The organism is Segatella salivae F0493 (assembly GCF_000477535.1).
Lineage (GTDB): Bacteria > Bacteroidota > Bacteroidia > Bacteroidales > Bacteroidaceae > Prevotella > Prevotella salivae.
In genome coordinates this window covers 115,343-168,382 of sequence record NZ_AWGW01000024.1, presented here as the reverse complement: position 1 = coordinate 168,382, position 53,040 = coordinate 115,343, and the positions used below count along the sequence as shown (strand labels likewise).

At 41.9% G+C, this 53,040-nt stretch carries 42 protein-coding genes and 2 pseudogenes (1 of these 44 running past the window's edge); 21 read left to right on the top strand and 23 right to left on the bottom strand.

Annotation, left to right across the window (positions count from 1 at the left end; all coding sequences use genetic code 11):
- Window positions 1-430, top strand: a pseudogene (locus tag HMPREF9145_RS12860) (conjugal transfer protein TraG); the annotation flags it as partial.
- Window positions 431-546: 116 nt separating this feature from the next.
- Here HMPREF9145_RS12860 and HMPREF9145_RS07630 read toward each other — a convergent pair.
- The 10 genes from HMPREF9145_RS07630 to HMPREF9145_RS12855 all read right to left on the bottom strand — a co-directional run bounded on the left by HMPREF9145_RS07630 (window position 547) and on the right by HMPREF9145_RS12855 (window position 12,994).
- Window positions 547-1,122 carry a hypothetical protein gene (locus HMPREF9145_RS07630; protein ID WP_021825663.1) on the bottom strand — a complete coding sequence of 192 codons (576 nt, stop codon included), beginning with the start codon at window positions 1,120-1,122 and terminating at the stop codon, window positions 547-549.
- A 6-nt stretch (window positions 1,123-1,128) separates the two neighbouring features.
- A complete protein-coding gene (locus HMPREF9145_RS07625) occupies window positions 1,129-3,303 on the bottom strand; it encodes an AAA family ATPase (RefSeq protein ID WP_021825734.1) in 2,175 nt (724 codons plus the stop codon).
- Complete coding sequence (locus HMPREF9145_RS07620; protein WP_021825723.1) at window positions 3,300-3,533, bottom strand: hypothetical protein; 234 nt, start codon at window positions 3,531-3,533, stop codon at window positions 3,300-3,302. The genes HMPREF9145_RS07625 and HMPREF9145_RS07620 overlap by 4 nt, the downstream gene beginning before the upstream one ends.
- Window positions 3,534-3,539: 6 nt before the next feature.
- On the bottom strand, window positions 3,540-5,810 hold the full coding sequence (locus HMPREF9145_RS07615; RefSeq protein ID WP_021825669.1) for a DEAD/DEAH box helicase family protein: 2,271 nt from the start codon (window positions 5,808-5,810) through the stop codon (window positions 3,540-3,542).
- A 2-nt stretch (window positions 5,811-5,812) separates the two neighbouring features.
- Window positions 5,813-7,066 carry a DNA sulfur modification protein DndB gene (locus tag HMPREF9145_RS07610; protein ID WP_021825760.1) on the bottom strand — a complete coding sequence of 418 codons (1,254 nt, stop codon included), beginning with the start codon at window positions 7,064-7,066 and terminating at the stop codon, window positions 5,813-5,815.
- A 2-nt stretch (window positions 7,067-7,068) separates the two neighbouring features.
- On the bottom strand, window positions 7,069-7,593 hold the full coding sequence (locus HMPREF9145_RS07605; protein WP_155945286.1) for a hypothetical protein: 525 nt from the start codon (window positions 7,591-7,593) through the stop codon (window positions 7,069-7,071).
- Window position 7,594: 1 nt separating this feature from the next.
- Entirely contained in the window at window positions 7,595-8,704 is a 1,110-nt protein-coding gene (locus HMPREF9145_RS07600; protein ID WP_018919963.1) for an adenine nucleotide alpha hydrolase family protein, read from the bottom strand.
- Window positions 8,701-11,850 (bottom strand): hypothetical protein, encoded by a 3,150-nt coding sequence (locus HMPREF9145_RS07595; protein ID WP_021825698.1) that lies wholly within the window; start codon window positions 11,848-11,850, stop codon window positions 8,701-8,703. The genes HMPREF9145_RS07600 and HMPREF9145_RS07595 overlap by 4 nt, the downstream gene beginning before the upstream one ends.
- Window positions 11,837-12,697 (bottom strand): DUF4007 family protein, encoded by an 861-nt coding sequence (locus HMPREF9145_RS07590; protein WP_018968361.1) that lies wholly within the window; start codon window positions 12,695-12,697, stop codon window positions 11,837-11,839. The genes HMPREF9145_RS07595 and HMPREF9145_RS07590 overlap by 14 nt, the downstream gene beginning before the upstream one ends.
- Window positions 12,698-12,790: 93 nt before the next feature.
- On the bottom strand, window positions 12,791-12,994 hold the full coding sequence (locus tag HMPREF9145_RS12855) for a helix-turn-helix transcriptional regulator (RefSeq protein WP_021825707.1): 204 nt from the start codon (window positions 12,992-12,994) through the stop codon (window positions 12,791-12,793).
- Window positions 12,995-13,208: 214 nt separating this feature from the next.
- Here HMPREF9145_RS12855 and HMPREF9145_RS07580 point away from each other — a divergent pair, with 214 nt between their 5' ends.
- The 6 genes from HMPREF9145_RS07580 (at window position 13,209) to HMPREF9145_RS07555 (ending at window position 24,773) form a co-directional block, all read left to right on the top strand.
- Window positions 13,209-14,618 (top strand): DUF4099 domain-containing protein, encoded by a 1,410-nt coding sequence (locus HMPREF9145_RS07580; RefSeq protein ID WP_021825685.1) that lies wholly within the window; start codon window positions 13,209-13,211, stop codon window positions 14,616-14,618.
- A 21-nt stretch (window positions 14,619-14,639) separates the two neighbouring features.
- Window positions 14,640-16,712, top strand: coding sequence for a type IA DNA topoisomerase (locus tag HMPREF9145_RS07575; protein ID WP_021825728.1), 2,073 nt, complete (start codon window positions 14,640-14,642; stop codon window positions 16,710-16,712).
- Between the two features lie 92 nt (window positions 16,713-16,804).
- Window positions 16,805-21,424, top strand: a complete 4,620-nt coding sequence (locus HMPREF9145_RS07570; RefSeq protein WP_021825758.1) for a DUF2958 domain-containing protein — start codon at window positions 16,805-16,807, stop codon at window positions 21,422-21,424.
- 257 nt (window positions 21,425-21,681) lie between these two features.
- Window positions 21,682-22,935 (top strand): site-specific integrase, encoded by a 1,254-nt coding sequence (locus tag HMPREF9145_RS07565; protein WP_021825699.1) that lies wholly within the window; start codon window positions 21,682-21,684, stop codon window positions 22,933-22,935.
- A 12-nt stretch (window positions 22,936-22,947) separates the two neighbouring features.
- Entirely contained in the window at window positions 22,948-24,231 is a 1,284-nt protein-coding gene (locus tag HMPREF9145_RS07560; protein WP_021825702.1) for a site-specific integrase, read from the top strand.
- A gap of 56 nt (window positions 24,232-24,287) precedes the next feature.
- Entirely contained in the window at window positions 24,288-24,773 is a 486-nt protein-coding gene (locus HMPREF9145_RS07555; RefSeq protein WP_036906992.1) for a DUF1896 domain-containing protein, read from the top strand.
- 77 nt (window positions 24,774-24,850) lie between these two features.
- Here HMPREF9145_RS07555 and HMPREF9145_RS13475 read toward each other — a convergent pair whose 3' ends face one another.
- The gene (locus tag HMPREF9145_RS13475; RefSeq protein ID WP_021825686.1) at window positions 24,851-25,090 is read right to left on the bottom strand and encodes a hypothetical protein; all 240 of its coding nucleotides are present in this window, start codon (window positions 25,088-25,090) and stop codon (window positions 24,851-24,853) included.
- A 410-nt stretch (window positions 25,091-25,500) separates the two neighbouring features.
- Between HMPREF9145_RS13475 and HMPREF9145_RS07550 the strand changes: the two genes are divergently transcribed.
- The 4 genes from HMPREF9145_RS07550 to HMPREF9145_RS07535 all read left to right on the top strand — a co-directional run bounded on the left by HMPREF9145_RS07550 (window position 25,501) and on the right by HMPREF9145_RS07535 (window position 27,237).
- Window positions 25,501-25,770: a helix-turn-helix domain-containing protein gene (locus HMPREF9145_RS07550; protein ID WP_021825761.1), complete on the top strand. Its 270-nt coding sequence runs from the start codon at window positions 25,501-25,503 to the stop codon at window positions 25,768-25,770.
- 20 nt (window positions 25,771-25,790) lie between these two features.
- Complete coding sequence (locus tag HMPREF9145_RS07545; RefSeq protein WP_021825736.1) at window positions 25,791-26,105, top strand: helix-turn-helix domain-containing protein; 315 nt, start codon at window positions 25,791-25,793, stop codon at window positions 26,103-26,105.
- The gene (locus HMPREF9145_RS07540) at window positions 26,093-26,602 is read left to right on the top strand and encodes a DUF3408 domain-containing protein (RefSeq protein ID WP_021825718.1); all 510 of its coding nucleotides are present in this window, start codon (window positions 26,093-26,095) and stop codon (window positions 26,600-26,602) included. The genes HMPREF9145_RS07545 and HMPREF9145_RS07540 overlap by 13 nt, the downstream gene beginning before the upstream one ends.
- Before the next feature lie 209 nt (window positions 26,603-26,811).
- A complete protein-coding gene (locus tag HMPREF9145_RS07535; protein ID WP_021825675.1) occupies window positions 26,812-27,237 on the top strand; it encodes a plasmid mobilization protein in 426 nt (141 codons plus the stop codon).
- A gap of 25 nt (window positions 27,238-27,262) precedes the next feature.
- Here the strand turns inward: HMPREF9145_RS07535 and HMPREF9145_RS07530 are convergent, their stop codons facing one another.
- From HMPREF9145_RS07530 to HMPREF9145_RS07495, 8 genes are all read right to left on the bottom strand, one after another.
- Entirely contained in the window at window positions 27,263-28,723 is a 1,461-nt protein-coding gene (locus HMPREF9145_RS07530) for a PepSY-associated TM helix domain-containing protein (RefSeq protein WP_021825756.1), read from the bottom strand.
- 17 nt (window positions 28,724-28,740) lie between these two features.
- Window positions 28,741-29,613, bottom strand: a complete 873-nt coding sequence (locus HMPREF9145_RS07525) for a hypothetical protein (protein WP_172793016.1) — start codon at window positions 29,611-29,613, stop codon at window positions 28,741-28,743.
- 50 nt (window positions 29,614-29,663) lie between these two features.
- Window positions 29,664-30,371 carry an HmuY family protein gene (locus HMPREF9145_RS07520; protein ID WP_025065553.1) on the bottom strand — a complete coding sequence of 236 codons (708 nt, stop codon included), beginning with the start codon at window positions 30,369-30,371 and terminating at the stop codon, window positions 29,664-29,666.
- A gap of 5 nt (window positions 30,372-30,376) precedes the next feature.
- Window positions 30,377-32,434 (bottom strand): TonB-dependent receptor plug domain-containing protein, encoded by a 2,058-nt coding sequence (locus HMPREF9145_RS07515; protein WP_021825759.1) that lies wholly within the window; start codon window positions 32,432-32,434, stop codon window positions 30,377-30,379.
- A gap of 234 nt (window positions 32,435-32,668) precedes the next feature.
- Complete coding sequence (locus HMPREF9145_RS07510) at window positions 32,669-33,325, bottom strand: DUF4903 family protein (protein ID WP_021825703.1); 657 nt, start codon at window positions 33,323-33,325, stop codon at window positions 32,669-32,671.
- 9 nt (window positions 33,326-33,334) lie between these two features.
- Window positions 33,335-33,823: a hypothetical protein gene (locus tag HMPREF9145_RS07505; protein WP_023983534.1), complete on the bottom strand. Its 489-nt coding sequence runs from the start codon at window positions 33,821-33,823 to the stop codon at window positions 33,335-33,337.
- Window positions 33,824-33,873: 50 nt separating this feature from the next.
- Complete coding sequence (locus HMPREF9145_RS07500) at window positions 33,874-35,313, bottom strand: leucine-rich repeat domain-containing protein (RefSeq protein ID WP_196809753.1); 1,440 nt, start codon at window positions 35,311-35,313, stop codon at window positions 33,874-33,876.
- A 100-nt stretch (window positions 35,314-35,413) separates the two neighbouring features.
- Window positions 35,414-37,915 (bottom strand): outer membrane beta-barrel protein, encoded by a 2,502-nt coding sequence (locus tag HMPREF9145_RS07495; protein ID WP_021825673.1) that lies wholly within the window; start codon window positions 37,913-37,915, stop codon window positions 35,414-35,416.
- 280 nt (window positions 37,916-38,195) lie between these two features.
- Here HMPREF9145_RS07495 and HMPREF9145_RS14235 point away from each other — a divergent pair.
- From HMPREF9145_RS14235 to HMPREF9145_RS07455, 8 genes and pseudogenes are all read left to right on the top strand, one after another.
- Window positions 38,196-38,453 (top strand): annotated as a pseudogene (locus tag HMPREF9145_RS14235) (helicase); the annotation flags it as partial.
- 245 nt (window positions 38,454-38,698) lie between these two features.
- Entirely contained in the window at window positions 38,699-38,917 is a 219-nt protein-coding gene (locus HMPREF9145_RS07485; RefSeq protein WP_004378793.1) for a helix-turn-helix domain-containing protein, read from the top strand.
- Between the two features lie 40 nt (window positions 38,918-38,957).
- Window positions 38,958-41,801 carry a type I restriction endonuclease subunit R, EcoR124 family gene (locus HMPREF9145_RS07480; RefSeq protein ID WP_021825712.1) on the top strand — a complete coding sequence of 948 codons (2,844 nt, stop codon included), beginning with the start codon at window positions 38,958-38,960 and terminating at the stop codon, window positions 41,799-41,801.
- A 12-nt stretch (window positions 41,802-41,813) separates the two neighbouring features.
- Window positions 41,814-42,470: a cysteine peptidase family C39 domain-containing protein gene (locus HMPREF9145_RS07475; RefSeq protein ID WP_004378795.1), complete on the top strand. Its 657-nt coding sequence runs from the start codon at window positions 41,814-41,816 to the stop codon at window positions 42,468-42,470.
- Window positions 42,471-42,477: 7 nt separating this feature from the next.
- Window positions 42,478-44,034 (top strand): type I restriction-modification system subunit M, encoded by a 1,557-nt coding sequence (locus HMPREF9145_RS07470; RefSeq protein WP_021825700.1) that lies wholly within the window; start codon window positions 42,478-42,480, stop codon window positions 44,032-44,034.
- 18 nt (window positions 44,035-44,052) lie between these two features.
- Window positions 44,053-46,161 carry a DUF262 domain-containing protein gene (locus tag HMPREF9145_RS07465; RefSeq protein WP_021825656.1) on the top strand — a complete coding sequence of 703 codons (2,109 nt, stop codon included), beginning with the start codon at window positions 44,053-44,055 and terminating at the stop codon, window positions 46,159-46,161.
- A 6-nt stretch (window positions 46,162-46,167) separates the two neighbouring features.
- On the top strand, window positions 46,168-47,613 hold the full coding sequence (locus tag HMPREF9145_RS07460) for an RNA-binding domain-containing protein (protein WP_004378797.1): 1,446 nt from the start codon (window positions 46,168-46,170) through the stop codon (window positions 47,611-47,613).
- Window positions 47,614-47,758: 145 nt separating this feature from the next.
- Window positions 47,759-48,967, top strand: coding sequence for a restriction endonuclease subunit S (locus HMPREF9145_RS07455; RefSeq protein ID WP_004378798.1), 1,209 nt, complete (start codon window positions 47,759-47,761; stop codon window positions 48,965-48,967).
- Here HMPREF9145_RS07455 and HMPREF9145_RS07450 read toward each other — a convergent pair.
- On the bottom strand, window positions 48,960-49,535 hold the full coding sequence (locus HMPREF9145_RS07450) for a restriction endonuclease subunit S (protein WP_021825767.1): 576 nt from the start codon (window positions 49,533-49,535) through the stop codon (window positions 48,960-48,962). The two genes, HMPREF9145_RS07455 and HMPREF9145_RS07450, sit on opposite strands and share 8 nt — an antisense overlap.
- Before the next feature lie 37 nt (window positions 49,536-49,572).
- Between HMPREF9145_RS07450 and HMPREF9145_RS07445 the strand changes: the two genes are divergently transcribed.
- Complete coding sequence (locus HMPREF9145_RS07445) at window positions 49,573-50,124, top strand: restriction endonuclease subunit S domain-containing protein (RefSeq protein ID WP_231369773.1); 552 nt, start codon at window positions 49,573-49,575, stop codon at window positions 50,122-50,124.
- Here HMPREF9145_RS07445 and HMPREF9145_RS07440 read toward each other — a convergent pair.
- Window positions 50,117-51,211: a restriction endonuclease subunit S gene (locus tag HMPREF9145_RS07440; protein WP_036906989.1), complete on the bottom strand. Its 1,095-nt coding sequence runs from the start codon at window positions 51,209-51,211 to the stop codon at window positions 50,117-50,119. The two genes, HMPREF9145_RS07445 and HMPREF9145_RS07440, sit on opposite strands and share 8 nt — an antisense overlap.
- Window positions 51,212-51,276: 65 nt before the next feature.
- Here HMPREF9145_RS07440 and HMPREF9145_RS07435 point away from each other — a divergent pair, with 65 nt between their 5' ends.
- Window positions 51,277-52,203 (top strand): tyrosine-type recombinase/integrase, encoded by a 927-nt coding sequence (locus HMPREF9145_RS07435; RefSeq protein ID WP_021825691.1) that lies wholly within the window; start codon window positions 51,277-51,279, stop codon window positions 52,201-52,203.
- Between the two features lie 7 nt (window positions 52,204-52,210).
- On the opposite strand, the gene HMPREF9145_RS07430 is transcribed toward HMPREF9145_RS07435, so the two are convergent.
- Both HMPREF9145_RS07430 and HMPREF9145_RS07425 read right to left on the bottom strand, forming a co-directional pair.
- Entirely contained in the window at window positions 52,211-52,639 is a 429-nt protein-coding gene (locus HMPREF9145_RS07430) for a plasmid mobilization protein (RefSeq protein ID WP_004378803.1), read from the bottom strand.
- 209 nt (window positions 52,640-52,848) lie between these two features.
- Window positions 52,849-53,040, bottom strand: partial view of a DUF3408 domain-containing protein gene (locus HMPREF9145_RS07425; protein ID WP_021825755.1) — the end only. It continues 315 nt past the right edge of the window; the window shows 192 of its 507 coding nt (coding positions 316-507); the start codon falls outside the window, past its right edge — the gene reads right to left on this strand; the stop codon is at window positions 52,849-52,851.

Below are 53,040 nucleotides of genomic sequence, written 5' to 3'. Positions count from 1 at the left end.
AAAACACTCTGCGAGCGCTTCGGTAAGGTACTCCAGCAACGGCAGTCTATGACCATCAACCGCAATGACAAATCCACATCTATTTCCACTCAGATGGATAGCCTTATCCCTGCATCCAAAATCAGTAACCTTACGCAAGGAATGTTTGTGGGGGCAGTATCAGACAACTTTGATGAACGCATCGACCAGAAGATTTTTCATGCAGAGATTGTGGTGGACAGTATCAAGGTATCTGCCGAGATGAAAGCCTACCAACCCATTACCTGTGATAGCAGACTTTACAAACGAAAATGGCTCCGACACTCTCAACGAGACCATCGAAGCCAACTATAAGCGTGTAAAAAAAGAGATTCTAACACTTGTTGATAATGAGATTAGAATAATTAAGACCACTCCAAGTTTATGTCATCTAATAAAGAATGGAGATTAGTGAAGCCTAAGTTCAGAATCCCGTATTAGTAATAGAATCTGATATACAATAAATTCAATTAGATATAAAATAAATAAGACATTCTCTTCTACTGTGTTTGATCAATATGAATATGCTTAATCTAATGATTCTGGTTCATCTTCATTTATATTTTCAGAAGCTGCGGCATCAAAAGCTAAAAATACTTCTAAAAATGCAGTTTCACGAAAGAAATAATTAGGAGCATCGGTCAGTTTATCCTCCATAAAATGAAACCCCCAATTGGCGTACTCCTCCATTGTCTGCATAAGCATGTCAACCGCTTTTCGTGATGTCATTTCGCCTTTTTCCAAAGCAATGAAATCAATGTCGGTACGGGAAACAAGAGCGGTGAAAATATACTCCCGGAGTTTCGGATAGGCTTTTCGTCCTTTGACAGAGTCTAAATTGCCCCAATACTGAATGGGCTGTCCGAAAGTCTTGCGTTTTTGTGTGTCCTCTATGAGTGGTCGCTTTTGGTTGAAATAAAGTCCTATAAAAAATGCGACAATGAATATTTCATAACCACCACCAAAGACTTTTCCTCTGTCTTCACGTAAAGAAGTTGCACCACGCCCATAGTCACAAAAGTTTTTGATGATGCTGTCTTCGTATCTTTTTTCCCATTGTGGATTTCGGTTTGCCCACAAATCATATATTTTTTCTGTCGCCATAATGTGTTATTTTACCTGTTTAACAATTGTTCGAATAGTTGACAAATCCTTGTCATTGAATGGTTCTACTTTCTCAATCCGAAAGACAGAACAAGAAAGTATATTGATTGTGTCGAAATCTAACATCTTTTTTCCTGTTACTTTGTCGATATTGAGCAAGTCTTTCGTAACGATAACACATTGCTTATCAATGGTATCTATTACATTGTAGAAGGTCTCTTCCTTGAACCCGCCGAATGAGGATGTTGGGGCATCAAAAATCAATGGATAGTCTTGTTCGCGTTTCAATGTTGTGATTTGAGAAATGGCAAACAGAACCGACATATACATAGTTGTCTTCAGTGCACCGTTTGGATTTTCGATTCGAGTTCCGTTATCACTATAGAGTTCAATACGTGCAGAATTGTTGAGGGTTTTTCTGATGCGAATTATTCCGTAGAAGTCGTTTTTGTTCAACTTCTGTAAATATTTATTTGATTCCTTCTCAAGAATTTGAAGAAAATTATTAACATTCTGCTCTCTTGCGTTAGCGAATGCTTTGGTTATCTTCTCAAATGCAATATGCACACGCTGATATACCTGTGTCATAGAACTTGTCGGTTCAAGTTGCGACAGTTTTTCTTGTATTTCGTCTCTTGCACTCTCCTTGTATTTTAGAGTGGTTTCCAATTCTGAAACACGGCTTTCAGCAAGACTTTTAGCATCAAAGAAACCTCTTAAATCAGATATACTCTTATCTAACAAATCTGTGCTTAAACCTGATTGCATCAGCAAATCATTTTGTTCTATTTCCAACTCTTGCAGCTGTTTATCCACCTCTGCCAATTCCGCCTTTCTTTTCGCAACAAATTCCAAACGATCTGAAATTGTTGTTGCAATCTTTGCAATCTCCTGCTCTGTGTCGCCACTCAATTTGATTTGGCGAGAATGTAATTCATTGATAAAAAAATTTGGAAACAGCGGCTTATCATCATCTTCTTTTAAACTTGAATTTTTATTGGCCTCCGCTGCTATATGGGCAAGATATTCATTCAGTTTATTACACATAAATTTGTAAGCCTCCGAATCTTTGGGGGCAGGGCGACCGCAGACTTTACAGATTTCATCATCAATCATTTCTTTCATTGTCGCCTCATCGGGCAAATTCCATGGCAAAGGAACGGCATCATTGGCAAGTTTTTGAATTTTTGAGATAGCCTCACGTTCTCCAGCCTCTTTCGCACGACGTTCTGTTTCCTGTTTGTCAAGTCTTCGTTTCTCTTTGCTCAAAGCAGAAACTTTTGCAGAAAACTCTTTTATGATTGCAGGGAAGGAACGTAAAATCCAATATTCATCCAATAAGTTAGTGCTGTACTCGCACGATGACCACGCCACCAACTTCGCCCGCTTGTCTTTCAGCCCTTTGATACGTTCTTTTATAGCTTGATAGCGTTCCGATGTTTCTTGGTTCTTTTCTAGCAATTCCAACTTCGACGAAAATTCATTGATTGAGATTTTCTTTTGATTGAGTTCTGTCTTGATGCTTTGAATGTCGTTTGTAACATCATTCAGTTGTGTATTCAATTCTTTCGCTTGCTTCGATACTTTCTTATCGTTTTGCAATTCACGGTTTGCCGCTCTTGCAGAGCTTTGCTCAAAATTTGATGTCAAGTCAACCAATTTGTCAAAATCCCTGATTCCCGAAAACGTATCAACCAACGTTTTCAACGCAGTGTCATTGTCAAAAACATTGAGTTCGTTTTCCCCTTTGAACAAACAATATTTGCGTAAGACAGGCTCAAAACACCCATTCAACAGCTTGTCGCCGGCTATGGAATGACGTTCCGCACCAACAATGGAATATCCGACAAACTTGTAATCCTTTGTACGAATGTTGTCTCCGGATATTCTCTCAAAAGTGAAACTCTTTTCTATCTCTTTCTCACCATCATGTTCAAAGGTTATGCTTACCGAGACCTCATCACTTTCACCAATTTCTAATTCTGATTTACGCTTTTCGGAAATGTGTGAATCTTTTCTGTTCTCGCCCGTCGTGTCGAACAGCCATTCCAACGCTTCAAATAAGGTCGTTTTACCATCACCATTATCTCCGATAACCAAAGTTAGACCTTTTGATAACGAAAGGTTATTGCTTCCGTAGTAACTACGGAAGTTATTTATTTTTATATCTTTGATAATCATATGTTTGCTTTTAAAAAGTTACTGACTTCATTGTAGATTTCCCTTTCGGTAGCTTTTTGCTCATTTCGGTTGATAATTTGTGCTATGGCTTGGATTACTGCTATTTCAGAATCCAAGGCTTCTGAAATTGACCTGAAATTATCGGGATTGTAGCCATAGAAATTGATAAGCTGTTCATCAGCAATTACAGCCTGTAAAATCTTATCACCGTTGGTTTTATATGTACTCATATTTCACTAATTAAATATGGATAAATTATAATGATTTAATACTTCTTGCAGTTCGTTGTCGGTATCATTCAGATTCTCTGACAATAATGCAAAATCACGGACACGTCTCAACTCGCTTTGCACAAGGCTTTTCTCCAAAGCGTAGCATTCTTCATCAAACACATTGTCAGGTATTACGATGAGGTCGTGAATGATGGCGAAGCGTTTGTCTTTGTGTGTACGTAGAACACGACCACGGCGTTGAATGAATTGGCGTGAGTTTCCTGTGCTTGCACAGAATATAGCAAATTCGCTTCGCGGCACATCAACACCTTCGTCCAAACACTTCATCGAGATAAGCACATCAATGCTGCCATCAGCAAAGCCTTTGAGCATGGCATCGCGGTCGGTTGATTCAGAAGTAAACTGACGGACTATGATATGGGAATTCATATCACGGACAATGCGGGTGAAATCGTCTATCAGATGTTCGGTTTCAGGGTCGGAAGCGATAGCGTCGGATTGGTCGAAAATATCAGCCTCGAAATTGTCGGGCTTGTTGCCTTCGGGAACATAGACCAACGTGTATTTCAGACTATTTTTTTCTTCCATACGCTGTTGAACAATCTGTTGGAAAGCGGACAACTTGTTGGCTGCTTTGTGAATGATACGTTTGCGTTTCAGTAAAAGCATTTTCAATCGTTCCAGACTTTCCTCATCGTGAAAACCCATTATTTTGACTATCTTTTTTGAAAGTTCAACATAATCAGCCATTTCGTTTTTGGTCAGTCGAACAATGTGCGGATAGTAATAATAACGGCACAAAGCACCATTTTGAATGGCTTCAGCCATTGAATATTCAAAGGTGTAATTGTTTGCACAGCCAAAGAAATCCATCAGTTTTCGGTTACCCGTATCGTCAAACTGCCTTTCGGGCGTGGCAGAAAGTCCTATGCGACGCAAATATTGTATATCAGAAAGGCGTTGAGCCATCAATCCGCCACCCATATTGTGAGCCTCGTCAGCGATAAACAAAAGTTTATTTTTGGGAAATTGATTCAATTCCATAAAAACATTGGAACGGACAAACGATGCGTAAGTTGATATGATAATGTATGACAAATCGTTGTTGGCGTTCGTCATTTCGAGCAGGCGAAGATTAGCCGCTGCCGATTTCCAATTGTTATACTTTGAGCAAACTTTTATAATGGTTTTAAAATTGAACTTTTTACATTCAATTTCCCATTGTTCGACAAGTGTAATGGTCGGAACAAGGATAATGGCTTTGTAGTAGCCTAACTTGTTGTAGATCTCAAGAAGACAATTCAGAGAGGTAATAGTTTTGCCCGTACCTGTTGCCATTGCGAACAAGCCTTTCTGCTTGTTATGCTTCCAATTCTCAAATGCTTGTTTCTGATATTCACGTGGACCAGATTCGTATGGGAAACTAGGCCTACCAAAATCAATTGACTCAATAGCTTCTCCTTGCTTCTTGATTCTCTCTATCTCGAATTCAACTTTGTTTTTGGCTTTTTCCAACGCCTTAGTCACAGATTTTGGCAATAACTTATCAGCAATATCCTGCTGAATAAACTTGTATTCATCTTCCAGTAAATCCTTCAGTTCCTTGTTTTTGAACGATTCAGTAATATGGGTTTTCACTCTGTCGGTTGGAACAAAAACAACATTCTCATCTTTGCCTGTAAACACAAGTTCAAACTCTCCGTTGATTTTATTTATGGTAGCGGATGCTGGATTGCCGTCCCAATCGCAGAAAGCCGTAAGGCTTTCGATATTGTCAATCAATGCCGACCGTGAAAAGTTGCAAGAGCCATCGAAACCGACCTTATTCACACCATCAAAAAAAATACCTGTCTTGGTGTGCGAAATACCAATGCCATCTTTTGGGGCAATAATTCTAATATCAAGCCGATTGTTGCGGATGAGCCAGGCAAGGCAATCGAAGAAATGAGTATCTCGTTCTGACAATATATTTTTTAGTTTTTCGATGTCAGTTATATCGAAAAATGGTATGTACAAATCAAGTTCACCACTGGCAATGGCATTTTTATCTTGCTCAGTCAGAATGTCGTTTACAATTAGATTCATACGTCCACCATTATATAGAAACGATGCGAAACCATCAGCTAAGATATTAATTGCAGAAGAGGAAAAGAACCCTAACATTAAATCAAATCTAGTGGCATTACACAAACAATCAGAGAAGAAGCCTATAGGTTCCCACTCTGTCCGCGATTTGAAATGGCGGTGTGCTGGAAATATCACCTCTTTTAGCATAATTACAATCTTATTGTAGCTATTCTTCGTCTTGCCTCAGACAGTTCGATGTTGAATATTGTTGCATACTTGCTTATCATATTAGTATTCTCTCTTTCGGTTAAAATGCTATCATCCATTATCTTTATTAATAGATAATAAACCAATGATTGATTTCTCATAATCATCCTTCTATTTATTGGATTCCATAATATCATATCCCACATATCAGAATGAACATTACGTTTCAAATTTACATAACCAGAGATTATCTCATCGAATGACTTATTTGTTGCTAACAAAATTCTAGCAATAGCCTCTACAAATGGAAACAAACCGATTGGACGGAAAAATAAATTTCCTCCGTTTTCTGTAGAACGTAGTTCTGCAGCGGGATTATCTGAATTATTATTAATGTATACCTCTATCTCTTCAAAAGTAGAATTCATACAATCCCAGAAATCAACCAAATACTGATTAAATTCCGCAATAATATCATCGGACGGTCTGGATTTTAGCATATCTTTTATTTGAGATTTCCCATAATGATGCTGATTTTTTTTGGATATAAATGACTTATAAAGAGAAAGATGACATTCATATAAAGTTATTAATGAAGTAAACGCTTTTTTATCTGTCTGAGGGATTGATTTGTTATTACTAGCTTTTATTCTTTCTCCCATAAACAAAGGATATGTTTCCAATAAATCTCGTGTAACAATAGCTACTATATCATCCTCGTCAAGGGCGATAATATCTCCTAAACGTACAGGTTTAACATATCTATTGAGCGTTGAGAATATTCTTCTTGATTTTTCCCTTCCTTCTGTTGTATTTTGATGACCTATAAGCATTACACTAATAGTCTCATTTTTCAACTCTTCATTTTGTTCCAATGCAGCTCTGATTCCTTCTACTCTATGCTGACCATCAACTGGGAAAATCTTTTCATGACCTGAAAACTCCAATAACCCAATATTAGGATACTGTCTATTTTCTATCTCAAATCGAACTTCTGTCCACAAAGGGTCTCCATCATAAACCGCAAGAACTAAACTGTCAAAAAAACGATCTTCTCGATTTAGTATATAATTTTTTATTTTAATATAGTTATTAGTGAGGGATCGTTGTATCTGCTCCTTTAAAGAATTAGCAGTATGTAATTCCTCGTCTACCTTTTTTACCATCGAACTTATTTGTCTGAAGGACATTGTGGTACAATAGTAAATAGTATTTCCAATTTTTCCTTTTATTGCAGGGATTTTTGCTGACTCCATGATTAAAATGCTTTTTCAGATGGTTGAACATCTAATTTATCTGGTATTTCCGAATTAAAAGGAGGTCTTATTGCACGAATAAGAGCAACCTCATCTTTATCTATTTGTTCATTATCTGTTTCTGGATAATAACGATAAAATAGATAATCTTTCCAATATTTTTTCATTCTGACAATATCTGTTCTTGAATTATCAGAATCATATTCTTTTGCTCGTTTACGAATATGTTGACTACCATTTGAATAATGACACCTACCAATGTAAACAATGTAATTCTCTATGAATGGAAGATTGATTCCTTTTAAGTAAAACATATATATACCACCAGTATTCGTTGGTAGGTTCTTAATGCTATCAGAAATATCTTCTCCTTCATAATACTTTATTTCTTCAGACCACTTAGTTACGTCTGAAATTGGATTTAAATCTTCGATTTTATTATCAATCCAATGATTAGGATTATGATAGTAAGTTATATCATATAACTTATCTTCATCATGTGTATTTAAGAACGCTGCTTTTCTCATGTCAAATAAAACAATTTGCACATAAAACGTCATTATCATCGTCCGTGAATATATCTACCAACAAAGAATTGCTGTTCATCTTTGCTCTTTGTTCTTGTCGTTTAATAGCATCTAACTTAATTTGACGTATACGTTCAGGCTTAATTAAGTCTTCCAAACTCTCACCTTGATTCCAGGTGTAACCATCTTTTTCGTATTCCATTGCCTTTTTAAATAGGTCAGGGTGCTGTTCATAAAGCCAAACCCATTCAATTTTCTGCTGGTAGAAACAGAAATAACAGCCTGAACGGCTTCGACAGTATGTTCCAATCTTTCCATCAACTTCAAAAGGTATCTTTTCGTAATATGCAGGAACTCCAACTCCACTTTCGTGCAACAAACGAAATATATCCTCCTTGACGAGAACTTCATCATTATCTATTAGTGGAAATGAATCCAATTTTCCCACTGGGTAGTCTGTGGTCTTTAGATACTCAAAAACTACGCGGTTGAATAATTTTACGTCAATGTCAAGTAAAGCATTAAGCGTTTTAGAATAATAAAACTGTTTACTAAGTGGTCTTTTTAATATTCCCATAATTTTTTCTTGCTGGGACTCCGAATAAAAATGATTATAGATATCAATTAGTTGTTCCCGCTGATCATTATGGAGAATCTTATTAATAATGTCAATGCTCCAAATATTTCTTCGGAAAGGAAAGACCGCTTGGATATTGGGCTTTGAGGAGATGTATCCATCACGATTTTCATCACCGCGTATGCCGACATAAGATACCGCATAATCATCTCCAACATATTGTTCAAATTCAGCTAATTTCATTTTTTGCGTACACCATCGAGCTTGTGGAGATGGAAGAAATCCACCACAGGCTTTCAGAAAGTGGTCAAAGGGAGTTGCTTCGGGACTCCTTTCTGCTGCACGTAATCGCTTAATACTCCCTAAATAGGCTTCAAGTTTATCTATTAGCCTCTCGGTCTCTTCCAACTCGCAACCCGTGTCAGAATTGTAATACTCTATCTTCATCTGAGGATATTTCTGCTTTAGATAGATAGAAAGGGCAGCACTATCTTTGCCTCCTGATATGCCGAGTATATGTCTTACGTTTGTCATTTCATTTTCTTTTTCAATAAATTCATCAAAGCATAGATATTGAGATTAACATCCTCTGACAATAGCTTCTCTATTTTCGTTTCTAACTCTTTAGAGCGTTTTCTCTCTTCAGCATTTATTTGAAAAGACATGGCTTCAGAAACAATAGAGTGTTTCTCACACTCACGGAAGAGATATACGATATTATCTATTAGTTGTTCCTCTTGGTCATCTTTTAAACGCTCAAGAGGTTGATCCAGAGCAGCATATGCAATACTTTGAAACCATTCTTGTCGATTGTCGAATACTGTCATAACGTGATTATAAAAATCATGTTGCTTGTCCGACAGGAGATGTTCTTTTATATGTGAAAGACGATGACGAATCTCAATGATGTAATCTGAATATTCATATCCTTGTAGTTCAAGCCTTTCGATTAATTGTCCTTCTATTCGATCTATTAGCGCATTATAACACGAACGAAGTTCTCTCACAGCCTTTTGGATGAGATTGCAATAATTTTTTACAAACACCTCATTGTCAAGAGATTTTTTATCGTATCCTAAAGCTTCAGGTAAATCCTCAAAAAACGTCTTCTCCGGATCCTTGGCTTTAGCCAATACATCTCGAAAACGAAGAGTTGTAATATTGTCAAATTTACGTGTGTATTTAGCATAATCATTCAGACGGCTATAAAAAGAAAAGAAAGGTTTTATTGTTTCTATAAACTTGTCTCCTTTAATCTTTTCGTCTTCACTTACATTGATAAACCTTCGATATTGGTTATAGAATTTTATTTTTACACCATCTTCTGTATATGCCTTTATACTAAAATCTGAAGGATGCTTCTTTAATAAATCAAAGAATTCCATATTGACTTCCGGGATATACATACCATTACTTCCAAATAGAGAATAGTCAAGCCGCTTCATATACAAATATGTAGGAATCCAGAAATCCAATACTCCCATCTTTACCTTGTAGGGTTTTTCGGATAGCATCTTAATCAGTTCAGATATTTTTCGCGATTTATCTTGAGTACTACGAAGAAAACTCTCACAGGCATTCCATAAGGGCATAATGCTATCTACTGTCGGCTCTTCTGCAAATTCTCCGCCTTTGTGTAAGCCCGTCGTTTTGAGTAGAGTGTAATAGATTGATTTCTCTGGAGGGCATTTCTCTTTGTCCCATCCAAAATCGTCTTTTTCTGATTCACCAATAAGGGCTTGTAAGTATTTTATACGTGCGGCAGATATGCTTCCGCTCAGTTTATGACGATTAATAAGTTCATTACTTATAACAGGACTAAGAGGATAAACATCCTTGCAAACATAAGATAATAAAGAATTGAAGTCTCGCTGATTCTTTATTATCTTTTCTTCTCCCTTGTAGAACCAGACGACGTGTCCATTATATGAGAATAGGCTTTCTTTAAGCTCTTTTTTTAACAAGTTATGTTCATATGACTTTAGATTGTTAATTTCACGTAAGGCAATATGATCAGTCTTATCAATCAAAGTTTTTTGAATGATATAGTCATAAATCTGTATTTTGTGCAAATGTAAAATAAAAGATTCTGTATTGTTGAAAACTGCAAATACACGTGCATATTCGCAATTTGCACTAAACTTTCGTACCTCATCTGTTGTATTTTCATTTGTTGAGAAAATTAATTCAATAAACCCATCAACTTCTCCAACTGGAATTAAATCCAAAGGACTTTCAGAGAGAAGATACTCAAAATAGCGAGGTGTACCACTATAGTAATAATATGCCTTAACAGGAACTATATGATTGCCTAAAATGTCTCTAAGAGAATCAACAGGGTTCGTTGGAATAGATACAATAGTCGAAGCTTTTATAATTTCATCTTCAATGTTTACATCAGTCCCTTCAAACAGGATAAATCGTGATTTGTACTCTGCATACCTTATAATACGACGTCGAATCAGTTCATCTAGTAAATTTTCTGCAAAATCTATTGACATAGCTTGTTTCATATAATCGACAAGCTCATTCTTTGACATAGAGAATCCCGCCCCTCCAAAAATATTGAGAAGACCGATTGCTTTTATTGTCTTTATTGCTTCCTCCATTAATTGAGTAGTCTTCCAGTCGGCAGTTTCCACACGTTCTATGGCTACAAGGATAGCTCTCCATCCCATTGAATCTGCATTTGCATCAGACAAATATGAATGGAAATAAGCTACAAGATAATCATAAACTATACTCAAATTATATGTACAAGTAGGCGTAGGCTCAAAAGAATTCAGAGCATGAGATCCATTAGCATTCAGAAATGAAAACAAAGAACGTTCATTCTGGCCATATTTTTGAATAGCCTTTGTGAGTATTACTGCAGAAAATGCATCTAAAGGAAAGAGTTTTCGTATCGTCTCTTCTTTGAGTGTCGGCACTATAAGCTTACACTTTAGAGCCATTGCATAAATACTAGATACCTGCATGTCAGCATTGATAACCTCATTGTTAAGAGACTCCGCAGCCATATACAACAACTGCTCTACAGGTTCTGCAAACACCACTTCTTGGAAGCGTCCTTTTACTTTTGTCCATTCGTTCTTTTGAACCGAACTGAGTTTGGATGCATATGAACTAAAATTTTGATGGAGAGTTGTTAGCAAAAGAATATTTCTCTCAGGCATATTGACAAACTCTGCCAGCTGTTGCACAAAGTATAGTTCTTTCTCAACTTCATTTTTTGCTGCGTGTTCAAGAAGTTTACCAAATTCATCAATGACTATTACTAGCATTTTATTCTGCCTTTTCAATCTATTGTAATAGTTTTTTAATAGTTCTATCGCAGTATCTCCATTCGCCTTCTTATTTAATTTATCCATTATTAGCCGCTCTAATGAAGAATACTCTCCAATTATGTTTAGTATGTCAACTCCGCTAACTGGAGCTAAGACTCTTAGGTTTTTTATCAAAGCAGCCTCAGAATCAAATCCAATTAGGTCTCGTTCTAATTTCAGAAGGAAACACGACTTTCCTGTACCATATGTCCCAATGATGGTAAAAGAATGAATGCCTGCTTGATACTGATTAACGATTTCGCCCGCTACTTTTTGAACATTGGGTGTAATAATGTATTTTTCATTACCTGTAACCCCGGATTCTATATTGGCCGATGGACTATAATTCTTCATTTCTATAGTAATATTTAAGAACTTCGTAGGGTAGCACTCTCTTGAGAAATTGTACTTGTCTCAATCCTGCTGTATCGGTATAACGAAATATATTTGGGAATTTTGTCTGTAGTTTCATAAGTATATTGATGAGCCCCATATCGTTAAGACAGAATACATTGCCTATCATCTGAAGTGTATCATAGTCTACACTATCAGTATTACCTTTTTCCTTAACGATAGCGTAAAGGAGTATCTCAATAGGTAATTGTCTCTTTCCTTCAATATTAAAAGAGTATTGTTTTTCATCACTTGATAACGATATTAAATCTAAATCTGCTAATAGAACAGAATAATCTTCCATAGAAGAGGGTGTGCGTGAAAGAGAATAGTTTTGCAAAAGAACGCCAACGTCTTTTTTTATAGTATTTTCGTTAAACTGTTTTATTTTCCCATTCTCAAGCATAAAACGTTTGACAAATGCAACAACATGATTTCTGTCAAAAGTCATACGTTCTCGCTGAAATCGTGTAAAAAATAAATTATAAAGGGTTGCTTCATTAGATCTTACAAGTTGGTAATGTAAAAGCCATAATGTACCTAGATCTTCCATAAAAGGATCTGTACCACTATTTGAATCAAAAATTAGATGAGCAACATCAGTTACCCCATCATTATTTATTAGACCAAAAGATCGCATCCAATAACGTATAGATGCTACCATATTTTTCCCAACTCCGAGTTTAACAACAGAGTAAAGATTGTTCCAATCATTATTTTCTAGAACAAAATCATATCCTTTTTTAAGCCACAATGTCTTACAGGGGAATGATTCGTGTCCTGAAAATGTATATTTAGTTATAACCATAGTTAGAATTACAATTAAAGCTTTTAGCAAAATGTCTATCACTAATAGATTTCTTAGTATCTATTATCAAAAGAATACGTAATAGTTTCATACTTATTCTTTTGAAGAACAAATTAAAGAACGTACTTCTATATCTAACAGCTTAGCAATTTCGTAAAGATTTTCCAAAGAGGGTTGAACCTTGTTGGAACACCATTTCGAGACAGTATTTTCCGACCTTCCGAGTTGTTCTGCAAGCCATTTGCTTGTTCGTTGTTTTTCAACAAGCATAATTTTGATTCTATTTATTATCGCCATACGATGATTTTATTTATCTGGACAATGATTATATTCCACACAAAGGTACTCTTTTCTGATCAGATTAAGCAAGAACGTTCACAGAAATTCCGAAAAATCTTCATATTTCCAATATTTCCCCATCATTTCCTGCTATATCCTTGCCTTATAAAAGGCTTGTTTTATACATGTATTTTTGCAGAAAATAGTTATTTATTCATCTTAAATACAAAAAATGGAATCAAACAGTAATGACAATTACGTGCTGGTCCTGGAAGACCGCACGGAGGTAAAGAATGAACAGGAAGCGGGTAAATTGTCCGTCGTATCCAGTGTTGACGAAAAGGGAAACCTTAAAATCACTGAAGCAATTGCTGCCAATCAGGCAGCGTTCTTGAAGTTCAACAACAAGGACGGACTGCTGAAGAACTTCATGGCCAACTTCCTCAAACAGTTCAATAACCCGACTCATTTTGGACTGTACAAGGTATTGGCAGACAATGTGGAGCAGGGCGTGGACAATCTGCGCACCATGCTACAAAGCCGTGAAAAGCCAGAAAGCAATCAGCAGCTGGCTGAGATGGGCGTTCCCTTTGAGGACTATCTTCCCCAGCAGAAGAATACTACTGCCATCGATGAGTCGAAGGTTGATTGGAAGCAACTCGATAATCTCGGACTTACCCGTGAGCGATTGAAGCAGAGTGGAGAATTGGAAAAGATGCTCAATTGGCAGAAGAGCAATCTCTTGACGATTGCCGTTCCCATTGGCGACACAATCATCTACACCGAAGCTCGCCTTGCTTTTCGCACGGACGATAACGGCAATATCGGTTTGGCAATTCATCCTTTGAGAAAAGAACCACAGCTTGATTTTCCCTATATGGGTTACAAGTTCTCTCCCGAAGAAAAGGAGCAACTCCTTGCTACGGGTAATCTTGGCAAGACCATTGAGGTAACACCTAAGAACGCTGAGCCTTTTTCTGCTTACGTCTCTATCGATCCGCAGACGAATGAAATCATAGCCCTGCGCGCCGACCGTGTGAACATCCCCAAAGAAATCAAGGGCGTAACGCTCTCTGACACTCAGTATAAAGACCTTGTGGAGGGCAAAGCAGTAAAGGTTGAAGGTATGACTGCTAAGAGCGGTAAGTCTTTCAACGCCACCCTGCAGATCAATGCCGAGCGAAAGGGCATTGAGTTTATCTTTGGCGACAACAAGAGTTTAAGAGAACGACAGGAACACAAACAGACACAGCAGCAAGGCGTACCCCATAAGCTCTGCGGACTGGAACTATCAGATAAACAGCGTGAAGCCTTGGATAGCGGTCGTACACTATATCTAAAGAATATGGTGGACAAACAGGGACAACCTTTCAACGCATACGTTCGCATGGACAAGGAACAGAACCGCCCACGTTTTTACAAGTGGAATCCTGACAAGAAGCAGGAAACTGGCAAGGAAAAGGTGGTTGCCGTAGCCGAAGAACACAAAACGCAGGTAGCCGTGAACAACCACGGCAAGACGAATGAAGCTACCAAGAATGTGAAAGAGCCCTTGAAGACGGGACAGACACAGCCTACTGCCGAGCAGAAGCAAAAGCAGGACGAAAACAAACAAAAGAAGTCCCGTGGACGTAAGATGTAACCCTTAATTCTATTATCGACTATGACAACTTGTATTATTGCCGAGAAACCCTCGGTAGCCAGAGATATTGCCCGCATCGTAGGAGCAACGACCAAGCAAGACGGATATTTGGAAGGCTGCGGCTATGTCGTTACTTGGGCAATGGGACACCTCATCGCCCTTGCCATGCCTGAAACCTACGGTTTTTCCGCTTATAAGCGTGAAGACTTGCCCATCCGTCCCAATCCATTTCTGTTAGTGGTACGACAAGTACGTAAGGACAAGGAGTATGTATCAGACCCTGCAGCATTGAAGCAACTTAAAGTGATACACTCCTGCTTTGACAAGGCAGATCGTATCATTGTCGCCACCGATGCAGGGCGAGAGGGTGAGCTCATCTTTCGCTACATCTATCAATATCTTGATTGTAAAAAGACTTTCGAAAGACTTTGGATAAGTTCACTCACAGACAAGGCTATCCGTGAAGGACTTTCCAATCTCAAACCTGGAAACTGTTACGACAATCTCTATCATTCTGCCAAGGCAAGAAGCGAAGCCGACTGGTTGGTGGGTATCAATGCCAGCCGTGCATTGTCCATCGTCCGCAAAGGCGGCTATTCTTTGGGACGGGTACAGACCCCAACTCTTGCTATGGTCTGCCGTCGGTACATAGAGAATCGTGATTTTTCTTCCGTACCCTATTGGAAATTATCTGTTTTTACAGAAAAAGAGGGCATGTCGCTGAAAGCCGTTGGCTGTAAAGACTATGAGAATGAAGCATTGGCACAGACTGCTCTCGCTACACTTCGCAGTCAGAGCCAGCTTACGGTAGAAACGGTCACAAGAAAGGTAATGCATACCGCGCCACCACTCTTGTACGACCTTACTGCCTTGCAGAAAGATGCCAACAGACGCCACGGCTTTTCTGCAGACAAAACCCTCTCGATAGCCCAGAGTCTCTATGAGAAGAAAATCACGACCTATCCCCGCACAGGCAGCCGATATATCAGCGAGGATGTCTTTGAGGAAGTACCCACCCTACTGCGTAAGACAGGAGCAACAATTACGGAACCTCTCAACCGCCATTCTGTGGACAATACAAAGATTACTGACCACCATGCCATTATCCCGACAGGTGAGCCACCATTAGGATTGTCGACAGATGAAACAACTATCTATCAAATGGTAGTCAATCGCTTTATCGAAGCCTTTTTCCCCAATTCAGAGGAAGAGCGTATGTTGGTACGATTCACTGACGGCACCAATACCTTTACTTGGAAAGTATGCCGACAAATCTCTTTAGGTTGGAAAGCCGTACAGAAAGGTAAAGAAGCGGAGGCAGATAAGAAAGAAGATGGTGACGAACAGTTCTTGTCTTCATTACCCAACTTGGCAGAAGGTGAAGTCCTGACACTGCTTAATGCAGATATAACCGAGCATAAGACCAAACCTAAACCGCTCTACACGGAAGCAACACTACTTTCTGCTATGGAGAACGCCGGAAAAGAGGTTGAAGATGCTGAAAGTAAGAAAGCAATGGCAGAGTGCGGTATCGGTACACCTGCCACCCGTGCCAACATCATCGAGACGCTTATTCTCCGCGACTATATCCGCAGGGACAAGAAAACCATCATACCTACCGAGAAAGGCCTGGCTGTCTATGAAATTGTCAAGGACAAGAAGATTGCCAATGCAGAGATGACAGGCAGTTGGGAACTTGCCCTTGCCGCTATTGAAGCAGGAAAGATGCCATCTGATAAGTTCGCACAGGGCATCAACTCATACGTGGGAACAATCTGCGAGGAACTCCTCTCGCTTTCTTCAGAGCAGAAGTCCTATCCTGTATACCGCTGCCCAAAGTGCGGACAGCAGAGTGTCGGCATCTATGCCAAGGTAGCCAAGTGCAGACATGAAACCTGTGGCTTCCACATGTTTCGTGAAGTCTGCGGCATACATCTCTCTGAAGATAACATCCGTGACTTGATAAGTTCTGGTCGTACGCCTATCCTTAAAGGGCTGACCAGCAAGGTAGGCAAGACATTCAATGCCCGACTTGTTTTGACGGATGATTATACCACAACCTTTGAGTTTGAACAAAACAAGAAACGGAAATAGCATATTACTTCATTTCTGATACTAAAGTCTGACATTACGGTCAAGCTTTGGTATCAGAGTAGTTATTCCCATAATAGAACAAGTTATACCTTATGGCATACAATAAGAAAGAAGTCCTGCAAGCCAACACGGAAGCTATCCGAGTGGTCTTGCGATTAGAGAAGGAACGCCGCGAAGCCACCGAAGCTGAGAAAAGTATCTTACGGAACTATCAAGGATTCGGTGGCTTGAAATGTGTACTCAACCGCACAGATAATCCCGATGACATCCGCTATTGGAGCAAGTCAGAGCAGAATCTCTTTGAACCTACCCAGCAGCTCAAGCAGATGATTTATCGTGAAGCCATAGATGCCAACACTGCCAAGCGGTATTGGGAGAGCATCAAGGCAAGCGTACTGACCTCCTTCTATACCGATACCCGTATCGTTTCTGCCATCTCTGATGCACTTGTATCCACAAACCTGCAGGTAAGACGATGCTTAGACCCTTCTATGGGTATGGGTGCCTTTGCCGAGACCTTTGCAAAGCAAGTAGGAGTTGTAGATGCAATGGAGAAGGACTTGCTCACTGCTCGCATCAGCCAAGCCCTGCACCCCTATGGTAAAGGCAACGTGTTCGTTAGAAACGAGCCTTTTGAAGCTATTGGAGAACTGGAAGAGAAAGATAAGTACGACCTTGTTACAAGTAACATTCCTTTCGGTGATTTCATGGTCTATGACCGAGAGTATAGCAAAGGCAAGGACACTCTCAAGCGCGAGTCCACACGTGCCATTCACAATTACTTCTTCGTGAAAGGTCTGGACTGCATCAAGGAAGGTGGCTTACTGGCATTTATCACCTCACAGGGTGTATTGGACAGTCCCCGCAATGAATCCATACGCCGTTACCTCATGCAGAACAGCCGCCTTATCTCCGCTCTCCGACTACCATCGGGTATGTTTTCTGACAATGCAGGAACGGACGTAGGCAGTGACCTCATCGTACTACAGAAGCAGACAGGTAAAGAAATCTGCAAGGGAATTGAGCAGCAGTTCGTAGAAACTGTTTCTGTTCCCAAGGAAGAAGGCTCTTCTGTCGTCTTCAAGCATAACTCTCTTTTTGTAGGAGATTGGAAGGACATATCTCATCGCACCATTGCCACAGAGCGCATAATGGGTACAGACCCTTATGGAAGACCTACATGGGAGTATCGGTTCACGGGAGGGATTGAGGAAATGGTAGAAAGTCTCCGAACACAACTCTCCCTTGAAATGGGACAACGTGTCGACCATAAGCTATATGAAACAGGTATACCTATGACAGAGGTAGAGCGAGAGGCAGAAGCAGAGAAACAGCTCCGCAAGTTGGGTATTACCATAAGTCGGGAAAAAGAAACAGAGAGGATAAAGACAGAAGACAAGGGAATAAACGATGCCTATAACCTCATGCCCGACAGTATCAGGAAACAGTTGCCAAAACTTTACAGCACGGAAAAGGAACTCATTGGCGATAAGATAGCCTATGCACGCTATTTCTTCCCTATGGGAGCATACACAGCCTACCTTCTGGAATATGACCCTAAGAGCCGTATTGGCTTCGGTGCCGTGACGATGGGTTACGGCTGGGAGCTTGGCAATATGTCCCTCGATGAGATGGAGGGCGTGAAAGTAAGAGGACTGGGGATTGAACGTGATCTGTACTTCTCTCCTAAGAAACTGCACGAAATTGCAGAGTTGGAAGAAATCGTCAGGGGACAATATACCAAAGAAGAGGTGGTGGCAGAGGAAATCAAGGAAGAAGCGGTAACAAATACAGAAGACACGGTTAAGGAGACTGTGAACGGTACTTCTGAAATCAAAACGCCCAAGGAAGAATTAGAAACTGAAACAGAAATTAATGTCGGGCAAGTCATAGAACCGGACTATTTTACCATTACCAAGGCACAGGCAACAGAAAATACCGTTTCCAATGGAGAGACTACTCCATTGCAACCACCATCATCGGAGTCTGTACCACAGCAATCTGTGTCAGAGCAACCATCCATAAACGTTGAACCTGCACCCGAAGGTGTACCCGCCTTGACACTTCACCGACAATACGAACAGGAAAGGTCGGAAATCCGTACGGATATTGAAGCCCCAAGAGAGATGAACGGACAGACGGTGTTCTTTGACGACGATCATCATCCAGTGGTGGACAACAACATGGAAGACATCGGACAACCGGAGCAACTGTCACTGTTTGCCCCAGAGGAATACAGCCTTTGGACAAGAGAGGTAAGCCGTGTAAACAATGAAATCAAGGATAATTCAGGAACTTCACAGGCGCACCGTCCTATAACACAAACTGCTCCCCAGAAACCATCGGAGTCCAAGATACAAAAGTCAGTAACCTCTCCTCAACGGCGTACCCGTAGTAGCAGGAAAGCAGCTTCTTCATCTTCACGTGAGCCATCCCTTTTCGACTTCATGAACGAAGACGAGGAGCGCAAGCCAAAACCGATAGCGGAAGTCAGAAAGGAGTTTGACGCTTCCCCACGCCCTTTTCTCTCTTCGCCGGACTCACACCTAAGAGACGGCTCCATTGTCGTGCAGAAAGGGCAGGTGGGGTCTCTTTCTGATCTGAAGCGACATCCGACCTTTAACCCGATGGACTTGCCGTATGCGCAGCTTTCCCGTCTAAAAAGCTATATCGAGATACGGGAGTGCTATCATCGTCTCTATGACTACGAGGCAGAGAACCATGCAGAAGACAGGGAAGACCGCAGCAGGCTCAATCACCTGTATGATGACTATGTTGCACGCTGGGGCTACTTTAACCAGAAGGCAAACACTGACATTATCAAGATGGATGCTACAGGCGTGGAAATGCTCTTCTTGGAACGCTCCGAAAACGGCAGGTACATCAAGGCGGACATCTTCGACCATCCCACGGCATTTTCTACCACGGAACTGACCGTTGCCACAGACCCGATGGAGGCACTGGGTGCATCGCTCAACAAGTACGGCACGGTGGAACTTGACTACATGAGTTCGCTTTTACCTGATATGGAGGAAAGTGACATCATTTCTTCCTTGGAAGGTCGTATCTATTTCAACCCCGAAGAGAATGCTTATGAGGTTGCGGACAAGTTCATTTCGGGCAATGTAATAGAAAAGGCGGAGCGTATCGAGTCGTGGCTCTTGGACCATCCCGAACACGAAGAGGCAAAACAGAGCCTTACTGCCTTGCGTGCAGCCATGCCGACACCCATTCCTTTTGCAGATCTTGACTTCAACCTCGGTGAACGCTGGATACCCTCAAAAGTCTATGGCAGGTTCGCATCGGAGTTTTTCGGGACGGATATTGGCGTATCCTACCATTCCAATATGGACGAATACAGCATTATCTGCGACCGAAAGAATGCTAATATCTGGCACAAGTATGCCGTACAGGGCGAGTTCCGCCGCTATGACGGTATCAATCTCTTAAAGCATGCCCTGCACAATACCATTCCCGACATCAACAAGAGCAAGGAGGTGACAGATAAGGTTACGGGAGAGACCAAGACCATCAAAGTAAGGGACGGACATGCCATACAGATGGCAAATGCCAAGATTGAGGAAATCAGACAGGGCTTTGTCGATTGGCTCGGGCGCACACCCGATACCTTCAAACAGCAACTCTCCGACAGGTACAACCGCCTTTTCAACTGTTTTATGCGACCCAACTTTGACGGTACACACCAGACATTTCCCGACCTTGACCTCAAACGATTGGGTATTGATGACCTTTACAAGAGTCAGAAGGATGCCGTATGGATGCTCAAAACCAATGGTGGCGGTATATGCGACCACGAGGTGGGAGCGGGTAAGACGCTCATCATGTGTACAGCTGCCTACGAGATGAAGCGATTGGGACTGGCAAACAAGTCGATGATTATCGGACTGAAGGCAAACGTATTCGATATTGCCGACACTTTTAGGAAAGCTTATCCCAATGCTAAGGTACTCTATCCAGGTAAGAACGATTTTAATAAGCAGAACCGCCAACGTATTTTTAACGACATCAAGAACAACGACTGGGACTGCATCATTCTCACGCACGAACAGTTCGGCATGATACCGCAGGCCTTGGAGATACAGGAAGCGATTATGCAGAAGGAACTGGACTCCGTGGAAGAAAATCTCGAAGTGTTGCGACAACAAGGAAGAGACATCTCCCGTGGGATGCTCAAAGGCTTGGAGAAGCGCAAGCAGACACTGGAAGCAAAGCTGCAGAACATACAGGATAGTATCGCCGAGCGTAAAGACGATGCCGTAGATTTCAAGATGATGGGTATTGACCACCTCTTTGTAGATGAATCGCACCAATTCAAGAACCTGATGTTCAATACCCGCCACGACCGTGTATCGGGCTTGGGCAATCCTGATGGCTCACAGCGTGCCTTAAACATGCTCTTTGCTATTCGTACCATACAGGAGAGGTCCGGCAAGGACTTGGGAGCGACGTTCCTTTCTGGAACGACCATCTCCAATAGCCTGACGGAGTTGTATCTCCTGTTCAAGTATCTCCGTCCGCAAGCTTTGGAAAAGCAAGGTATCAACAGTTTTGATGCTTGGGCAGCAGTCTTTGCCAAGAAATCGACTGACTACGAGTTCTCCATCACGAATGACATCATTCAGAAAGAGCGGTTCCGCACCTTCATCAAGGTGCCAGAACTTGCCTCGTTCTATGCGGAAGTATGGGAGTAGAAAGCAGAAAATGGCATAAAAGTCATATCTGACTGAAATACAGCGGATATTGCTTGTTTCTTCTTAGGGTTGCATCATAGAAAACAGGCAGAAAAGGGAGCGAAAAGGAGGGAGTTCAGTTACCAAATCGTTCGACAAACGATGAAAGGAAAAGGACGGCTGAAAGTGGTAACTAAAACGGTGTTTTCTCTTTCATTATCAGTGTTTTGCATCGCTCAAAGTTCCTCAAAGAAGTGTAATTTTGCAAGCAAAAAACAATGGAAAAAGAAAAATTCAAGCTGCTTTTCTACCTCAAGAGAGGTACGCAGGACAAAAACGGAAAAAGTCCCATCATGGGACGCATCAGCGCAGGACGCTCTATGGTACAATTTAGTTGCAAATGCTCGTGTACTCCTCGTTTGTGGGACAGTCGCAAGAACCGACTGCTGGGCAAGAGTGCCGAAGCCGTATCGGTAAACAAGGAACTTGACCGCCTACAAGTGAGCATACACAAGGTTTATGAGTCTCTTTCGGGTAAATCCGATGCTCCCATCACGGCAGAGCGAGTACGGGAGCTTGTATTCGGACTGAACAGTGAGTCACAAGGACTGCTTTATCATACAGACGAGTATATCGACCGCTTCCGTGAGCGTGTGGGCATAGACCGCAGCGAACGCAGACTAAAATGCCTGTTGCTCTTTCACAAGCATCTGGCAAACTTCGTCAGGTATCGCTACCGTGTGGAGGATATTCCCGTGCAGAAAGCCGACATCGCCTTTATCAAAGACTTGGAGGACTACTTCGCCAAAGAAAAGGGATTCAAGCTCAACACTTCGGCTGGTTATCTCTCCATGCTGGCTTCCTTGCTCAAAGACCTGTATAAACGGCACATCATTGACACCTATCCCTTCATCAACCATTCCATTCGTTGGGAAGCGGGTACTCCACGTTACATCACGAGGGAGGAGGTAAGCCGTATCGCAGCCTTGGGAGAAGACGAACTGCAAGGCTATGAAAAAGTGTCGAGGGACATGTTCCTTTTCTCCTGCCTGACGGGACTTTCCTATACCGACGTGTATCACTTGACGGAGCAGCACGTCTTTCACGAAGCGGGAATGACTTGGATACGCAAGCCGAGAATAAAGACGGGCAACGTGTGCCACATCCCCCTACTTCCCGAAGCCGCTGCCATTATCGAGCGTTATCGGGGCATTCACACGAGGGCTTTCCGACACGAACCGCCCAAGGGGTATCTGCTGCCCATACCCGGATGCGACACGGTAAACATACACCTCAAAAAGATAGCACGGCTTTGCGGTATTCAGAAAACGCTGACCTATCACATGGCACGGCATACCTTCGCATCTCAGATGACACTGTCGGAGGGCGTGTCCATTGAGAGCGTTTCCAAAATGCTCGGACACAGTCAAATCAAAACCACGCAAGTGTATGCGGAGACATCTCCCGAGCGTGTCTTTCTGGACATAGAGAAAATACTTCCACAACTCGCACATTATCAACTGACCAACTAAAACCGCAGAACAATGAAAAGTACATTTGCCATACTATTCTACATAGATAGAAGCAAGACCAATGAAGACGGACTATGCGTAATCCGTTGCCGTATCACCTGTAATGGAACGTCCTCATCGTTTTCCACGCAGTTGCAAACTTCCCCCGACGAGTGGCTTGCCCGAAAAGGGTGCATCAAGGCGACAACAGGTAATTCAAGCGGCATCAATCTGCAACTGAACTCAATAGAAGAGTGCTTGCATTCACTCTATGAACGTACATTAAGGGAAGAAAACTATATCACGGCGGAATACCTCAAGGAGCGTTATATGCAGCAAAGTCGCCCCATGCCAACACTTACGGAGCTATATCAATCCGTTTGTGAATACAAGGAGGAATTGCAGGGCAGAACATTAAGCAAGGCAACTGTCAGGGCTTTTAAGGACAGCTACAAGAGTTTTGTTCATTTCCTGCAAGTAAGGGACAGGGCAGACTGTATGCCCACAGAGGTGGACAAGACTTTCCTTGAGGACTATCGCCTTTTCATGCTTCGGGACTTGGGAAACAAGGAAAGCAGTGTCGGCAACCGCCTACGCCACTTGCATCAGGTCATTCGCAAGGTATTGCAGGAGCGATACGTTCGTGAAGACCCTTTTGAACTCATAGACATAGAAACGCCTACCTACGAGCGCAATGCACTTACGGCGGACGACCTGCAAAAACTCTTAGCTTACCGTCCGCACCGCTCGACAGACAACCATTGCAGACTTATTTTCCTCCTGGGATGTTTTACGGGGCTGGCATTCTCCGATTTGAAGAAACTCAGAATGGATGATGTCTATACGCTCAGTGATGGACGCAGATATATCTCCCTCTGCCGAACAAAGACACAGAACAGAAGTATTGTCCCGTTGCTGCCCGTTGCCGAGAAAATACTCGCCATTGTGAGCCACGAACGAAGGGAGGGGCTTTTCTTTCGAGAGTTTCCCAGCAACAGTAATTTCAATAGAACTATTCAGGAGATATGTATTAAGGCAGGACTGCCACCGCATACCCAAGCGACCTCACACACCGCACGGCACACCTTTGCCACGACCATCTGTCTGGAGAACGGACTTCCGATAGAGACGGTGAGCAAGATGCTGGGGCATCGCTTTATCTCCACGACCGAGATTTATGCACGGGTGACCAAGAGCAAGATTGCCAAGGAAATGCAACCCCTGATGGGTAGTGAGCATACAAGGGTACTGCGTAAAGCCTTACGGCTGTGTCCGTCAAGAACACCGAAAAAGTCAAGTCCCATAATTGGGCTGTAACAGCCGTAATGAATGATTCAAAAAAAAAGAAGTCCAACTTTTTAACAAGAAAAACAATGAAACAGAAGAACAAACAGGAACTTTCCTACTTTCGATTGAAGTTAAGAAGTTACATGAGTGAGCATCACCCCGAAAAGTTGCAAGATACGGAGTTTATCACTGCACGGGCAGATATGGCTCTCACAGTTTACTGCGATGCTGTAGCACAAGGCTTTACACACATTGAAGCGGAGAGCATGGCAAGCGAGGCATTGTATCAAGGCTTGCACTTTTCCAAGTATGATACGCTTGTATCCGTGTTGGAAAACGAGTTTGAAAGGGAACTTCCTGCACCGCTCCCAGAGAAACTCGTACCTATACTGTTGTCGAACAAGGCTGTTCAAGCCACATTCGCTGGGTATGAACTGACGGACGCATTTGCCGCAAGCGGACAATACGACCGTCTTTACACCGAACTGACAGGCACAATAGTGCTGCTCATCGAGAGCAACAACCTGCCAACGGTCAAACAGACGGAGGAAGCAAGCCCGAAGGCGTTGTAGGCAAAGGCGCACGCAAAGTTCCTGATGCCGTTTCTTATCGTGCAAAGGTACAACGGCAGCCTGTCTGCCCTGAAAGGTCAAGTCCTGTGGATGGAGAGAAGAATCTCCACCGCAGGATTTTTCTTTTTCAAGGCAGTACTACAATTCTCAATATCCGTGCGGTCGTATTCATCTCTCCCAACCTTGCAGGGCAAGGCTGCCGTAGAGAGATAGGCACGACAAGAATATGGCATACTCAGGCTCTTTGGACGCAAAAGCGAATTGTAGAAACAATAGTTAGAACTAACGATTGTCTTAACAATCTTATTATATGACAAGCCATTTTTTGTACAACTTATTGTCTGTACAATTTGTTGTCATAACAATTTGTTGTCATAACAATTTGTTGTCAAGACTATCTGTTGTCAAGACTATCTGTTGTCAAAACAAACTATCGTCAAAACAAACTATTGATAGTTCGACATCTCGATTTGTCGAACTATCGAACTGTCGATAGACCAACAAATATGCAATAAAAGGAAAGAACTGGCACCTCATCTCATTACCGCAATAACACAGACGGATTTCCTTTGTTTTTCTATTGCTTTCTCTCTATTTCCCTGCTTATCCTCATTTCTTGCAGCAGTGCTTCCGAGGGTTTACTTTTGCACCCGAGAAGTACGGCAATGGACTGCATAACAGTTTGTTTGCTGAGTAACAATAAAGTAATCAAAACAAAATTAAGGCAATGAAACTCATTATCATCGACCGCAAAGCGTGGGAGCGACATCGCTCCGAATTTGCAGACTTTATCCATCGTGTGGAGAAACTTATCGGTAATCCTCCTGAGACCGAGCAATGGCTCGACAACGAAGCCGTGTGCAAGCGTTTAGGCATCAGCAAGCGTACCCTACAATCATACCGAGATACGGGCAAAATCCCTTTCTCCATGATTGGACACAAGTGTTATTACAAACAGACCGACATCAGTGAAATGCTGAATGCAGTCAAGGATTGAAATCAAAGAATGAATGAATTATGGCAGAGAATGAAATCATTACGCGGGAAGACCCTCAGATGCAGTTGTTTTCACAACTGATGGAAGGCACTTTGAAGAAGTTGGAGCGGTATTGTGCCACAGCTCGTCCGATGTTAGATGGCGAGGTTTACCTTTCGAGCGAGGAAGTGTGCAGGCAATTACGGCTCAGCACACGCACGCTCCAAGAGTACAGAAACTCAGGAACGCTTCCTTTCTACAAAATCGGAGGGAAGATACTCTACAAGCAGAGCGACATACAAGCCATGCTTGAAAAACACTATAACCCGATACCCAAGAAATTATGGCAAGAATAGATGAAAAAAGGAAACAACGCTTGGAACAAGCCATTAGAGATATGGGAAATTATGGCGTTAAACTCCGCAAGCCCGAAGAGTTACCCGATTTTGACCAGCCCTCCGATTATGAAGAGGAAAAGAGAAGGTTTGAGCCTGTTGATAAAGTTGAGGAACAAAATGACAAGGAGAGTAACAAGGATTTTTCTCAACCGTCCTATCAAGAAACAGCGTTGTCGCCAACAGAAAGGGCTACTTCTACCGAAGAATTTCATCAAAGAATGGGAAAAACAAAGGACAGAAAGCAATTATCCGAGTTTCAGGGGAAATATCTCCAGCCCTTTCGCAACAGCCACCGCAAAGCCGTGTATGTATCAGAGGAAATCCAACGAAAGTTAGACTTCGTGGTGCGGAGAATCGGTGAGCATGGAGCGAGCGTTTCGGGATATGTCGAACAGGTACTGCGGGAACACCTCGACCAATACAAGGAAGATGTGGAAAGATGGAGGAAACTCTGAATTACTGCATTCCTCGAATGCAAGCCTACGCCGAGTTACTGTATTCAATGAATGCAGTAACACAGCAGGGGCTTATAATCCCATTTTCTACATCAGCAAGGTGTGTCTTTGTCCGACAAACTGCCATTTGTCCCACAAAGACCCTTGCCCCGAAAGGGGATTAAATCACTCCAAAGTCGTGATTAGAAAACAAACATAACAATACAATTATGCCCAAATTAGAAATAGCTAATAAGAACCGTTACGGACATAGAAATATAGAAGAAGTTCCCCGTTGGGACAGATGGGACACCCGTATGCCCGATGTGAAAGACCAGCTACGTGCCATTGACCTGTACAATAAATCGGGTGCGGTAAGCAAATCTGACTTTGTGCGTGCCCGCATTCTCGGAGAACACTTCAAAGTGATTATGGTGGACAAGTCCGCAGTGGAATATAATCGCAAGTTGTCCGAGCTTACTGCGGAAATTCACAGAATAGGAGTAAACTACAATCAGGTGGTCAAACTTTTGCACTGCTATACGGCAGCCAAAAGCGTGCAGGCATTGTTGAAGGAACTTATCAATCTTACAAACGAGGTTACACGCCTCCAACAGCAGGCAGTTGAGTTGACAGAGGATTATCGTATATCGTAATATTTCAAATGAAAGATTTGTAAACTCAATTAAGGTTGAAGATTTTAGGGTTTCTTCTATGTATCTTCCAGCCACTCCAGAGACACCAAACGCAAGCAATTCCCATGAGAAAAATGTATAATATAGAAGTTTTACCCAAGAATGTAAAGATGCGCCCTGTGTGAACTTCTATGCAAACATTGCGTAGCGACATGGGTAACGTTGCCATGATATTGGGCATGGAAAGGCGGGGACAACCTTTGTTGTAATCTACGACAAGCTCTGCATCTTCTATATCTGATGAAAAACCTGATATAGGATGGCTACTGATAGGCATTTCGCTTGTAGGCTGGGGTGCGTGGTGGGTGAAGTAATCGGTAACTTCCTCGTGGGGTCTGTCCCATACATACAGACCGCTGAACGAGCCAATCAGCCATTTGTGCCGACTGTCTTTTTGCTCAACATTGATGCCCATAACGCTCACGGGTGGTTGCACTTGCTCTTTTTGCGGTGTGTCGCTCAAATGGCGGAGAGAGTAGAAACCGTCGGAAGTGCATAGCAGCCAGTCCTCCTTGTCATCATCATACCGTAGTGAGCGTAGGCAATCGTTCCACGGGTTATCGCTATCCATTGCGGAAAAAGGTATCGGAGGGATTTTGGCTGAAGCGATGGCTATGAGTGCAGGTGGGCGTAGCATCCATCCCGTAATGGTAAGCAGCAACAAGAAGAATATGGATGCCCAGCCTATTTGGTTGTGCCATTTAATCAGCCAGCTTTTAATTCGTGCACCGAATGATGAATGCGGGCGAGGTGCAAAGGAATAGTATATGCCTGATATGGATAGGAACAAGAGGATAAGCCCCACTAAATCGACAAAGAGTTTGCCTACAATTCCAAACAGTCCGCCCCCATGAAGAAGCCATGTTGTACGGAATAGCGAAACTTTGCCTTTGTCATTGCCACCTTTCTTTAACGTGATTTTTTGAAAAGTATGATAAGGAACATGAGAAAGATAGATGTGTGAGCGCCCGGTAATGATGAGCGAATCGTTTTTCTGCGTAATGTCGCTTAGCCGTTCATGCTCATCATTGGGCAAGTCAATCCTCATCCAAGCGCCGCACTCGTTCAAGCAATATAGATTATACTGGCTTATGGCATATAGGAATCCGTTTGGCATAGAAACTACGCCACGGATACTTCTGTGGTCGGCACCATTGGGCAAGCCCCTGTTAAAATCTCTTATCGTGCCGTTGCTTTCCTCTTTTAACCATATACCTGAATTGCCATATATCAACGTCTTGCAATTCCACTTCATCGTTCCACGAAGCAACCCTTTGTTCCACCGGTCATACCGATACTCCGCTGGCAGAAGTTTTCGGCTTATGTTTACATCTGCTAACAAGCCAGCATGATTGAGAACAATTCCTGAGAAACAAAAGAGTATGATAAATGGGGCTAAGACTATTCCTAACCATTTATGGTGTTGTCTCCATGTTGATTTCTTCATTCGATACCCTTTTCCCTTTATTTGGTTCTCTTTCGTAGCCTACTCTTCAACCAAAGATAAACACCCAACAAAATAAAAGCCATGAGGATGACAAGCATTTGCCACACGTGTTTCTCTGGCTCTACCCAAAACTCTTGGAAGAAGTTCATCCTTCCCAATATTTCCACAGGTGTCCAAAAGATGATGACGGTGGCGATAGCCATTCGTATATTCGCACCCCATGCAGCGATGTGCAATTGGTGGCGAAACATGAAGATAGACCCGACGAGACACCCCACTCCCACAAGAAACGTCACAGGGTGATGATCACCGAGGAAAGTCTTGTCGTAGCAGAACATGAGCAGCAAGTACATTGCCCAAAGAATCATGTTCAGTTCCATGAACGTGACGATGCTCGTGTGGCGCGTCATGGGTTGCACCACCACAACCTTGCGCTTGCTTCGGAAACATACCTTTTGTATCCATGTAATCAGGTCGCAGCCGTTCTTTGTGCTGAACACATACATGGTCATCACCATCATCCACAAGCCAAACGAGGCAGGCATGATAAGGTATTCGGGCTTCGTCACCACCACGCCATTCTCTATCTCAGGCGGTACGCCATAACGTCGGGCATAATACAGGAAGAGGAACTCCACCCAACCCGTCCAGAAAAGCAGTCCACCGAAGAGTCCCCACAGCGTTTGTCGGGTGTCGCCCTTCACAAACACGCCGACGATAACGAGGACAAGCCCCACGAAACCCATCGCAAACCCTGCTACATGCATGGCACCCTCGTCCATAAACTTCTCCATCAATATCATCAGCGCATGACCCAAGGGCATGGCAAAAAGCACCAAAAGGAACGAGGCGATGGTGCGCCATGGATAAAGTTTGCTTTTTTCTTTCATCATTCTTATTTTATCGTTTAAAATTCATCGACGCTTATGCGAGTTGAAACTCATTGCTTCAGCTCGTCGCAGTAGTAGCTCATCTGGCCGCCCGTATCGTCTATCTCGGTATGCTGGTTATACCAACTGATAATCTGTAATTTGAAATAATGTTTTCCGTCGGCGGTACGCACTGCATAAACATGGTACGACGGCGTGTAGGTCATCGGCGGACCAGAGAGAAACATGTTTCTTTCCAACAGGGGGTTGGCACTTGTAAGCGTGCGCTGCGGCCCGTTGTTTGGGTCGAACCATGGATTTTCCTTCGGGTCTAGTCCGTGCGTGTTCACATAGCGAAACCAGTCTGACTGCGAGTAGGTAATCTTCACGGTCTTGTCGTCGTCCACGACCCAGCCCTGCCCTTTGGGAAGCTGGTCTATATGCTGCCAGCGGTCATAGTCACCATACCCTAAGTCGATGGCACCGCCCTTGCCGTTGCCGCTCGTACCGCTGTTGGTGCGGACGTGGTAGCCGCAAAAGGCGATGTCCCAGTCAAGACGGTTCTTCTGTTCGCCCTCCTTTATCTCCTGATTGGGAGCGGTGCGGTTGAACACCTCGCCCGTGCGCAGGTTGAAGTAGATCCAGTCGTTGGTCACGCCGGAGGTGTAGCTTGCCACCCTCGGCATAATTCTGCCAGTGAACTCGTCGGCGTCATACGAAAGACATGAGGACAGCGACAGGCAAGCCAATGCGAGGATAGGAAATATTCTTGCTTTCATATTCATCATATTTTGAATTCCAATTGTATGTATGCTCTTGCCCCGGCCGTGGCTGGAACGCTAAAGGCGGTAAGTCCCGAACCCAACGTCCGTGGCTTGTAGTTGAAGATGTTGTCCACGCCTACCGACAAGCGGATTTTCTCACGGAAAGTCTGAGCCACGTTCAGGTTGCACAGGGTGTAGGTGGGCAGCGTGCAGCGGAAATAGGCATCGTAAGACCTGCCGTCTTTTTCCACATACACGCGGTCCTGTACGTCGTATAGCTTCTCGCCCATGATCTGCGCATTGAAGTAGGCATCGAGCCGGTAGTTCCTCTTGTTCTTGTAACTGTACTTCACGCCTGCCGTAGCCGCATGGGGTGACGTGGTGTTGATGCGCAGTCCTTTCTCCTTGCTCACATATACATACGAGTAGCTAGCGTTCAGCGTGAGCCAGTCGGTCGGCGTCCAGCGTCCCAGCAAGTCAACGCCTGCTATCGTCTGGCGGTCGAGGTTAACGTACTCGAAATTGTACTGCATGTCGTAGATGCGCCATACGCCCTCTATCTTCTTGCGGTAGAAGTTGCCGTAAAGCGTGCTGTTGAAGAAGAAATGACGGTTGCTGTATTCCACGCCTGCCGAGACGTAGTTGTTCTTCTCTGGTTTCAGGAATTCGTTGCCCTTAATCATGAACATACCGAGGTGATCCCAGTTGAAGAACAATTCCTTGATGCTTGGCGAACGGTAGCCCATCGAGTAGTTGGCACGTATAGCCCAATAGTCGTCGGGCGAATACTTTGCCGCAATCTTAGGCATATACATGAATCCGAAAGCCTCCGAGAAGTTTGTTCTCACGCCGCCCGAGAACATCCAATGGTTGTTCACCGTCCAGTCGTCCTGCACATAGAACTCGGTCTCCTCCAGCGTGCGCGATGTCATCTTGTGATTGACGAAGCGGTCGCTCGTCAGTCGGTCTCCGCAGTATTCCAGTCCCATGACGAGTGCATGACCGGCAAAGTAGTTGCTGCTGAGTGTCAGTCGTGGCTGGAAGATGCGCGAGTGGTACACGGGCTTGCGCTCATCGCGCCGCTCATGCCGCTTGAAGCGGTCGTAATAATCACCGTGAACACTTGCCGTAATCGTCAGCCAGTCTTTCAGCGCGTAGCTCGCCTTTACCCCCCATGTATAGTCTCGTCCCTGTGTCAGCACGAGATCCTGCACCAAGTCATATTGGTTGATGAAGAACACCGAGCCGTATGCTTGCGCCTTGAAATGCTTTGACGGCTCGAAATAGAGCTTCTGTGAGGCGATTATGTGTTCGCGTCCCTCTATGCCCATGGGCGGACGTGGAAAACTGCTTTCCAGCACGATGTCCTTTTCCAAGAATGGATTGGCTTCCTTCGTATATACCTTGCGGTCGTTTTCCGCCTGATACAGATAGAAAGCATCGCTTTCACTGTACCATACATCGCTCTGCGAGGTGAACGCACCTTTCTTGAATCCTGCTGACAGCCATCCTTGCAGATTCGGACGGTCGGCATTCTTCTCGAACATATAGATAAAATCCTTCTTCTTGGGATTCCTGAAGTTGCGTTCGTTCATCTGCCCCCAGCGAACGCCAGCGTCGAAAGCGAAAGGCTCGCTGGTCTTCTTGGTGATGATGTTGATGACGGCTCCCGAGGCACGACTGCCGTAGAGTGTGCTACTTGCTCCTTTCACAATCTCCACGCGGTCGATGGCGTGCAGGTTGAAACGCTCGTAGTCAAGGTTGCCTGCCATGTCGCCTGTCATTCGCTCACCGTCGGTGAGGAAGAGCACATGACGTGCATCGAGACCGTCAAGGTTGATCTCGCTGCCAAAGTTTACTTTCTGTATGCTCAGTCCGGGCGTCTCGTGCTGCAGGGCTTGCTGAAAGTCGCTGTATCCGCTTTCCACCATTCCCTTTCCGCTAAGCACCCGCGTGGTGATGGGCGACAGCTTCACCGGTCGAGCCGTGCGTGAACCCATTACCACGATACCCTCCAAGTTTCTTGTTTTCGTAGTGTCCGCCTTTTCCGTCGGCTTCTCCTGTGCCAAGGCGGGCATCGTGCCTAAGCATGACAGCAGGAGGACTGACGATATATATGTTATTGCTATTTTCACTCTTGTTTCCTTTTTTATTCTCAAATCAACAAACCGCCGACCAACACCTTCATATAAGCGAAAGCTATGCTCTTTACGGGAAAAGCATAGCTTTCTATACCTATCTATATAATAATGTAGGAGGCATAAGAGATGATTGTGTTCATCTGGCGAAAAGTTACTCGATATTTTCGCTCTTTACAATCCATGTGCTTGCTTGTATTTCTCCAAATCTTCTTCAAATTTAGCGAAATCTTCCTCGAAAGTGTCCATCTTTGAATAGTCGATTGTCTGTAAGTAAACATAACTCTGCATCAACATGACATTGAAGTTGGTGGAGAACTCTATCTGCTTGGTGTTCACGTTCAGGTAGCCCTGCACATAGCCGCTGCCTCCGTCGCCATTCTCATATTCGTGTTGGGTATCATTCTTGTTTGGCATATAGGTAGTTGCACCGTATTCGCCAATAAATTTCACCCAGCCATCTCCCTTGTATTCATCTCTCTCCCATGAGTTAAGACGAGTAAGTTTGCAATCGATGTTAAACCAAATCTGAACAGGCATTTTACCCACAGAGAAGTTCTTCAACTGAATGTTCAGAGGCTTGTCAGAACCTTCGTTCCAGTGAAAATAATATTTCAAAGGACATCCTTCGGGTAGCAATGTTTTGTCCACGGTTGCCATCATAGCCTTGGAACGCAAGACTATGCTATCTTTCAATATCTCCTTTACCTTGGCTGCGTATTCTGTATCAACAGGGGTTTGTTCAATCCTTTCGTCTCCCGAGCAGGAGGCAAAGATTGAACAAACTATAAATACTAAGTAAAGGATCAAATGTTTCTTACTTGTTGCCACTACTCAATGTTAGATTTTATTTCCAGTGAAATCAAAGCTGATGACATAACCACCCTTGTAGTCTGGGATGATAGCCTCTATATGGAATGTCAGGTTGTTGTCGGTAACATTTCCCGTGAGGCTGGTTACATTGAAATCTTTACTCAACACTGTAAATTTTCTGAACAGTTGGATATAAATATGTGCATATCCCGACGCATTGCTGATTGCACCATTCGGTTGCAAAACATCAAATACTACTTTTTTAAGTGTAAAGTCCATGTCATGATAGGTGATTCCTGCTGCAAGAAAGGCGGCATGTCCACTAAGGCAACATCTGCCGTCCTCCGTAGGAGCAACCGTGAAAGTTAAGTCGTTCATGTCTCTCACATGTTTACCTCCCATATACACGTTTGTTGCAGAACCCTTAAACTGGACTTCATTGTTAATTACTTGAGCGTTAACACCCACGAAGCTCGCCATAAGAAGTACGAGCAATGAAAACATTAATCGTTTCATACCAAATGAATTTTTAAAGTAAAAAAGTTTATAAATAATACATGGCATTATTACCATGGATTCTTTTTCCATATATCCATCCATCTCACGTCCTCATGACGTTCCCAAGGATGTGGCATATACTGTCCTTCAACAGCAAAACTATTATTGTCTATATATTTTATATTATTCTTGATAAAGTCTTTTGTTTCCTGACGATCGAAAATATCCTGATCTATACCCAACCCAGAATGGCGTTCCTGTGTTTTTTTACCCATATAAACACTATATTTCATAGTTGGGTAGATAATCTGCACATTTTTTAATTCATATAAATCACATCTCCAAAAAGACTCAAATTGCGAAAGATCCAGCTTCTTTAATTTGGGCAAATAGCAGAAAGTCATATTGTTCATGATGTACGCCTTCTTAGGAAACATGATTTCCTCAAGATCCGGACAGTCTTTGATTTCCACCCACGATACATCCATATCTGTCATCTCCAATGGTATGCTGCGTTGTCCCAATTTGGTAGAATGGCTCATGTCCATTTTCTTGATAGAGCGACAAGTGTACATGTGCCCATGAAACAGATCGGTATTTGCAGACATATCTATGCCGTTAAGCAAGTCAAGATGCTCTAACTGGAAAAATGATATTTGTTTAGGCATTTTCAGATAAGGAACTTTTGTATATTCTTCTGAAGTGACACCTAATATTGTTCCTTTGAAACTCTTGTTGTGTAGAACATATTGGAAACCGTCAGCATTTTTTCCTTCAAAAATAGCAATAGAATTGTTGCTTTGCTCGGGTGAGGTCATTCGTCTGCTCACATCAATAAGTGTATCCTTATTTTCTGTAATGACAAATAATTGTGAGAAAAGATCATATAATTGTTTTCTGACTATGGCATCAGGCACATTACGCAAGGTGTTATATGTGTTCAACTTTCCATTTGCATCTGCCATTTTCATATCAACGGCTTTCTTGTCCATCTCCGACTTTTTATAAAAAGCTACAATCTGATCCTGATCGTATTTTGCTCCCTCAGGAAGATACAACTTTTCAAAGTGGCGTTTAATGTCGGTAGCCTCGTATCCTGTAGCCTCTACCTTGTCGGTATTTGCCAGTCCCTTAAATTCGTAAATGTCATTGCCGGTCAAATCCACTCCAGTAATCTGTGCAGGTAGTTGGGCGAAGTCGAAAACAGGTCCATACCCGTTATTGGAGAGTTTTACGTCTTTCAGATTGGGGAGAATATCAAGACCGCTGAGATCCTTCAGGTTTGTACCACTAAGGTCAAGCGATGTGGTGTTGTTTGCTAATTCGTTGAGTTCCAGCTTCCCGTCTTTGTCGAACTGATAACCTTTCGATTTCAACACAGTCATCAATTCTGTATTTTTAAGGGAGTTTGTGCTGTAATGAACTGTATTATCATCACTGCTACATGAGGCAAGTCCCATCACAAGGAATACCAATACTGGTAATGTTAAATTCTTTACTATTTTCATTTTCGATAATAAATTAATTGTTTTGAGTTACAAAGGTAGGAGCCTTGTTTGGATTTCACAATACCTATTTTTTATGATTTTATTTTTGTTTTTGCAATCCTTATTTATTAGGATTTTGCTGTTTGTGAGAATTTTTATCTGTTTTACTTTTGGTAAGGCTAAAACGGTATCGCAGCGATACGAGGGCATAACTATGTATCTGCGGTCGGAAACTCTCGTGATACCCGTAACCTGAAACGGAACGGTTGAGGTCCCTTCGCCTATTCAGAATGTCGTTCCATTTGAATGAGAGCGTGGCTTGTTTCTTCCTGAGAAAACGCCACGATGCTCCCACGTTCAATAGCCACTGGTCATCATCTGTGGTTGAATAGGTTCCTCGGCGCAGATGACAATTTGCATCGCCCCATATTTCAATGTCGTGGGGAAGTTCTACTGTGCCGCTGATGCCACAGTCGTAGTCAATGGTATTTACATGGGTGTTTGTCAGTAAGTTGTTGGAACGGTAGGGTTGCCAACTGGCGTGTAGGTCAATATTCCCCCATTTCGGCTGGTAGTTCAATCGTAGGCTAACCTCATTACCCGTTGTATGTGTCTTGCTCTTCAAAGCATTACCGTACGTTTGTTCGTGAAAGAGATAGACGTGGTTTTTAAAAGAAGTTCTCATAGTACCAGAGAGCATCAGACGCTTCACTTGTTTCTGCCATTGCAGCATCCCGTCCACAGAATAATTTCCGTTGATATTGACAGTTCTGTATGTCCGTGCGCCAGTATTTGAGTCATACGTTACTTCCTCTGCGAAATCATTGAACGAGTTGTGGTAATTGCCCATAAAGGTAATACCACATTTTCTCTCATTTAATCTGATGGACAGTTGTTGTTGATAGGCTGGCTTCAACTGCGGATTGCCTATCTTCACGAACAGCGGGTTGCTCTTGTCATCAAGTGTCAGCAAAGCCTGTATGGAAGGCTGTTGTGTGTTTCCGTTATAACGCAGTTCAACTTCTATTTTTCCGTTGTTCCACTTTGCGCCGAACTTGGGTTTGTATTCCGTAGCCTTGACTGTATAGTCCACTGTTTCCGAATTGTGTTGCCGGCAGATATTCCTGCGTTGCCATTCTACATCAATACCACCGTTTATCTTCCATTGCTTACCCTTATAATCCATTCGCAGGGTGAGTTCCTGCCCACATATAGATAGTGTGTTCTCATAACTTAGGCTATCTATGTATGGTCTATTCGGTATAGTATAGTCGTAAGTGTCGCTTGTGTTTCTATCCTCTTCGTGATTCAGTCCGTACCCTGTCTGCAATTTCAACTGTTTGCCAAAAGGATGGGTATATTGCAATGATATTCTGCTTTCGTTGCGCAGGGTGGGCAGTTGTTGGCAAAGATTGCGCAATAGTAGTGAATCTCCGCCCACAGCGTTGCGCAGGTGGTGGAATTTCGTCAGTGAGAGGCTGGTATTATTCGTTTCATTCGAGTTACCGCCAAGTGTCGCCTTCACGGTAAATGATGCCCCTGCCTTGCCAATCCGCCGTGTGAGGTCGGCAGATACATGGTAATTCTTTCCATTGCTTTTTGTGTTATTTCGCAGCGTTCCCGAGGTCAGCGTGTCCGCAGCCGTATTGCGCTCATATAGGTATGTTGTGTTGTCAGTCAGGTTGTCTGACCGTCCGAAGTTTCCATTGGCACTGATATTCAGGAGGGTCTTTGAGTCGATGTCATATCGCAGGCTGATGTTTGCGGCATTGCTGTGGTTCTTGCCCGAGGAGAGCAGCACGGATTTCTGGTATTTCGTTCCCGATGCAAGATACTGCTCGTCGTAGTCATGGTTTTCGCTTTCATTGTGGAAGGCGTTGAGCGAGAGGCTTGCATTGAGCGTCATCTTCTTGCCGAATTTCTTCACGATGTTGCCCGACAATATGTTTTGGAAATTGTTTCTTCCGACGTTCATGTTGCTGAGATTGTCCAAACGCAGGGTCAGCGAGGTATTCTCGCCGTTGGCATTGAATAGATTGCCCTGTACCTCATCCCTGCGTCTGTCGCGATTGCCGTGTTCAGCCGTTAGTGTTCCTGTCAGGCTGCCATTGTAGGTAGATTTGGTCTTGATGTCCAGCACATAATTGTCGGCACCATCATCTACTCCCGTCATTTTCTCCAATGCGCTGAGCATGTCATACAGTTTCAGTAGTTCCACTGCATCGGCTGGCATATTCTCCAACGCTGCGATAATGTCGTTGCCCATAAAGGTCTCGCCATTGATGTTTACGCCGTTCAATGGCTTTCCTTTGAACGATAGTAGCCTGTTCGCCTTGTCGTATTCCATGCCCGGAATATTCCTGATTAAGTCTTCCAAGTTAGCACCTTTCCTTACTCGAAGGCAATCAGTATTGATAAACGTGGTGTCTTTTCTTATGGAAAACAATTTCCGCTGTCCAATAACTTGAACTTCATCGAGTTCTATCGTTTTATGTAATGAAGAAACATGTTTTCGAGTAGGGTATATAGTATCACCCACAGCTAAATTCAAAATAGTAGCATTAGCAGTGGGAAACAGCAAAAGTAGAATGATGAAGATTAAAAGAATTCTTTTGATTATCATTTTGCAAAATTACCATTGTTCATAGATATATGCAATACCTTAAAATGGCGATTTTATAGAATTAGAAATGTCTAAGGTTGATTTTCATTGAAAAAACAACGTAAATACTTTGCTTATATGAATTATATCGCTATCTTTGCAACATCAAACAGAGAGTTCTTTGAGGCTTTGCAGAATAAAGAAAGGGAAAGAAACTCGCTCGTTTCTTAATCGTTCACCTTATCAGATTATATATTCTGCTTTCTATTAGTAATCAACCGATTACATTCATACCCATTACTTTTATGCGGAGATTTGCGATTTTCGCACTGCCAAAGACATCGGTATCGACCGCCCTGAGAAGAATGAGATACTGCACAACATACCACCGACACCCGAGCAGGAAGCGTTCATCGGTAAGCTGATGGAGTTTGCCAAGAAAGGGGATGCCACGATCTTAGGACGAGCACCTCTGAGTGAGAGCGAGGAAAAGGCAAAGATGCTTATTGCAACGGATTACGCGCGCAAAAGATTCAAGAATATTGTATCTTTCAGATAATCAATAAAATAAGAATGAATAAAGGGTAAATGGGTTACGAGATGGAAACGAGCGAGTTTCTTCTCCTCTCTTTATTCTGCATTACTTCAAAGAGCACTTAATCTTATTGTGCAAAGATAATCATTTTCCGATGAAATACAATTCTAAGACAAGAATTTTATGCGGAAAAATCAATTACTTTTAATTATGTTTGGGTAAACAATATTAAAAGTGTATCTTTGTGCTTACATGTTCTACAATATACAATGGTAAATCAACAGATGAAGGCGATAAATAGGATTAAAGCTGTTTTGGCGGAAAAACAATTGTCAGGCAAATGGCTGGCGAATGAAATAGGTCGTACAGAGAATACCGTTTCTCGGTGGTGTTCCAATAAAGTGCAGCCGTCCCTTGAGAACCTTCTTGAAATCGCCAAGGTGCTAAAGGTTGATGTGAGAGAATTACTTAGGTCAACCGAAGAATAACCTTATATGTTAAACAAATAATAACTAAAGAATAATAAATATGCCAGTACAAAGTGAAGCTGCCCTTGAGAACGGACTTATTGCTACTCTTCAGCAAATGAACTATGAATATGTACAGATTGAAGAAGAGAAAAATCTCCGGACAAATTTCAAAAGTCAACTTGAGAAACATAACAGGAAGAGACTGGAAGAGACTGGACGCACCGAGTTTACCGAAGCCGAATTTGAGAAAATCTTGATTTATCTTGAGGGTGGCACACGTTTTGAAAAGGCAAAGAAACTTCGTGACCTCTTTCCACTTGAACTGGATGATGGAGAGCACCTGTGGGTGGAATTCCTGAACCGCACTCACTGGTGTCAAAACGAGTTCCAGGTTTCCAATCAAATTACTGTTGAGGGAAGAAAGAAATGTCGTTATGACGTAACGATACTGATAAACGGTTTGCCTTTGGTTCAGATTGAGCTAAAACGAAGAGGTGTGGAGCTGAAACAAGCCTACAACCAAATACAACGTTATCATAAAACTTCCTTCCACGGGCTGTTCGACTATATTCAATTGTTTGTGATTTCCAATGGAGTGAACACACGCTATTTTGCCAATAATCCCAACAGCGGGTACAAATTCACGTTCAATTGGACAGACGCTGCCAATATCCCTTTCAATGACTTGGAGAAGTTCGCCACCAGCTTCTTTGATAAATGCACGTTAGGCAAGATAATAGGCAAGTATATCGTACTACACGAAGGAGATAAATGCCTGATGGTGTTGCGTCCTTACCAGTTCTATGCCGTTGAGAAGATACTTGACCGTGTGAAAAATTCCAATAACAATGGCTATATATGGCATACAACTGGTGCAGGAAAAACGCTGACTTCATTTAAGGCTGCCCAGCTTGTAGCCGAATCAGACGATGTGGACAAGGTTATGTTTGTAGTTGACAGGCACGACCTTGACACACAGACGCAGTCCGAATATGAGGCATTTGAGCCAGGTGCTGTTGACAGTACCGATAACACAGATGAACTTGTGAAGCGCCTTCATGGTAATTCCAAAATTATCATCACTACCATCCAGAAGCTCAATGCCGCTGCAAGTAAGCAGTGGTATAGCAGGCGGATTGAAGAAATCCGTCATTCTCGTATCGTGATGATTTTTGATGAGTGTCATCGCAGTCATTTCGGAGATTGCCATAAGAATATCGTCAGGTTTTTCGACAATACACAGATATTCGGATTTACAGGTACACCAATCTTCGTTGAGAATGCTGTGGATGGTCATACAACAAAGGAAATCTTCGGCAACTGCCTCCACAAGTATCTGATAAAGGATGCTATTGCTGATGAAAATGTACTTGGTTTCCTCGTAGAATATTATCATGGCAATGCCGATGTAGATAATGCTAGCCAAAACCGTATGACGGAAATTGCCAAATTTATCCTTAATAATTTCAATAAATCAACATTTGATGGCGAGTTTGATGCTTTGTTTGCCGTGCAGTCTGTGCCAACACTTATTCGATATTATAAAATATTCAAGAGTCTTGATCCCAAAATTAGAATAGGAGCCGTGTTTACATACGCATCTAACAGCAGTCAGGACGACGCCCTTACAGGTATGAATACTGGTAGCTATGTGAGTGAAAGCACGGGCGAAGCAGATGAGTTACAGGCTATTATGGATGACTATAATGATATGTTCGGTACAAGTTTCACTACAGAAAACTTCCGTGCATATTATGATGACATCAATCTTCGTATGAAGAAAAAGAAAACAGACATGAAGCCACTTGACCTTTGTCTGGTAGTCGGTATGTTCCTGACGGGCTTTGACAGCAAGAAACTCAATACACTCTATGTGGATAAGAATATGGACTATCATGGATTATTACAAGCATTCAGTCGTACAAACCGTGTATTGAATGAAAAGAAACGTTTTGGCAAGATTGTTTGCTTCCGTGATTTGAAAAGCAATGTGGATGCTTCTATTAAGCTTTTCAGTAACAGCAATAATCTTGAAGATATTGTCCGTCCGCCTTTTAATGAAGTCAAGAAGAATTATCAGGAACTTACGACAAACTTCTTAGAACAATACCCAACTCTCAGCAGCATAGATTTGTTGCAGAGCGAGAAAGATAAAAAGCTGTTTATCCTTGCATTCCGTGATGTCATTAAGAAACATGCAGAGATTCAGGTTTACGATGAATTTGAAGAAGATGCTGCAGATCTTGGTATGACAGAGCAGCAATTTATGGACTTCCGAAGCAAATACCTTGATATTTACGATACATTTGCCGGTGGCTGTAAGCCTTCAGAAGTGAATCAAATGCCTGACGAAGATACAGAGTCCACGGAAACTTCAACAGAGTCAGGTATTGATGATATTGATTTCTGTTTAGAATTGTTGCATAGTGATATTATCAATGTAACTTACATACTTGAACTGATTGCTGATCTCAATCCTTACAGCGCAGATTATAAGGAAAAACGTACGTATATTATTGATACGATGATTAAAGATGCTGAGTTACGTAACAAAGCAAAACTGATTGATGGCTTTATACAGCAGAACGTGGATGATGACCGAGATAACTTTATGGCACGCAAACAGAAGTTTGACGGTACAAGCGACCTTGAAGAACGATTGAACAATTACATCACAACTGAGCGGAACAATGCAGTAGATAGACTTGCAAAAGAAGAGGGCTTGGATGTATCTGTTCTCAATCATTACTTGTCTGAATATGACTACTTGCAAAAGGAACAACCAGAAATTATACAAGAGGCGTTGAAAGAAAAGCATTTAGGATTAATAAAAAGACGCAAAACATTGACAAGGATACTCGACCGCTTGCAATCTATCATACGAACATTCAGTTGGGAATAATTAAAAACATATATGAGTTCAATAAAAGTAATAGATTCAATACGGATAAGCCCTAAAGGTGTACTTGTCAAGGATGCAAATGGTAAATATGTTATATTACATAGACGTCAAGGACATATGGATGGGGCTTGCGCTGTTTATTCCTTGTCTATGGCGCTGTTGTGCATTGGTGCTGTCACCGAGGAAGACTTGGATATATTCAACAAGCCTGACAGAAGAACACCCAAAGGAAAATTTTTAAGCCATTTTCTTGATGAGCAAGGAATGGTAAGGTCTGGCTATTCCTATTCAACTCTTAGAAAAGAAATTAACGAGCAAAGTTTCGGGATAAGAGTCAGAAGGAGAAACCCACGAGACAAGGAGAAACTTATTGGTCTCATTGCAGATACGCTTGATGAGGACAAACCGGTTATAATATCAACTGTGTTTACTGATGGAGCTCACGCCATGCTTGCTGTTGGCTACGAATTTTGTGATAAGAATGGTGCAATTATGAAAATCTTATGCTTAGACCCCGGTGAAGAAGAACCTACATTTTCTTCATGGAATTGTATAATTGATGTTTCACATATACACAGCAAGTCAGAATTTCCATTTGATAACATAACAAAATCCCAATCATACAAAGTGGCATTGAGAGATATTTTAATAATAGAAAATAAGAAATAACAATAATATGAGCGAAGAATTACAACAGAAATTGCGTGACCAGCTTTGGGAAGTAGCCAATAAGTTGCGTGGAAACATGTCGGCAAGCGACTTCATGTACTTCACATTAGGCTTTATCTTTTATAAATATCTGTCAGAGAAGATTGAAAAACATGCCAATGACGCCTTAGTGGATGATGATGTTACCTTCAAAGAATTATGGGCAATGGAAAAAGATACCGATATAGAAGAGCTACAAGAGAGCGTAAAGACCGAATGTATCGAAAACATTGGCTATTTCATAGAACCCAGCTTCTTGTTCTCATCCGTTATTGAGAGTATTAAAAAGAAAGAAAATATTCTGCCGATACTTGAGCGTTCTTTGAAGCGTATAGAGGACAGCACGCTTGGGCAAGATAGCGAAGAGGACTTTGGCGGTTTGTTCTCAGACATAGACCTCGCTTCGCCCAAATTAGGCAAGACAGCAGACGATAAAAACACATTAGTAAGCAACGTACTTCTTGCCCTTGATGATATAGACTTTGGTGTGGAGGCCTCACAAGAGATTGACATTCTTGGCGATGCCTATGAGTATATGATTAGCCAGTTTGCCGCCGGTGCAGGAAAAAAAGCCGGTGAGTTTTACACTCCGCAGGAAGTAAGCCGTATCTTGGCTGAAATTGTAACCCTCGGTCATGCACGCCTTCGCAATGTTTATGATCCAACCTGTGGTAGTGGCTCTTTGCTGCTCCGTGCAGCAGGTATAGGCCATGCTAATGAGATATTCGGACAGGAGAAGAATCCCACGACCTACAATCTTGCCCGCATGAATATGCTCCTTCATGGCATCAAATTCAGCAATTTCCGCATAGAGAATGGCGATACACTCGAAGCCGATGCTTTTGATGATACTCAGTTTGATGCCGTTGTTGCCAACCCTCCGTTCTCTGCAGAGTGGAATGCTGCTGATAAGTTCAACAATGATGACCGTTTCAGCAAGGCAGGACGGCTTGCTCCACGCAAGACAGCTGATTATGCGTTCATCCTCCACATGCTTTATCACTTAAACGAGGGTGGAACTATGGCTTGCGTTGCTCCTCATGGTGTGCTCTTTCGTGGAAATGCCGAAGGCGTTATCCGCCGTTTCCTCATAGAGAAGAAAAACTATGTTGATGCTATCATCGGTCTGCCTGCCAACATCTTCTATGGCACAAGCATCCCTACCTGTATTCTGGTGTTCAGAAAATGCCGGAAAGAGGACGACAGTATTCTCTTCATTGATGCCAGCAAGGATTTTGAGAAGATAAAGACACAGAACAAACTCCGCCCGCAGCACATCCAAAAGATTGTAGACACCTACCGCGACCGCAAGGAAATAGAAAAGTACAGTCATCTTGCCACCTTGGAAGAGATTGCCGAAAACGATTACAACCTCAACATTCCTCGTTATGTGGATACATTCGAGGAGGAAGAACCTATCGACATCCATGCCGTGATGAAGGACATCAAAGAACTGGAGGCCAAACGTGCCGACCTTGACAAGGAAATTGAAGGGTATCTGAAAGAGTTAGGATTGGTTGAATAAAAACGAAAGGAACTAAGTATGAAAGGCTATGCAAAACCGTTATATGAATTTATAGAAGGCAATAAAATCCAATTTGTAATTCCTGTCTATCAGCGCAATTACGATTGGTTGATAGACAATTGCGACCAGCTGTTTAGCGACTTGGTAAAGCTAGGTCGCTTAAACAGACATTCTCATTTCTTTGGTTCTATCGTTACATCGTCTGCCGATAATAATAGCTACAATAGGTTGGTAATAGATGGCCAGCAACGTTTGACCACCATTTCACTTCTTCTTTTGGCTGGAATAAAGGCAGTGAAAGATGATGCTATAAAAATAAGTGATAAGAAGAGAATTGAAGAAGCTTATGAGGTTTTCTTGAATGCTAAGTTCTGTAACGCCGAACGTAAAATTAAATTAGTCCCTATTGAGAATGACCGAATTGCCTACGACAAGATTTTTAATGATGAGGACTCTTTTAATGAAGACTCAAAGATTACTCGCAATTATCGTCATTTCTATGAGAAGTTAACGAGAAGACCACAATTATTGTCATTCGACCAATTGCTTGATGCCATCGAACGCTTGCAAATCATTTCAATAGAATTGGACAAAGATGATGATGCACAGCTCATTTTTGAAAGTCTTAACTCTACGGGATTGGCTCTTACGGAGGCAGACAAAATACGCAATTATCTTCTGATGTCCTTGACACCAGAAGAGCAACTGGTGTGTTTCAAGAACTATTGGCAAAAGATAGAGCTTGCAACTGAAAGCCAACCAACAAGATTTTTGCGCGATTACCTCACCATCAAGCAACAGCTGCAACGCCCTGTTCGTCTGTCTAATATTTATTACGAATGGAAGAAGTACATGGAAGGGCATGACCGTAAAGAAGAACTTATAGAAATGTTGGATTATGCACATTACTATCAGCAAGTGGTGGAGGCAAAACTCTTCACTGCCAAACTTTCTGAGAAAATGCGTCATATCTGCAATATCGAAACAGACGTGGCCAATGTATTCTTCATTCAATTTTTGAAGTATGCCTCTACCTATGAACTTTCGGAAGAAGAAGTGTACAAAGTGATTGACTTGGTGGAAAACTATTTGGCAAGACGTATTGTATGCAATATGCCCGGCAATGCACTTACGCAAGTGTTCTGTGCTTTGCATAAGGATGTACTGAAAAGTCTTGAAGAATATGCTTCTGCTAATATTGAACTTGATTATTCTTATTCAGATATATTGACTTATCACATTATGCGTCGTGATGGCAACTATCAGTTGCCAAGAGACGTACAGTTTGTGGAATCAATAAAGACCCGTGATGCCTATCACATGCTTAAGCCTTTTCAAATTTTCCTCTTTGAAAGGTTGGAGAATTCTGTGCATGGTGAATACAATGACGTGGCTACTGACATGAAAAAGAAGAATGCCACTATTGAACATATTATGCCGCAAACACTCAGTGGTGAGTGGAAAGCAATGCTTGGTGATAATTTTGAAGAGATACAAGAGAAATACCTTCACACCTTTGCCAACCTGACATTGACAGGTATCAATAGCGAACTTAGCAACAAGCCTTTTGCTATAAAGCGTGATGGCAAAGCAATCGGAAATGAAATATATCCAGGTTACAGAAATACCAAGTATCGCTTGACTAAAAATGTTACTTTGTGTGAGAAATGGACTGAAACTGAGTTACAAAATCGTTGCAATGAAATTGTGGCGATATTTTTGCATCTCTATCCATTGCCACAAACCACATTCAAGCCATTGCCTAAGCCTGTTGATGAAGTGTCTCTAGAAGAGGAAGCTTTCACTCCGACAAACAGGCAGCTAAAAGGATTCCGTCTTTTTGGCAACGAATATACCGAGACAACATGGAAGGGTATGCTATTACGAGTGGTTAAGGTGGTTGAACAACAATATACAGACATTGTAGATACGCTCTATGATGCTGAAGGCTTCTTTTGGTCAGCCAAACAAGCTGATACAAGATATTGCACACAGATTGCTCCACAGAAATACTTATGGACATCAATGGACAACAGAAGCAAACTCCGCTGTTTACGATTTCTTTTTGAAAAATGTAACATTGCCGAATCTGAATTAGTAATGTTGCTTGAATCTATAAGAGAATAAAGTCATATGGAATATATAGATTTCAAGAAATTGATTGATGCTCTAACTGCCAAGCCAAAAGAAACAGAGTGGTTAGAGTTTAAGCACAATTTTCATTCAAAGGAAGAGATAGGTGAAAGAATCTCTGCCTTGTCGAATAGTTCCTATTTGTGTAATATGCCATTTGGCTATATTGTATTCGGCGTTGATGATGAAAGTCATGATGTTGTTGGCACCGACTTGTACGGCAAACAAAAAATGATTGGCAACGAAGAACTTGAATCTTGGCTATCAACTCGCTTGAATCCTCGTATAGACTTCGAGATTATTGACGATTTCAATTACGAGGATAAAGGTCATGTCTGTATCTTCAAAATTCCAGCAACAATCAATCGCCCTATAAGTTTCCTACATGAAGCATACGTTAGAGTCGGCACAATAACACGCAGGTTGAAAGACTTTCCTGCAAAGGAGGCTAAGATTTGGAAAGGTGATCAGAAATCTTTGGAAAAGATTGCCTTGAAGAAAGGATTATCTGGTCAAGAGGTTTTCTCCCACCTTAGCGCAGAGACTTATTTTGACATGATGCACTTGCCTCTTCCACAAGATACAAATGGTATTTTGGATAGGTTTTTAGTTGAAAATTTGATAACGAAAGATGAGATTGGCTACAGTATTACTGAACTTGGGGCTATTCTGTTTGCCAAGCACCTATCTGATTTCGATGGCCTGAAGCGAAAAATGGTTAGAGTCATTGTCTATAAGGGCAAAAATAAGATTGAGACCTTTCGTGAACAGACTTTCGATAAAGGTTATGCCATAGGCTTTGAAGAGATGGTTGCATGGATAAACAGCCAGCTGCCTGCCAATGAGGAGATAGGCATGGCTTTAAGAAAGGATGCCCGTATGTACCCGGAAATAGCCATTCGAGAATTGGCTGCAAACATGATTATCCATCAAGATTTTTCTGTACAAGGCTTTCCGATGATTGAAATCTATTCTGACCGTATTGAATTTTCCAATCCGGGACAACCTCTTATCAGTGTGGAGCGTTTCATAGATGAATATCAGTCAAGAAATGATTCTCTTGCAGACATCATGCGTAGAATGGGCATTTGTGAGGAAAAAGGTAGTGGTATGGATAAGACCATATTCTATGTGGAATTGTATCAGTTACCACCAGTACGTTTTCAGCTCTATGAAAGCCGAACCACTGCAACGGTATTCTCTTATCGGAAATTTGCAGATTTGGATAAGTCCGAGAGAGTGAGGGCTTGTTATCAACACGCCTGTCTCAAATATGTTTCCAATGAAAAGATGAACAATCAATCTTTTCGCACTCGTTTGGGCATAGAAGATAAGAATTATCCAATGGCATCAAGAATAATCAAGGATGCTTTGGAAGCGAAACTGATAAAAGAGGAGAATGCAGAGGGAGGTAATAGGCATAACTATATCCCATATTGGGCGTAGGCCATGTAACTGCCATGTAACTGAAGGTCTCAAATAAGTGCCAGATTTAGCTCAAAACCTCATATTATGGGGCATAGAGCATATAACTACCATGTAACTGGCATGTAACTGAGATATGATTGGCAACTAAAATTAAGGATTAAAAATGACAACAACGATAGATAACGAACATAAGACATTTAATGTCCCAAATCTGAGATTTCCGGAGTTTGAGGGAGAGTGGGAAGAACATGGACTTTCTGAATTTCTTGATTTCAAGAATGGATTAAATCCCAAGCCTGAAAAATTTGGCAAAGGCATTAAGTTCATTTCCGTTATGGATATTCTTAATAATACGATTATAACATACGACAGCATTAAGGCTTGTGTTGATGCTAATAACAAGGAGATAGACAATTATTCTGTCAAGATGGGAGATTTATTGTTTCAACGTAGTTCTGAAACATTAGAAGATGTCGGCAGAGCCAATGTTTATATGGATGAAAAGCCTGCTATCTTTGGAGGTTTCGTTATTCGAGGAAAGAAAAAAGGAGAATATAATCCGTTGTTTTTTAAGAACTTGCTGGAAACTCCATTTTCTCGTAGAAAGATTATACCTATGGGGGCAGGTGCGCAACATTTCAATATCGGACAAGAGGGTTTAAGTAAGGTCAAGTTATATTTTGCCCCAATAAATGAGCAAAATAAAATTGCAAAGATACTTTCCTTACTCGACGACCGCATTTCTACCCAAAACAAAATCATTGAGGATTTGAAAAAATTAAAGTCTGCGATTATAGAAATAGAATACAGTTCAAAGACTAAAACTTCTTCACATATAGGCGATTTCATTGTGCAGACATCTAAAAGGAATAAAGACAATGCGATACGGACAGTTTTATCCGTTAGCAATCGCCAAGGCTTTATCCAACAGAGTGAGCAATTTGAGAACAGATGCGTTGCAAGCGATGACACTTCCAACTATAAGATTGTAGAACGGAATGACTTCGCTTTTAACCCAGCAAGAATAAATGTCGGTTCGATTGCCCGTCTCATTACATTTGAGAAAGGTATAGTAAGCCCGATGTACATTTGTTTCCGCACAAAAGATTACGCTACGCCAGAATATCTTGACTATTTTTTTGAGTCTAAGCTATTCTTCACAGAAATTCAAAAAAGGTTGGAGGGCAGTGTAAGACAGTGCTTATCCTATGAGAGTTTGTGCAATATACCTTTTCCTCTTTTGGCGATTGAAGTACAACAGCGGATTGGTAAGCAATTGTTTACATTGGCACAGAAGATTAAATTGGAGACAGATTTCTTAGAAATATTGCATAAGCAAAAACAACACTTGCTCCGTCAGATGTTTATATGAACATCTGGCGAAGCAGATATTGTTTTTCATCTTGCATAGCTATCAGTATTTGTTCTTCAATCTCGGCCTTCTGCTCTAGCAATGACAGGATATCCGAAATTGCTTTTTGCTGTTTACTTGTTGGTAATTTTATCTTGAATGTAGCCAAATCCTTCTTTTGAATATTGGGTAAACCAGAACCTATGCGAAGTTTCATTATCGCCTTTTCTTCAGTTTTAAGATAATGATATAAATACAGGTTATTAATATTGTAAGCTATGTTTTGAATAGAATAACAATGTCCACCACACCAAAAAGGACATTTGTTAAATTGTACATAGCCACAAGAGTTCCCGCCCTCGCTTATTGAAATAGTGTGGGCTCCCACATTATAATTGTCATAATAACCAGATGGATCGGTTCCCCCATTCATCACATAATACTTGCCATGCTCTGAAAGAAGTTCACCATTGATTTGCTCACCCTTAACAATATCGCAAATTTCAGACAATGTAATAATATCCCCTTTTGCGTCCTTGAAAAGCCTTTCTGAAATCGCAGACCTACAAACTTCAAAATCCCTAATCAAGGGAATAAGTAATAGACTACTCTATGCTGATAATAGTATGTCTATTCGGATTGAAGAGATGCTAATAGAACGCTCGGAAAGAACAAAGAAAAATAATCAATATGAGGTTTTAAGTTCTACTGTGAATGGAATATTTTCACAACGAGACTATTTCTCTAAAGATATAGCAAGTGATAATAATGTAGGGTACAAGATTATTCATCTTCATGATATAGTACTTAGCCCCCAAAATTTATGGATGGGAAATATCAATTTCAATGATAAATTCGATATAGGGATTGTTTCGCCCTCCTATAAGGTCTTTTCGATAGCAGATGGTTTTGACAAAAAATATGTTGCTGCTTTACTAAAGACGCATCATGCCTTATACAACTACATGCTGGTATCTGAACAAGGGGCAAGTATTGTTAGAAGAAATTTAAATTATGAAGCTTTTGAACAGTTAGTATTCAAAATACCCTCACTTAATAAGCAACGAGAAATAGGTCATGCTATATCTTTATTAAAGTCCCGATTAGAGAATGCTAACTTACTTATAAAAACTTACAATTCACAAAAGCAATTCATGATTCGCCAGATGTTCATATAAACATCTGACGGAGCAAATATTGCTTCTGCAGGCTAAGTCTTGTTAGAATATCTTGTTCTGTTGAAAGTTTACAATCTATTACAGATAATAATTTTGCATATTGGAGTTGAACAGTATTGGACGGACAAAAGACTTTGGCTTTGCTATAATCTTTGAAATATATGTGAGGTACTGCCATTCCCGTTTTATAAGGTTCAAAGTTGAACACTTTCAGCAAGTAATAAAGATATTGAAGAGCAAAACCCTCTTTTGCCTGTAAGATATTCAGGGTTCCTGTTGCAGAACATTTGCCAGTAACATAAGAAACCGTCCCAACTCCCGAACCATCTTTGATAATATAGATAGCTTCATTCTGAGTGTTATAGTTATCAAGATAACCAACTATACCATTAGCACCATACACAGGATATATACCATTTTCTAAAACGTCACTTTCTTGCAAAGTAGATGTGCTACATTCCATACAATCTGATATATGTACATTAGGCTTATTATGATGTACTATATTTTGTGTAATTCCCTTGATTAGGGATTGCAACTTGTCAATGATTTTGTTTTGGGTAGAAATACGCTCGTCAAGAAGGGATAAAAGATTTGCAATTTTCTTCTGTTCATTCAAACTTGGATTGATGGTCTTAATATTTTTCAGATGTTCACCATAAAGATGCACAACAGATACTCCTTGCGCAACTTTGGCTATGTCATACTTACGTTTACCATTCAACTGATAGCTCATAAACGAGCCATCATATCCATGCAAGCGTATAATGTTCAAGTCACCACCCAAAAGAATATCATCTTTGAGAACACAACGAGCAGTTGCAATCTCCTCTGCTGTCTCGCCAGAGCATGGAATTATAACGTCATTAGCCTTACTCTTTACCAATTTTGTATTATCTATGTTGGTTTTGCTAATAACTTCTTTTATTGTCTCAGATTTGTACTTTGTGTAAAGTTCACCATACAAAATACATGGCTCACCGTCAGCAGATAGTTGGTCTTTGGATATGCCTATACCTTTAGAAAGATCTGCAATGTCGGACAAACGCTTCTCCTGCCACTCCCCCTCAAACTCCGGAAATCTCAGATTTGGGACATAAGTTAATGCTTTTCTCTAATTATTATGTACCTTTTCTAGATTAAGGATTAAATATGAAAGCAAAAACAATTAGAGAAATTGCGTTGGCTTGGAAAAGTGAAAAGCAACGCTACGTTAAGCAGTCCACCTATGCTGCTTATGTGTTGATTTTAGAAAACCATTTACTGTCATCGTTTGGTGATTGTGAAGTTCTTAGTGAGAAACTAGTACAAGAGTTTGTGTTGCAAAAACTCAATGCCGGGCTCAGCATTAAAACGGTGAAAGATATGCTCATCGTATTGAGAATGGTGATGAAGTTTGGAGTGAAGAACGGTTGGATGAACTATTGCGAGTGGGACATCAAGTACCCAACCACAGAGGGCAACAGAGAAATAGAAGTGCTGACGGTGGCACAACACAAAAAGATACTCGATTTCATCAGGCAGAACTTCACATTTCGCAACCTTGGCATCTACATCAGCCTGACCACTGGCTTGCGGATTGGTGAGATATGCGGTTTGATGTGGGCCGACATCAACACAGACACGGGCACAATCACCGTAAGCCGTACCATCGAGCGTATCTACGTCGTAGAAGGTGAGCACAAACACACGGAGCTGGTTATAAACACACCAAAGACTAAGAATTCTTGCCGTGAGATACCGATGAACAAAGAACTATTGGCTATGGTGAAACCACTGAAAAAAGTAGTAAATGTTAATTTCTATGTGCTGACCAACGAAGAAAAGCCTACTGAGCCACGAACCTATCGAAACTATTATCATCGGTTAATGAAGCATTTGGACATTCCCTGGCTGAAATATCACGGGCTGCGCCACAGTTTCGCCACACGCTGCATTGAAAGTAACTGTGACTATAAGACGGTTAGTGTGTTGCTCGGGCATGCGAACATCACTACAACTCTCAACCTCTATGTCCATCCCAATATGGAACAGAAGAAGCGTTGTATTACGCAGATGCTTAAATACCTCAGGAAGTAATGCTGTTCTACATTTTTTTGTGATAGTCAACTGTCAAACTCACCGTCTGCTCTTGTAAGACGGTGAGTTCTTTTGTCAGCAGGATAAGTTCCTGTAACAATGCTTTTACACTTTTCTCTGCCGTATAAAGGTGCATCAGACGTACTACTTGATTATAGTTTGTCCCAATCCTATGTACTTGAGCTGTGAGTTCGGAGAGCTTGCGGTAATACTCCACGGCAGATTTATCCACCGTTATCACTTTGAAACTCTCCCCAAGAATGCGGGCACGCACGAAATCAGACTTGCTTATTGCCCCAGATTTGTTGTATAGGTCGATGGCACGCAGTTGGTCTTTCACATTGGGCATACGGGTGTCCCATCTGTCCCAGTGTGGAACTTCTACAGTGTTTCGGTGTCCGTAACGATTCTCATTGGCTATTTCTAATTTGGTCATAATTGTATTGTTTTGTTTGTTATCTAATCACGACTTTGGAGTGATTTAATCCCCCTTCGGGGCAAGGGTTTTTGTGGGACAAACGGTAGTTTGTCGGACAAAGACACACCTTGCCAATATCAAGAAAGAGGTTGATAAGCCCCGCCGTGTTACTACATTCTGTGAATACGGTAACTCGACATAGGCTTGCGTTCCGTGAATACAGTAGTTCAAAGTTTCCTCCATGTTTCTACATCATTTTTGTATTGGTCAAGGTGTTCTTGAAGCACCTGCTCTACATACCCCGAAATGCTCGCGCCCTGCTCGCCAATCTTTCGAACCACATAGCCCAGTCGCTTTTGTGTGTCTTCCGAGACATATACCGCTTTACGGTGGTTAATATGAAGCGGTTGGAGATATTT

Bases quoted from the DNA above. Each gene is read 5' to 3' on its own strand.
- HMPREF9145_RS07630 (WP_021825663.1), bottom strand. From the start codon at position 1,122: ATGGCGACAGAAAAAATATATGATTTGTGGGCAAACCGAAATCCACAA.
- HMPREF9145_RS07625 (WP_021825734.1), bottom strand. From the start codon at position 3,303: ATGATTATCAAAGATATAAAAATAAATAACTTCCGTAGTTACTACGGA.
- HMPREF9145_RS07620 (WP_021825723.1), bottom strand. From the start codon at position 3,533: ATGAGTACATATAAAACCAACGGTGATAAGATTTTACAGGCTGTAATT.
- HMPREF9145_RS07615 (WP_021825669.1), bottom strand. From the start codon at position 5,810: ATGCTAAAAGAGGTGATATTTCCAGCACACCGCCATTTCAAATCGCGG.
- HMPREF9145_RS07610 (WP_021825760.1), bottom strand. From the start codon at position 7,066: ATGGAGTCAGCAAAAATCCCTGCAATAAAAGGAAAAATTGGAAATACT.
- HMPREF9145_RS07605 (WP_155945286.1), bottom strand. From the start codon at position 7,593: ATGAGAAAAGCAGCGTTCTTAAATACACATGATGAAGATAAGTTATAT.
- HMPREF9145_RS07600 (WP_018919963.1), bottom strand. From the start codon at position 8,704: ATGACAAACGTAAGACATATACTCGGCATATCAGGAGGCAAAGATAGT.
- HMPREF9145_RS07595 (WP_021825698.1), bottom strand. From the start codon at position 11,850: ATGAAGAATTATAGTCCATCGGCCAATATAGAATCCGGGGTTACAGGT.
- HMPREF9145_RS07590 (WP_018968361.1), bottom strand. From the start codon at position 12,697: ATGGTTATAACTAAATATACATTTTCAGGACACGAATCATTCCCCTGT.
- HMPREF9145_RS12855 (WP_021825707.1), bottom strand. From the start codon at position 12,994: ATGGCGATAATAAATAGAATCAAAATTATGCTTGTTGAAAAACAACGA.
- HMPREF9145_RS07580 (WP_021825685.1), top strand. From the start codon at position 13,209: ATGGAATCAAACAGTAATGACAATTACGTGCTGGTCCTGGAAGACCGC.
- HMPREF9145_RS07575 (WP_021825728.1), top strand. From the start codon at position 14,640: ATGACAACTTGTATTATTGCCGAGAAACCCTCGGTAGCCAGAGATATT.
- HMPREF9145_RS07570 (WP_021825758.1), top strand. From the start codon at position 16,805: ATGGCATACAATAAGAAAGAAGTCCTGCAAGCCAACACGGAAGCTATC.
- HMPREF9145_RS07565 (WP_021825699.1), top strand. From the start codon at position 21,682: ATGGAAAAAGAAAAATTCAAGCTGCTTTTCTACCTCAAGAGAGGTACG.
- HMPREF9145_RS07560 (WP_021825702.1), top strand. From the start codon at position 22,948: ATGAAAAGTACATTTGCCATACTATTCTACATAGATAGAAGCAAGACC.
- HMPREF9145_RS07555 (WP_036906992.1), top strand. From the start codon at position 24,288: ATGAAACAGAAGAACAAACAGGAACTTTCCTACTTTCGATTGAAGTTA.
- HMPREF9145_RS07550 (WP_021825761.1), top strand. From the start codon at position 25,501: ATGAAACTCATTATCATCGACCGCAAAGCGTGGGAGCGACATCGCTCC.
- HMPREF9145_RS07545 (WP_021825736.1), top strand. From the start codon at position 25,791: ATGGCAGAGAATGAAATCATTACGCGGGAAGACCCTCAGATGCAGTTG.
- HMPREF9145_RS07540 (WP_021825718.1), top strand. From the start codon at position 26,093: ATGGCAAGAATAGATGAAAAAAGGAAACAACGCTTGGAACAAGCCATT.
- HMPREF9145_RS07535 (WP_021825675.1), top strand. From the start codon at position 26,812: ATGCCCAAATTAGAAATAGCTAATAAGAACCGTTACGGACATAGAAAT.
- HMPREF9145_RS07530 (WP_021825756.1), bottom strand. From the start codon at position 28,723: ATGAAGAAATCAACATGGAGACAACACCATAAATGGTTAGGAATAGTC.
- HMPREF9145_RS07525 (WP_172793016.1), bottom strand. From the start codon at position 29,613: ATGAAAGAAAAAAGCAAACTTTATCCATGGCGCACCATCGCCTCGTTC.
- HMPREF9145_RS07520 (WP_025065553.1), bottom strand. From the start codon at position 30,371: ATGAAAGCAAGAATATTTCCTATCCTCGCATTGGCTTGCCTGTCGCTG.
- HMPREF9145_RS07515 (WP_021825759.1), bottom strand. From the start codon at position 32,434: ATGCCCGCCTTGGCACAGGAGAAGCCGACGGAAAAGGCGGACACTACG.
- HMPREF9145_RS07505 (WP_023983534.1), bottom strand. From the start codon at position 33,823: ATGAAACGATTAATGTTTTCATTGCTCGTACTTCTTATGGCGAGCTTC.
- HMPREF9145_RS07500 (WP_196809753.1), bottom strand. From the start codon at position 35,313: ATGAAAATAGTAAAGAATTTAACATTACCAGTATTGGTATTCCTTGTG.
- HMPREF9145_RS07495 (WP_021825673.1), bottom strand. From the start codon at position 37,915: ATGATAATCAAAAGAATTCTTTTAATCTTCATCATTCTACTTTTGCTG.
- HMPREF9145_RS07485 (WP_004378793.1), top strand. From the start codon at position 38,699: ATGGTAAATCAACAGATGAAGGCGATAAATAGGATTAAAGCTGTTTTG.
- HMPREF9145_RS07480 (WP_021825712.1), top strand. From the start codon at position 38,958: ATGCCAGTACAAAGTGAAGCTGCCCTTGAGAACGGACTTATTGCTACT.
- HMPREF9145_RS07475 (WP_004378795.1), top strand. From the start codon at position 41,814: ATGAGTTCAATAAAAGTAATAGATTCAATACGGATAAGCCCTAAAGGT.
- HMPREF9145_RS07470 (WP_021825700.1), top strand. From the start codon at position 42,478: ATGAGCGAAGAATTACAACAGAAATTGCGTGACCAGCTTTGGGAAGTA.
- HMPREF9145_RS07465 (WP_021825656.1), top strand. From the start codon at position 44,053: ATGAAAGGCTATGCAAAACCGTTATATGAATTTATAGAAGGCAATAAA.
- HMPREF9145_RS07460 (WP_004378797.1), top strand. From the start codon at position 46,168: ATGGAATATATAGATTTCAAGAAATTGATTGATGCTCTAACTGCCAAG.
- HMPREF9145_RS07455 (WP_004378798.1), top strand. From the start codon at position 47,759: ATGACAACAACGATAGATAACGAACATAAGACATTTAATGTCCCAAAT.
- HMPREF9145_RS07445 (WP_231369773.1), top strand. From the start codon at position 49,573: ATGTCTATTCGGATTGAAGAGATGCTAATAGAACGCTCGGAAAGAACA.
- HMPREF9145_RS07435 (WP_021825691.1), top strand. From the start codon at position 51,277: ATGAAAGCAAAAACAATTAGAGAAATTGCGTTGGCTTGGAAAAGTGAA.
- HMPREF9145_RS07430 (WP_004378803.1), bottom strand. From the start codon at position 52,639: ATGACCAAATTAGAAATAGCCAATGAGAATCGTTACGGACACCGAAAC.